A 49,030-nucleotide genomic window follows, 5' to 3' on the forward strand; every position below is an offset into this window, starting at 1 on the left:
AAGTAGAGAAGTGGTGGAGGGAGCTGGATTCGAACCAGCGAAGGCTGAGCCGTCAGATTTACAGTCTGATCCCTTTGGCCGCTCGGGAACCCCTCCACACTAATTTTATTGCATTTGGCCCCACTTAACTTAGCGGTAAGAAAAGTGGTGGAGGGAGCTGGATTCGAACCAGCGAAGGCTGAGCCGTCAGATTTACAGTCTGATCCCTTTGGCCGCTCGGGAACCCCTCCAATGCAACGGCGCTGATAATAGCAAATTGCGTATTTAAGTAAAGAAAAAAGCTAAAGAAAATTGAAATAAAGCCGATAAATATCTATCAGTTACCACAATCGGCTAAAGACTATGCAAATAGATGATTTGTTAATCACAGAGAGTCAGTTAAACAGTAGACTCAATAATAGTGTGCATGAAAATCGTCGTGGCGAATTTTCACTATTATTAGCAATGTTGTCACATGACGCACTCGACTTTAGTCAATTTCATTTACCAAAAACTGAAATAGATAATTTAGTTATAGAAGAAGAGGTATTAAGAAAGCAATTTGGCGCAGGTCCAAAACAACTTTTAGCCTCTGATGAATATAATATGTTGGTTGGACAATTCAATGCTGCATTAATATCTCAAGAAGGAGAGCGTAGCGGCATGACGAGCATTAAGCTAATACAATGCTTAAACCCTGAACCGCTTGCGATTAGAAATGATGATAAGCATATTCCACTTCATATAATAGATAACTGTGAACTTGCTGTCAGAAGAAGAATTAAAAGCGAACAAACGCAATTAGCTAATCCACCAATAGATGCAGCAGCTTTTTATGACAGCCTTAATAATGATGCAATACATCAACCACTTCAGCTTATTGCTGTGTGATATATGATTGTAATAATCATCAGTTAATATATGCTTTATAACGGGTCTGCTTTATATATTTGCTAATAATTGATTTAATGAAAAAAAAGCATCCAAAAATTAAATGCAATTGCTATAATGGCGTCAAATGGTATGACATGAAATGCCATTATCATTAAACCAAGGTAATTAGGAACGTAATGAAGAAAACATTCACGCTAAATCACGAGAAAATCAAATACCCTCGTATGGTTGATGCTGCAAAGCACGAAGTGAAAAAATATTTGAAAAGAGAGCGTAATAAAACGCTACCTGAAGATGCTGACTATTGGGCATTTGACTGTAAGTTTGGTAATACAGCTGAAGATGCGCAAGTTGTGCACGTTGCTGAATTAAGTAACCAAATTGGCGAAATTGAAAAGCAAGGTTTGACCTCTTTCTATGTAGAGATTTTAGCTCGACCTGCTCAGCGTCAACAGTTAGATTTAGATGATGACGAATAATACTTAATTTAATTAAGTATTCGAAGTTATAAAAATGAGCCCAAGTGGCTCATTTTTTGTTTTTATACTTTAAAAGTTTTCGATGGACTAATTCTTATTGGTAATTGAGTAGTAACCAATTAATTAACATTTGCATAACAAAACATAGTGCTATAGGGTGTGTTTAATTAATAAAATAAAATAGTTGTATCATGCCGATAAATTACTCTGACCATCAATTAAAGTTAAGTTTAAAGAACTCTAAAGTACTTATAGTTGACGATCAGTTATTAAGCTTAATTGTATTAAAAAAAATATTATCTGAGCATTTTAATGTGACCACAGCTGGAAGTGGTGAAGAGGCAATTGAAATTTGTAATGCAGCTGTACCCGATATAATTCTACTCGATATTAATATGGGTGGAATGAGCGGTATTGAAACATGCTTAAAATTAAAAAATAATACTGAAACACAAGATATCCCGGTTATTTTTGTTACATCCTTTGAAAACGAAGAAAGGGAGTGCTGGGAAGCTGGAGCTGTTGATTTTATTAAAAAGCCAATTAATACAGAAACATTATTTAGAAGAGTTCGTGCACATATAACATTAAAATTACAGCACGACTTACTCAATCAAAAAGTATTTTTAGATGATTTAACTAAAGTGTTTAATCGGCGCTATTTTGATGCACACTTTAGTAAAATGGAGCGAAGTGCCTTACGAGAAAAAGTCGACTATGCACTATTACTCATCGATATAGATTACTTTAAGCAATACAACGATATTTATGGTCATGTGCAAGGTGATACGGTATTAAACCTTGTTGCACAAACTATTACTAATAGTTTGCAAAGGCCAACAGATTTTGTAGCGCGTTATGGCGGCGAAGAGTTTGTAGTTGTTTTACCTCATACAAGCACTGAAGGTGCAATTTGTGTTGCCGATAAAATCAAAAAAAATATAATCGACTTAAAAATCCTTCATAAATATTCAGAGTACGGGTTTGTTACCATTAGTATTGGCGGTTCAACTTTACAACCTTACGAAAGTAACAAAAATACGGTGCAGATCGCAGACGAAAAAATGTATGAGTCTAAAACACAAGGGCGTAACAAAGTGTGCTTTTAAGCTGAGCTAGCTAATAAAGCTCGTGATACTTAAAAACACTTTGTAGGTAATAAATGATCAAATAAAATTATTACACGCTATGGCATTTTTTATATTTTTTAGTGCTACCGCACGGGCAATCATCATTTCTGCCCACTTTAATATCTTCAACTGGGTATATAGCACCATCTAAATAACGCCATTTGGAATTTTCTTTAATAAACTGCGATTTTTCGTGAAGTTCACAAAATAAGTTTTGATAAAAATATTGGGCTTTAAATTCTACATTGCCAGTGTCTTCATCATAGCTTGAGCTAATTACATCAAGATTGATAAATCGACAACTGTTAGCAAAATCATTGATTTCTTTAACAGGGTTTTCAGCTTGTTTTTCTTCAGCGTAGGTTTGATAAACATATTTTGCATTTTTAATAACATAAGCACTAAATCGTGAGCGCATAAGTTGTTCTGGAGTGTCAGCTTGCTTAACATATAAGTGAAGCGGCTCGCAGCAATTGGCATAATCGTGCCCACTGCTGCAAAAACATAATGTGGTATTGAGTGAGGTCATAATAATAATACAGAGTCTAAAACATTAGTTTAACAAGCTTGTTGGGCGAGTGGTATCTCTGTTGTTTGAGCATTTTTTGTAAAACAGTATAGTTTTGTATTCGTTTTGCTCAAATCGAACGATAGATTAGTAAGTAATTGGTTATTAACTATATCGGTCCAGGTAATTACCGCTGCAAAATTTCCGTTATGTAATGCAGAATTTAATACATACTCTAAATTTACTAGGTGTTTTTGCCTAATTACTAAGAGTTTACTTGTATCAATTGAGCATGAATCAAGTAAAGCTTTACTCGGTACATGGTCTGGAGCAATTAATAACGTCCAAGCATTAGAGCTATTGTATTGGTGTAATACTTTTAAAAGCTCAAAGGTCGCTGAAATTTCATCTTCAATCTGAATCAAATTTACGCAATCGCTTTGCTCATCTTGTTGGTAACTTTTAACTGTTCTTACGGTAATAGTCTGTAACATAATTTCACTCACTGGGTTTTTATACAGTATTCATATACAGTAGTTTATACAGTGCTTTCGTGCAAGCCTTTTATGCTATTTATTTGTACAGTTATTCAGCTTTTGATCATTGTTTTTATTTTTTTTAATTTATAATTCTTTATTAATCAGCTTGTTATAGGGTTGTTTTTGAGAAGGTATTCTAAAAATAAATTTTTGAGTAGTGTCTTAATTTTGGGGTTTTATACTGTATAGAATTGTCTTTGTAACCATATACAGTACTTTCAAACACTGTATACAGTACTTTTTTCATAGTTAGCCTATGTGTTTTCACTCGTGCGAGGGATCATCTGAGAAAACTGGAGTTGATGGATTTGTTCGTACAAACTTGCTGCATAACATTGGGCATCTTTAAATCGCTTAGTTTCAATATGCTTACGTATATCTGTAACCGCTGCAGTGGCAGGGGCGTATCCCTGACTACTTGCCAAGCTTAACCAAGCTGCAGCATGAAACACACTTTGTGGCACGCCTTCACCTTTCACAAAAAATAAACCCAAATAAAACTGTGCTCTTTGGTTTCCTGCCATTGCAGCAAGGCGCATCCATTTTGCTGCTAATGGGGGTTGATTATTTTTTAAATAATATAGGGCTTTATTTAAAGTACTTTGCTCATTTTTTTTATTATCAATAGGCACAGAAGTATTTTCAGGTTGAGTCACAAAACCTAAAATATTATCTAGCTGTTGCGCTAAGTCTTGCTCGCAAGGTGTTGTTTTAAGCATATTGGTTAATTTATTATTTTAATTACTTTAATAGTTTAGTATATAGCAAGGTAAAATGTCCTGTAAAAGATAATTTTTATGTTAAAATCCCGCCACTTTTTACTATCACAAGTTTATTATGTTTGAAGCCTTATTTAAACTGAGCGAAAATAATTCAACAGTTAAACGCGAGTGCGTTGCTGGCCTAACTACCTTTATAACTATGGTATACATTGTATTTGTAAACCCGGCTATGCTTGCTGAAACAGGGATGGATCAAGGGGCTGCATTTGTAGCTACATGTATAGCAGCAGCGATAGGCTGTTTCATAATGGGTTTGTGGGCTAATTATCCATTAGCATTAGCACCTGGTATGGGACTAAATGCCTTTTTTACTTATGGTGTTGTATTAGGCATGGGTTATACCTGGCAAGCCGCGTTAGGGGCTGTATTTATGTCGGGTTGCATATTTTTGTTTTTAAGTTTATTCAAAGTCAGAGAGTGGATTATTAATGCTATACCTCTGGTGCTAAAGCGAGCTATCGCTACGGGCATAGGTGCTTTTTTAGCATTAATTGCACTTAAAAATGCAGGCATTATTGTCTCAAGCCCAGCAACATTAGTGCAGTTGGGTGACATTACTTCTCCTGGACCACTATTGGCAATATTAAGCTTCTTTGTAATAGCTGCACTTTTATACCGCGATTTTAAAAGTGGCGTACTTATTAGTATTTTATTAGTGACTGGTATTGCTCTAAGTTTTGGGCTTGTTGAATATCACGGTGTTATGGCTATGCCACCATCAATAATGCCTACTTTTATGCAGCTAGATTTTGCAGCCGCTTTTGATATATCAATGATGAGTGTTATTTTTGCCTTCTTATTTGTCGATCTTTTTGATACTTCAGGTACGTTAGTTGCTGTAACCCAAAAAGCGGGTTTAGCTGATGAAAAGGGCAATATGCCTCGTTTAGGACGCGCATTAAGTGCTGACAGCTCAGCAACTATCGCAGGTGCAATGTTAGGTACTTCAACTACTACATCTTATATAGAATCGGTTGCTGGCGTATCTGTTGGCGGACGTACGGGTTTAACGGCCGTTGTTGTTGGCATTTGCTTTTTACTGATGATGTTTTTTGCACCGCTCGCACAAATGGTACCGGCATATGCAACCGCGGGCGCTATTTTGTACGTCGCAGTATTGATGCTGCAAAATTTGAAGTTTGTAGATTGGGATGATATGACCGATGCAATTCCCGTAACGGTTGTGTTGCTAATGACACCATTAACATTCTCGATTGCGCACGGTATTGCGCTTGGCTTTATATCTTACACCGCGGTTAAAGTATTGTGTGGTAAAAAAGATCAAGTCAGTATTAGTGTTTGGATATTAACAGCCTTGTTTGTTTTCAAGTTTGCATTTTTGTCTTAATGGCTAACGAAAAATAAAAAAAGCCTGCACAAATTTAATTTGTGCAGGCTTTTTAATGCTTTTATAAAAACACTACCATTTCTTTTTAGGAGCAAACAATATGTCTAAATCATCTTGCTCAGCTTCTGTTTTCTTTTTAAGTGCGCTTGCGTTAGAAGCTCTTAGTTCAACACTTATGGCTTCTAAGTAACCTTCAACTTCCAGGCGTTTTGCTGTTACATATTCGTCAGAATAGGTGACTGCACTGAGAGTTGCTTGCGCTTTTTCAAAGTACTGTCTTGCAGAGCCAACCATACTGGCTGAACGGGCAGACAAACCACGCTTTATTTGGCTTTCAATATTAATACGTAGTTGTAGTTTTTCGAGGCGTTTATCTTCTAAAACAAAAACTTGGCTATCAATACGACCTTTATTATGTTCAGAGCGTAAAATTGAGCGCAATTTTTTGATGCCTTGAATTAGGCCAACAAGTTGTTTGTCATTATTGGGTAATGCTAGGGCTTCACTGCTGTTGTCTAGAACTGCATTGGAGAGGTGCGTTTTAGCCTCACCTAAGCGGCTTTTAAGTGCTTTAGATGTTGGCGAATTAGTAACCATCGTATTTAATGCTTCGTAAATACGGCGTTGCAATACACGGATTATATTTTCAGAAAGAGGAATATTGGCACTATTCATTAGCGCTTCTTCTGTTTCTTCTATTATAGCTTTTTGTTTTGTAAGCTCTTTACGGCGTTCCGCTTCTTGTTTTTCTTTGTGTTGTTGTACAGCACTTACCCAAAGTGCAATCACAATCAATGCAACTATAAGCACTATTATAATAGAAACGATCATGGTGTAATTCTCGGATATATAAGCTAATTTTATAATCTTACATTAAATATGTGTTAACAGGGTAGCTTTGCGCCGATTAACTTAAAAATATACCAAAAATTGATAGGTTCAGCCCTTTATAAACTGCAGTAAGCCTAAGGGCTTATAAATTTAAGCTGAATAATCATCGCTACCTCAAGCATATTTATTATGCTAGCCTTGAGCTCTAATCAGATAATTGCATACCTAAAGCCTTAAAGTACTATTTTATGTAAATAACACTTGGTTTTAAGTGGTATTGCCTTTATAAATAATATGAATAATAACGTTAAAATTTGCAGCCATGAAATTACAACAACTCAGATACATAGTAGAAGTACAAAATCATAAATTAAATGTTTCAGCGACTGCTGAGAGTTTATTTACCTCGCAGCCAGGAATTTCTAAACAAGTACGCATGCTAGAAGATGAGTTGGGTGTACAAATTTTTGGCCGCAGTGGTAAGCATTTAACGCATGTAACGGGTGCTGGCGAAGATATTATTAATATTTCTCGCGAAATACTCTCTAAAGTAGAAGGTATTAAAGCAGTTGCTAATGAACATACGTTGCCTGACCAGGGTAAGTTAAACATAGCAACTACACATACCCAAGCTCGTTATGCTTTGCCTAATGTTATTCAAGGCTTTATGAAAAAATACCCTGCGGTATCACTTCATATGCACCAAGGGACACCACAGCAAATATCTGATGCGGCAGCACGCGGTGATGCTGATTTTGCTATTGCTACAGAAGCGCTGCATTTGTATTCAGATTTAGTGATGCTGCCTTGTTACCATTGGAACCGCAGTATTGTTGTTGCTAAAGACCATCCGCTCGCTAAAAAGGCAAATAGTTTAACTGTGGCTGATATTGCTCAGTACCCGCTTATTACCTATGTATTTGGTTTTACGGGTCGCTCAGAGCTTGATAAAGCATTTAGCGCACACGGACTTGAGCCACACATTGTATTTACTGCAACCGATGCCGATGTTATAAAAACATATGTACGTTTAGGGCTAGGAGTTGGTGTTGTTGCGTCAATGGCGATAGATCAAGTGAGCGACACAGATTTAGTGTGTATTGATGCAAGCCATTTATTTGAAGCTAGCACGACCAAAATTGGTTTTAGAAAGGGCAGCTTTTTACGTACTTACATGTATGATTTTATCGAACGTTTTGCTCCACACTTAACTAAAGAGCGAGTAGAGCGAGCAAGCTTATTACGTAACCAAGATGATGTAGATAAATTATTTGCAGATATAGAGTTACCCGTTAAATAATGTAACTACATTAAACGAGTAATAAAAAAGCCGTCTATTTTTAAATAGACGGCTTTTTACTTTTATAAAGAGCTGGCTAGCATTCGATAATATTAACTGCTAATCCACCGCGAGCGGTTTCTTTGTATTTGGTTTTCATATCGTTACCAGTTTCAAGCATGGTTTTAATCACTTTATCAAGTGATACCTTTTGCTCGCCACTGCCACGTATAGCTAAGCGTGAAGCGTTAATTGCTTTAATCGCGCCCATTGCATTACGTTCAATACACGGCACCTGTACTAAGCCACCAACAGGGTCGCACGTTAGGCCTAAATTATGTTCCATACCAATTTCCGCAGCGTTTTCTACTTGTACAACGTTACCGCCAACAATTTCTGTTAATGCACCGGCAGCCATAGAACACGCAACGCCCACTTCACCTTGGCAGCCTACTTCGGCACCTGAAATAGAGGCATTCTTTTTATATAAAATACCAATAGCAGCAGCGGTCAATAAATAACGCGTGGCTATATCGCGGTCTACTTCTTTCACAAATGTGTGATAGTACATAAGCACAGCCGGTAAAATACCCGCAGCACCATTAGTTGGTGCGGTAACTACACGGCCACCTGCCGCATTTTCTTCGTTTACGGCAAGGGCAAATAAATCAACCCAGTCCATTGCACGAAGAGGATCGTTACTGACTTCTATATTTAGTTTTAAGTATAAGCTTGGCGCACGGCGCTTTACTTTTAAGCCGCCAGGTAAAATACCTTCGGTGCGCATACCACGGTCAATACACGCCATCATTACTTTCCAAATATGGAACAATGTGTCTTTTACTTCGTCTTCAGTGCGCAGTGTTTTTTCGTTTTTCATCATCAAGGTAGAAACACTAAACCCAGACTCTTTACACATTTCTAGTAGCTCTTTTGCGCTACCAAATGGGAAGGGGGCCGGGTTTTCTTCTCTAATATCGAGGGCTGCCTGTTTTTCGTTTTCAAACTCTTCGTCGGTGACAATAAAGCCACCGCCAATAGAGTAATATACTTTGCTGTAAACTTTTTCACCGTTGTTTGAGGCGATAATTTCCATTGCATTAGAATGCTTAGGCAGCGTTTTACGACGATGAAAAACAATTGCACCTTGTTTTGGAAACTTGGCTTTGTGTGTTTTGTTTAAATAAATAACTTGGTCTTTTTCAATGGTTGCCAAAATATCATCGACTAAATCGGCATCTATTGTTTCAGGATCGTAACCGGCTAAACCAAGTATTACAGCTTTACCTGAGCCATGGCCAACACCTGTTTGACCTAGTGAGCCGTAAAGCTCTACTTTAATATCGGTAACATTTGCTAATAATTGTTGTTCTTGTAGGTCATTAACAAATAAGCGTGATGCGCGCATTGGGCCAACGGTGTGTGATGACGAAGGGCCAATACCAATGCTAAACATATCAAATGCACTGATCATAATGTGTGTGTCTCTACTTTGTTTTATCAGCACGAAGCTGCTCTTTGAACGGTCGAGCATGATAACGTGGAATTGTGATTGTGTAACTACTAATAACGAAGATTTAAACTGGTAAGGCGAGTTGTTTTGTAAAGTTTTTTATAATGCTTGCCGTCGCACCCCAAAGTAAACCATGCGGCGTTTTAAAACCTTGCAAAATAACCGTTTTCCCAAATCGTTGAAAAGGTAAGGGTTGCCAGTTAGCTTCGTTATTTAATTCAGTAACAGAGAGCAAAAAGCTCGCTTGTACTTCATTATAGTCATTTTCCCAGGTGGTGTTTTTTTTGAGTAAACCCACATAGGGGCTAATATTAAAACCCGTTAAGGTTGAATACTCAGGTAAGTGACCTAATACATTAACGTTGCTTTGGGCAATATTTAGCTCTTCTTTTAGTTCGCGAAGTGCTGTGGTGCGAAGGGTAATGTCGCTTACTTCAAACTTGCCTCCGGGCAAACAAATCTCCCCAGGGTGATGGTGTAAATAAGTAGGGCGTTTACACAGTAAAATATGTGCATGGTTATCTATATCAATAATTGGCAGCATAACCGCGCTAGCGCGTTTTTTACGTGTGTCTTTTAACTGATTTGGCGCAGCTGTAGGGCTTAACAGAAACCGCGCCATAATGTGTTCACTATTCAAAACGACCTACTGTTTTAATAAAGGGAGGATTTTATTTACTTTATCGTAAGTTTCTTGATATTCCAATTCGACTTTAGAATCAGCGACTATTCCGCCACCTGCCCAGCAGTAAATTTGCGCTTTGTGGCACACCAAGGTGCGAATAGTAATACTCGTATCCATATTTCCACATGCACTTAAATAACCAATCGAACCACAATAAATGCTGCGGCGATGTGGTTCTAGTTCTTCAATTATTTCCATCGCTCTAATTTTGGGCGCACCGGTGATTGAGCCACCCGGAAAAGCCGCTTTTAGCTGATCGACCGCTGTTTTACCTTCATCAAGTTCTGAGGTTACCGTGCTTACTAAATGATGCACTGCCGGAAAGCTTTCAATAGCAAAAAGGGAAGGGACGTGAACGCTGCCTGGTTTTGCTACTTTGCCTAAGTCGTTACGTAGTAAATCAACAATCATTACATTTTCAGCGCGATCTTTAGCTGATGCTGCGAGTATTTTCGCTTGGCGTTGATCCTCTAGTGCATCTGCTTTTCGCGGCAGTGTGCCTTTAATTGGCTTGGTTTCTACAACGTTATTGTTTACAGATATAAAGCGCTCAGGAGAAATTGATAAAATAGCCCCTTGAGGGTGATTTATAAAGCTTGAAAACGGCGCTTTATTTGCCTCACGCAGTTTAATATAAGCTGCCCAAGGGGAGCCTTCAAACTGAGCGTTAAAGCGCTGCGCTAAATTAATTTGGTAACAATCGCCACTTTTTAAATACTCCTCAATTTGGGCAAACTTTGCAGCGTATTCCGTTTCGCTCATATTTGATTGCCAGTCGCTGTTTAGGGCAAAGGACTGCGTATTAACTTGGGAGTTAGGGTGTGTATTTAAGTATTGCTCATAAAGCGCTAATCGATCGGTGTTTGGCTGCGATACATAAAACCAGCTTTGTTGCTGCTTGTCGTAAATAAGGGCATCTAAGTAAAGGCCAATAGCCATTTGGGGAAGATTAATGTCTTCAATAGCACGAGTGGGGATGTTTTCAATTGTACGGCCTAGGTCGTAGCCAAAGTAGCCAAGCCAGCCGCCGTTAAAGGGTAAATCGTAATCGGCTTTTGTTTTATCAAGATGCGAAAGCTCATTATTCATAATTTCAAAGCAGTTATCACTACTTTCTATATTATTTAAAAAGCTTTTATTATTTTTTACTTCAAGGGTACTTTGCGGCTCAATGGCAATAATATCAAAACGGCTGTTTATATGATTACTATTTGCAGAATCTAATAGAATTGCATAAGGCAAATGTGAAAAATGCGCAAAAACGTCAATGCAGTTTTGTGTTATGCCTAATTTAATACAATTTTTTTTATTGTTTAGCATTTACTGCCCCTTTAAGAACTGGCTCGAAACGGGCTGGGAGGGTATCATAAGTCAAATTTTTTGGCAGCACTAAGCTGTAAAAAACAGTGCAAACCACCGTCACCGGTTTGATTTAGATTACGCGACAACGCGTAACGGTAACTTAAGGAACCACTATGAGTACAATTTGTCAGCAAGACTTTATTGATAGCATTGAAGATGCATTGCAATATATTTCGTTCTATCACCCACTTGATTTTGTTCAAGCTCTCGAAAAAGCTTACAACAAAGAACAAAGTAAAGCGGCTAAAGACGCCATTGCACAAATTTTAATTAACTCACGCATGTCGGCTGAAGGCAAGCGTCCACTTTGCCAAGATACCGGTATTATTACCTGTTTTGTTAAAGTAGGTATGGATGTTAAGTGGGATAAAACAGATTTAACCGTTCAACAAATGGTTGATGAAGGTACTCGTCGTGCATATTTGAATCCAGATAACCCTTTACGTGCATCTATTGTTGCAGACCCTGCTGGCACGCGTAAAAATACTAAAGATAACACGCCTTCGGTTGTGCATATTGATTTAGTAGCGGGTGGAAAAGTAGAAGTAATGGTTGCAGCTAAAGGCGGCGGCTCTGAAAACAAAAGTAAAATGGTTATGCTAAACCCGTCTGATGACGTTGCTGAATGGGTAGAAAAAACATTACCAACAATGGGTGCTGGTTGGTGTCCGCCAGGCATGCTAGGTATAGGTATTGGTGGTACGGCTGAAAAAGCGGCAGTGATGGCTAAAGAGTCGTTAATGGACCCGGTTGATATCCATGAACTAATGGAGCGCGGCGCAGAAACGACTGAAGAAAAACTACGTTTAGAAATTTTTGACCGTGCTAATAAGTTAGGCATTGGCGCACAAGGCTTAGGCGGTTTAACAACGGTTGTTGATGTTAAAATTAAAACGGCTCCAACGCATGCTGCTTCAAAACCTGTAGTAATGATCCCAAATTGCGCGGCAACTCGCCATGTACATTTTACGCTTGACGGTTCTGGCCCTGCGAATTTAAAAGCGCCTAAACTAGAAGATTGGCCACAAGTAACATTTGAAGTGGGCGAAGGCACTCGCCGTGTTGACTTAAATACACTGACTAAAAAAGATGTTCAAGAATGGAAAATGGGCGAAACCGTTTTACTTTCAGGCACTATTTTAACAGGTCGTGATGCAGCGCATAAACGTCTGCAAGATATGATCAATTCAGGTGAAGGTTTACCAAAAGGCGTAGACTTTGATAATAAATTTATTTATTACGTTGGACCAGTAGACGCGGTACGCGATGAAGCAGTTGGTCCTGCAGGCCCTACAACAGCTACTCGCATGGATAAATTTACCGATATGATGCTAGAAAAAACAGGCATTGTAGGCATGATTGGTAAAGCTGAACGTGGACCTGCGACTGTTGAGTCTATTAAAGAGCATAAATCTGTTTATTTGATGGCTGTAGGCGGCGCAGCTTACTTAGTATCTAAAGCGATTAAAAAAGCACGCGTAGTTGCTTTTGAAGATTTAGGTATGGAAGCTATTTATGAATTTGAAGTAGAAGATATGCCAGTGACCGTTGCAGTAGACAGTGAGGGCGCCAATGCGCATACACAAGGCCCTGCAATCTGGAAAGCTAAAATAGAAGAGCTTGATAGCAAGCTAAAATAACCTAAGTTGTGTTGTTAAAAGCGAGCCTGGTGCTCGCTTTTTTGTTTTTTAGATATAGCTATGATCAGGTTTGCACATCTGACCAGTTGTTCTAAATCATCATTTTTTACTGTAAACCTATAGAATATAGCGCTTAGCGGGCAGTTAGTACTTGTATATTAAACTTTACATATAGCAATGCCATTACGTTCACGTAAACGTAAGTTAGTGTGGTTTTTATATTTGCAGTTTTTAAAACTGCCTAATGATGATTTTATGGGTTTTTTATCTGTATAAAGGTTTTAATTTGATTATTTAATCTAAGAGTCATGTTTTCATCGGTTTTATCATCTGTGAGTGTAGCGAACTCTAATATGAAGTGATAAAGTCTCGTCAATTTCCAGCGCGCATACCCTCTCACGGGTTAACTATTTCGGAGTATTTTAAGTGGCTGTGTTTAATCGAGTTGAATTTGATAACCATGAACAAGTAGTTTTTTGTTCTGATGAAGAGTCGGGTTTAAAAGCAATTATTGCTGTACATAATACCAATCTAGGTCCTGCTGTTGGCGGATGTAGAATGTGGGATTATGCGAACGACGAAGATGCCGTTTACGACGTGCTACGTTTATCAAAAGGCATGACGTATAAAAATGCAGTAGCGCGCCTACCATTTGGTGGCGGTAAATCTGTTATTATTGGTAATGCAAAAGAAATTAAATCTGAGCAATTATTCCGTGCATTTGGTCGTCAATTAGAGCGATTAAATGGCAGCTATTACTCAGCAGAAGATGTAAATATCACATGTGCTGATGTCGCTATTATGAATAAAGAAACTAATTACGTACTGGGCCTTGAAGGTAAAAGTGGTAACCCATCGCCATTTACAGCATACGGTACGTTTTTAGGAATTAAAGCAGCGCTACAGCATCAACGTGGTCATCAAGATTTTGCAGGTGTGAAAGTGGCCGTTCAAGGTTTAGGTGCTGTTGCTTATGGTTTATGTAAACATTTACATGATGCGGGTGCTGAACTGTTTGTAACTGATATTAACCAAGCAGCAATTGACCGTGTAGTTAATGATTTTGGCGCCACTGCAGTTGGTATTGATGAAATTTACGACTTAAGCGTTGATGTTTATGCACCATGTGCATTAGGTGCAACGGTTAACGACTTAACGATACCGCGTTTAAAGGCGACTATTATTGCAGGCTGTGCTAATAATCAGCTGGCAGAGTCTCGTCACGGTGAAGTTATTCGTGAAAAAGGTATTTTATATGCACCAGATTACGTAATTAACGCCGGTGGTATTATTAATGTTTATTACGAAACAGCGCCAGAAGGTTACAGTGCAGCAGCGTCTAATAAACATGTTGAAGGTATTTTTAATACGTTAACTGAAATTTTTGCCCGTAGCGAAAAAGAGCAAAAATCAACGCATTTAATTGCCGACGAATTAGCGCAAGAGATCATTAAAAACGGTCTGTAATCTAAGTTTGAATTTATATAAAGGTGTGCAATTGCACACCTTTTGTTTATCTGTAAGTTAATGCAATTATTACTGAACAGCGGTACACTTTATTTTTAATTTTGTGCGGCAAATTATGACTCCCTCAACTTCTCTCATGCAGCCTATCGATTTAGATAATTGGCCTAGAAAGCAACACTTTGAATTATTTAAACACTTTTCTCAGCCTTACTTTAATGTGTGTGTGCGTTTAGATGCTCAAGCACTTTACGACTATTGCAAAACCAATCAATTTTCTTTTTTTCAAGCGTATGTATATTGCACCTTAAAAGCGTGCCATGAGTACGATTCAATAATGCTACGTATAATAGATAATCAACCATGGTTACTTAATAGTGTTCGCGCAAGTGTGGTTGAGTTGTCTGAAAACGATACGTTTGTTTTTAGTTATTTTAACAGCACAGGCGAGTTTAAAGAGTTTGCAAATCATGCAAGTGGCGTAAGCAAAAAAGCGAAATTACAGCCGTTATTTTCTGATGCATTTGCTCAAACAGAAGGGCAGGCTGATTTAATTCATATATCTGTTTTGCCGTGGCTGAATTTTAGTGCGTTTTCGCATGCATTTAGTGAAGGGCAGAGTTTAGGCATTCCTAAATTTGTATTTGGTCAGTTTGATAAACACACAGGCACAATGCCTTTAGCTATCGATGTACACCATTCATTAATGGATGGTTTGCACGTAGCGAAATTTATAAGCACATTGCAGGGTACATTTGATACCTTTTGCAAAGGTTAACTTTAAACACATCAGTAACGGCAGTGCAAAGCAGTAAACAATTTATAAGTAATCTATAAGTAATCTATAAGTAATCTATAAGCAATGCGATGTGAATTACTTTATATTCAAATACATAACCTTGTATGCTTGAAAAACACGTGTGCTGGACATATTTATATACCATACCTTAGCTCAGGAAATCCCCATGATAAATGGACTGTTAATTGTTGTTTTAATTCTTTTTGTGGTGATTTTCTGGCGTTGGCCATCAATTCAAAACCGATTATGGCGCAGTAAATATAAAGACTTTGCTTTAAATTCGCAGCAAAAAGATATTTTACTGCGTTGCATGCCCATCTATAAAAAAATGACCGACGCCGACAGAGAAAAATTAGAGCGACATATTACGTGGTTTTTAAACGAAAAACGCTTTGTCGGTTGTGATGGCTTAAGGCTAACGTCTGCAATGAAGTTAATTGTTGCCGCCGATGCGTGTGTATTAGTACTTAATAAACCGTGGCCGTTATATAGAAATGTAAAAGAAATTTTATTATATCCAAGTGCTTATTATGCTCCGCAATCAACTCGCGATAGTGCAGGACTTGTGAGTTACCATAATACGGTAAGACTAGGCGAGTCATGGCCTGGCGGCACACTCGTTTTAAGCTGGCATGATGTACTTGAGGGTAATCGTTTACCAAGCGATGGACATAACTTGGTATTTCATGAGTTTGCGCATCAACTCGATCAAGAAACAGGTAAAACAACGGGTACGCCCATTTTAAAAAGCTCAGCAGATTACAAAGAGTGGGGCAGGGTATTTAGCCGCGCCTTCACCCAGTTAAAAAGCCATGTTGCCTATAGCATGCCGCATGTTATTCACAGCTATGGTGCGACTAACGAAGCTGAGTTTTTTGCTGTACTCACCGAAACCTTCCTCGAAAAACCCGCAGAGCTTCGCCGATACGATCCTGAAATTTACAGTATGCTAGTTAATTACTATCAATTTGACCCTATTGTTTGGCATTAAACCTACATAAACCGCGCTTTATCATATAACGCTGGCAAGTTGCGTTTGTTTTTGTTGCAATCATGTGAAATAGTTTTTACTGCAACAATAACAAGAGAGAAACGCATGAAAAAAATGCTTCATACAGTATTGGCGCTGTCGGTGTCATTAGCGATAGGGCAGGTAAATGCCGCTGAAAAAGACGAAAAAAAATGGCAAGTAGATTCACCTAAGGGGCAATTTGTTGACGCTGCAATTAGCGTTGAGCAGGGCACATGGATGAATATTGATGTAAGCCCTGATGGTAAAACCGTGGTGTTTGACTTACTTGGTGATATTTACACTATGCCAATGAGTGGTGGTACAGCCACCAAGCTCACCTCTGATATTGCATGGCAAATGCAACCACGCTTTAGTCCTAATGGCAAAAGTATTGCGTTTACCTCCGATCAAGGTGGTGGCGATAACATTTGGATAATGGACTTAAATGGCGAAAACCAACACGCAGTTACCGACGAAACTTTTAGATTACTAAATAGCCCTGCATGGAGCCCTAATGGCGACTACTTAGTTGCGCGTAAACACTTTACGGCTAGCCGTTCACTAGGTGCCGGTGAAGTGTGGTTGTACCACAAAGCCGGTGGCAAGGGTGTTCAGCTTACAAAACGTGAAAATGATCAAAAAGATTTAGGTGAGCCAATGTTTTCACCTGATGGTCGTTATGTATACTTTTCGCATGATGCAACACCCGGTAAAACCTTTCATTACTCAAAGGATTCTGTAGCGGGCATTTATAAAATTAAACGTTACGACCGCGAAACGGGTGAAATTGAAACTGTAATCGATACGATGGGCGGTGCTATTAGGCCTACACCATCACCAGATGGTAAAAAACTGGCGTATATAAAGCGTGATGACTTTCAAACTAGCTTGTATTTATATGACTTAACCAGCGGTGAGCACACTAAGCTTTACGATAAGCTTGAGCGAGATATGCAAGAAACATGGGCTATTCATGGTGTATACCCAACTATTGCATGGACACCCGATAATGAAGAACTGGTATTTTGGGCTGGTGGTACAATTCACAAGCTAGATGTTGCAGACAAATCTGTAAAAACCATTCCTTTTAAAGTGCAAACCACTAAAAAAATTCAAAAAGCGGTGCGCTTTACACAAAACTTAGATACTGATGAGTTTGATGTAAAAATGCTGCGTAATGTGCAAGTAAGCCCAGATGGCGAAGCGGCAATTTTTGAAGCGCTTGGGCATATTTATAAACGTGATTTAGAGTCGGGTAAAATTAAGCGTTTAACAAAGCAAACAGATCATTACGAATTATTTCCACAGTATTCTCGCGATGGTAAAAAAATTGTGTACACCACATGGGATGATAACAAGCAAGGGTCCGTAAAGGTTGTGTCTGCACGCAGTGGCCGTGGCGATACCATTACTACGCAGCCAGGCAAGTATGTAGAGCCAACGTTTAGTCCAGATGGTAAAACGGTTGTTTATCGTAAAGCCACTGGCGGCAGTATTTTAAACCCTAAGTGGTCACTTAATCCGGGGGTTTATAGCGTAAGCGCTAAAGGTGGTAAAAGTGAGCTTATTTCAAAAAGTGGTTATCAACCACAATTTGGAGATGCAAACGATCGTGTTTTCATTATGAGTCCTTGGCCAAAACCAACGCTTAGCGTAGTAGAGCTTGAAAGTAAAAAAGTTCGTAAACTGTACGAGTCAGAACATGCGACAGAATTTAGAGTATCACCAGATGGGCAATACCTCGCTTTTGCTGAGCGATTTAAAGTATTTATAACGCCGTTTGTTCAAAGTGGTAAAACAATTAATATTGGGCCTAAAGACAGTCAATTTCCAATAGAGCAGTTATCGGTTCGTGCTGGTGAAAACATTAGTTGGAGTGCAAAGAGCAACAAACTTTATTGGACATTAGGGCCTGAGCTTTATCATGCAAGCCTTGAAGGAATGTTTGCTATTAACAAAGCCGAAGATACCGACTTTAAAGTGAAAAGTGGCGATAATATCGGTTTCAGTAAAAAAATGGCAGAGCCTAAAGGTATGATTGCGCTCACTGGTGCAAAAATTATAACTATGGACGGCGAAAAGGTAATTGAAAATGGTGTAATTATCACTGATGGCAAGCATATTAAAGCAATTGGTACAGCCAGCGATATAAGTATTCCTAAAGGTGCTGAGGTTATTGATGTAACAGGTAAAACTATTATGCCTGGTATTGTTGATGCTCATGCACATGGCTCGCAAGCAAGTGATGAAATTATACCTGAGCAAAACTGGAAAAACTTTGCAGGTTTAGCGCTGGGTGTAACTACAATTCACGATCCATCAAACGATACCTCCGAAATATTTACCGCAAGCGAAATGCAAAAGGCAGGCATGATTGTTGGCCCGCGTATTTTCTCAACGGGTACTATTTTATATGGCGCAAATATGCCAGGTTATACGTCGCATATTGACTCGTTAGACGATGCTAAATTTCATTTAGAGCGCCTTAAAAAAGTAGGTGCATTTAGTGTTAAGTCGTATAACCAGCCACGCCGAGAGCAGCGCCAACAAGTTATTGAAGCAGGCCGGATGCTTGAAATGATGGTAGTACCAGAAGGCGGCTCATTATTACAACATAACTTAAGTATGATTGTAGATGGACACACAGGTATTGAGCATTCAATCCCTGTAGAGCACATATACGACGATATAAAGCAGTTATGGTCGCAAAGTGATGTAGGTTACACACCTACGCTTGTAGTGGCTTATGGTGGCATTTGGGGTGAAAATTACTGGTACGATAAAACTGATGTGTGGAATCACCCGCGTTTAAGTAAATTTGTGCCAAAAAATCAATTATTACCACGCTCTATGCGCCGCATTAAAGCGCCCGATCATCACTATAATCACTTTAATAACGCACGCGTTGCTGCTGAGCTGCAAGACCTAGGTGTATTAGTTAACTTAGGTGCTCACGGTCAGCGTGAAGGCTTAGGTGCACACTGGGAGATGTGGATGTTTGCACAAGGCGGAATGACATCACTTGAAGCTATACGTGCATCAACACTCGATCCGGCTAAGTATTTAGGGCTTGATAAAAACGTAGGATCACTTGAAGTTGGCAAGCTTGCTGATTTAATGGTTATAGATGGCGATCCGCTTAAAAATATTCGAGATTCGGATAAAGTAGATTACACCATGATCAATGGTCGATTATTCAATGCAGAGACAATGAGTGAAGTGGGTAAAAAAGAGCGCGAACCACTTTACTTCGAAAAGCTATAATTTATTTTGATCTTTCGAAAGCGGCTACATAGCCGCTTTTTTTAGCCTTACACAACTTATAAAGCTTTATGTTTTTGGCAAATAACAGACATAAAAAAACCGCTTAACGCGGTTTCTTTTAAAAATCATAAATGTTGATTAAACAACACCGCGCGGTAAGCGACAGTCATGATCTTTACGTGCTAAAATTACAATCCAAAGTTCTTCCGCTGTGTAACCTTCTTCTTCGTTTTCGGTAACAACAGTGAATGGCGCTTTTTTCTGTGCTTTTACAGGCGCAGCTGCTTTTGGTTTTTTCGTTTTAGTTGTTTTGCCAGAGTTTAACTTTTTAGTTAGCTCTGCTACGTCAGCTAGGCGTAAATTTTTACCACCATCAATGCTGTACCAACCAGGTTTGGTTGTGATTTCAGGTTTTTTACCATTGGCAGTTTCGTACGCTGCTTCAAAGGCAGATAACACTTCTGTTTTGTCTAGTTTGCTCATCAGAGACCCTATACGTTGTGAACACAGATAAAGAAGCCGTATTTATACCTATTTTAAAACAGTTTTTCAATTTTTTGCGATTTTCCTTCCATTTTAAGCCTATAAACGCCAAAATTTGCACAAAATTCAGTGTTAAGTAAGGTAAGTTATATGCAGCGTAGAGAATTTAACCAACTCCTAAATGACATTTTAAAACCGCATTTAATTAAAGATTTTTGCCCAAATGGCTTACAAGTCGAAGGTAAAAACGAAATTAAAAAAATTGTGACGGGTGTAACTGCCAGCCAAGCATTAATAGATGCCGCTATTGAGCAACAAGCTGATGCTATTTTGGTTCATCATGGCTTTTTTTGGAAAGGAGAATCTCAGCCAATAACAGGTATGAAAAAGCGTCGTATAGCTGCGTTACTAGCAAATGATATTAATTTATTTGGATATCACTTACCACTCGATATTCATCCAGCAGTTGGCAATAACGCGCAACTTGCAAAGTTATTGGATATTGAAATTGAAGCAGGGCTAGAGCCAACTTCAAATAGCGTAGCAATGAAAGGGCGTTTAAAAACACCATTAAGTGGTGAAGCGTTTGCAGATAAAATTGCAAAAGTGCTTAACCGAAAACCACTTACAAGCCTCGTGCGCTTAGCTAAAATTGAAACCATTGCACTGTGTACTGGTGGTGGGCAAGGCTATATTGACTTAGCTGCAGAGCAAGGCATTGATGCCTACCTAACAGGTGAGGCATCGGAGCAAACTATTCATAGCTCTCGTGAGCAAAATATTGATTTTTTTGCAGCTGGGCATCATGCAACAGAGCGCTATGGCGTAAAAGCTTTGGGTGAGTTGCTTGCTCAAGAACATGGCTTTGACGTCACGTTTATAGATATAGATAACCCTGTTTAGTAGTATTTGTTTCTTAGTGAAAAACTAAAGCGCTTCTGGGTTTGCCCAGCGGCGCACTGTGATCCATGCATTTCCAATTACTTCATGAGCATACTGCGTTACTACCATTAAAGCCTGAGCATTAGGTATAAATTGTTTATGCCACGGTAATACAGCAAAGTTATGGTAATCAGTGGCTGCGGTTATTACTTCAATACCTTGAGCATTAAATAAGTCTTTAGCGCGGGGCATGTGCAGCACAGATGTTACTAGGGCGACTTTAAAATCAACTAATTTAGGTGCTAATAATTTAGCTTCTGCTGCGGTATCCATCGCTTTAGGATTTTGGAGTATACGACTTTTATTAATTCCTAAACTAATTGCCGTTTGATACATAAGCCCGCTATTAGTGGTGTTTTGGTAACCTCCACCTGAAACTATAAGCTCTGCATTAGGGTAGTGCTTTGCTAGTTTTATACCTTCTACTAAGCGCGTTAGCGCACAATTACCTAATTGATTATTTGAACTTAAAGCCGAATTTGGATTTATATCGCAACCGAGTACGACTATCTTGTCTATTTTTGGATGCTTTAAGGTATTAAATGCAAGCGATACAGGTTCATTATTGTGGATAATTAAATTGGCGATAAAGGGTGTGCTCAATGCAAGCAATACAACTAAGCTTAAAGTTGATAAGAAGAGAGCTGATTTACGACCTTTAAATGCAAGTAGTAGCATCAGGCACGTAAATAAACCAAATAGGGGCAGTGGCATTAGCAAGCCACCAATCAATTTTTTAATAACAAACATAAGAGTTAAACGCTGTAGAGGTAATTACAGCGATATTACTCATTATAATGATGATTATCGACCGTTATTTAACTTACACGTATTTAAAAAGTGACGATAAACAGGGTTGTCTTTCATGTCTTTTTTCATTGCTAAATACATAGGACGAGTAAGGCCAAGAGCGCCCAAAGGAATTGACTTTATTAGGCCTTGGCTCTCGTAAGGTGTAACTAGCCAATCAGGTAAAGCCGCAACGCCCATTCCAGCACTCACTAGTTGAAAAATAAGTAATCCTTGATCAACCGTTTTTAACGTACCGTCAAAACGAGCATTTTGAATGAAATGCTTAAATATATCTTGGCGATCACGCGGGATAGGGTATGAAATAATAGTTTCGTTTTTTAAATCAAGCGCTGTTACATACGCTTTTTTAGCAAGTTCATGATCCGGCGCCACAATCAGCTTTAATTTAAAATCAAATAAGTGCGCGTATTCTAATGTATCGGGTTCACGTATGTCTGATGTTAAAACTAAGTCGAGCTCGTCATTTAATAAATCAGGAATTGCGTCGTAACTAAAGCCGCGCTCGTAATCAATTTTTATATCAGGCCAAAAGTTATTAAATTCTTTAATAGTAGGCAATAACCAATGAAAACATGCATGGCATTCCACACTCAAACGCAGTTGAGAAATAGGCTGATTTAAGCTTTCTTTCAAACGGCATTTAGTCGCTTCCATTTTTGGCAGTATTTCGTGAGCTAATTCAAGTAATAACATTCCTTGAGGGGTAAAGCGTACAGGTTGAGTTTTACGCTCGAATAATTGGCAATCTAATTTATTCTCTAAATCTTTGATTTGATGAGATAAAGCAGACTGTGTTAAAAATAACTCTCGTGCTGTATTAACCAAAGATCCTGTTTCTTTTAGGGTTGCTATGGTTTTTAAATGTTTAATACCAATCATCTTTAAAAATTCTCATGGGGAAAGTAAGTTCAGCTCAGATTAATCACATACTACGCCTATGCAACAAACGTTTCAACGTCTAGATGGCTAAAGTGGTGCGATTTATTATGGTTTATTGCTATGAATCGCGAAAATATTAGAGTTATTAATGATAGAAGTCATTTAAAAACTGGTTTGATGAGTTTTAGATGAGTTTGCTTCATGTTGTATTTTGAAATTTATTAATTGTGATATGTTTAATCTCGGCGTAAATGTCGACTGTATAGATAATTAAGAGGTGAGGGTATTATGGATAAATTACTTTAGATTGTGATTTTAAAGCTAGGTTTGAGAAATAGCAGGGTAAGTACTTAGTTATATGCTTAAGGTAGTAAAAATCACGTGGAAAACTAAAATAGCTTTTACATGATTTTAGTTTAGATCAATAAAAATTATATACGAAATACCTGAGCCAGCGACCTACTCGCTGGCTTTTATATAAGGGCTTTTTTTACAAGGGCTTATTAATAAGTAATATGGCTTCTTTGGCTGTAACCGGTTTTGACTTTAAAAAGCCTTGGCCGTAATCGCATGCGGTTGATTGTAAAATAGCTAATTGTTCAAGTGTTTCTATTCCCTCAGCAACCACTTCAAGCTTTAACGATTGGGCAAGTGATAAAATAGCTTCAACTAGAGGGTTCGTGGAGTCTTGTAGGTGATCAATAAAGCTTTTATCTATTTTTAAAATATGAATAGGCAATTGGTGTAAGTAGCCGAGTGCTGAGTAACCTGTTCCAAAATCGTCAAGGCATAACTTTACTTTTAGAGGTGATAGCCCCTCGATTATTTGGGTTGCGAGTTCTAGATTTTCTATTAAGCCTGACTCGGTTATTTCTAGGCATAAAGAACCTAGAGGTAATTGATACTTATTATAAATAGAGTGTATTTGGGCTACAAAATCGAGACTTGCAAAGTGCCGTGACGATACATTAACCGTTACTTTTAAAAAACGGTGCCCTTGTTTATGCCAATTTGAAATATGCTGGGCTGCTAAATCGAGTAAATGTAGGTCAAGATTTATAATTTGCCCTGTGGTTTCAGCTATTGGTATAAAGTCATTAGGTGGTACAAACCCTTTTGTAGGGTGATGCCAGCGCACAAGTGCTTCAAATCCGATAACTTCACTTGTGGTTATTGTAAAAATGGGTTGAAAATAGAGCTCAAACTCGTTGTGTTCAATACCGTGTTGTAGGTCGTTTTCAATATCGGCATGAGTTTTAAGTTTTTTACGCATCGCGTTGTTGAAAAACTTAACCTGACCACGTCCAGTCGATTTAGCTTCGTACATTGCTGCATCCGCTTGTTGCAGTAATATATAAGCTTTATCATTTATATCATCAGCATAGGCAATGCCGATACTCGTAGAGGCCTGGAGTAAGTGGCTATCTACATTAAGAGGTTTTGCTAATACGTCTTTGATTCTGTTTAAAGCTTCATTAACTTGGTTTTTATGCGTGATATTTTCCATAAAAATAGCAAATTCATCACCGCCTAAACGTGCAAATGTATCAGTGCTTCTTACTGTGCTTTTAATCAGGTCGCATATTTTTATAAGGAAATGATCGCCTACTTCATGCCCAAGCGAATCATTAATACTTTTAAAACGGTCAAAGTCTAGATACAACAATGCATGGCTAGTGCTTTTTTTTGCACGTGTTAAACACAAAATAGCATGTTTTATTCTCTCAATAAGCAATGAGCGATTAGCAAGGCCTGTAAGCTCATCATGTAATGCTTTATGCTCAAGCTCTTGTCGGGCTAACTGCCTATCTATAGCCATACTTATTTGGCGACTCACATAGGTGAGAAGGGTGCTATCGTGTTCGTTGTAGTGCTGCGTTTTATCATAGCTTTGTACGACAATAACACCACTAATACGATCACTTGTTTTAAATGGAACGCCTAACCAAGACTCAGACTGCCTACCCACCATTTTAAAATCACCGTTATTTATATGACTTTGAAACGCGTCTTTATCGAGTAATAAGGTTTGCTCTGTTTGCAGTAAATAATACGAGGCTGTGTCTTTTAGCTGTTCTTTAGATATTTTTTGATGAGTTTTGGAATTTATGCCTTCTTCGACTATATAAACGAGATCGAGTATATCTACTTTTTTGTCGTATAGAGCAATAAAAAAATTATCAGCGAGAAGTAAATTGTTGATAATTGAATGAAGGGCTTCAAAAAATGTATCTAAGTCGTTAGCTTTATAGGTTAGATTTGCTATTTGTAATAAGCTATTTTCTAATTTTTGTGCATTATTAAGTTGTTCAACTGTTTTTTGTAAGCTGTTTACCGTATTTACTTGGTTAATTTTAGCACTGAGTAAGTGAGCAACGGTTGTCAGTATTTCGAGGTGGGCATTAGTAAAGTAGCTCTTAATTGGATGTTCGCAATCAATAACACCCAAAACTTGTTCTTTATATATAAGAGGAACACATAGCTCTGATTGAGCTGGGCGTTCATCAGCAATGTAGCGACTATCTTTTGTTACATCATCGATAATGACCGCTTTTCCTGTCGTTGCAACAGCACCAGTAATACCTTCACTAAAGCGTATAACTTTACGCTCTGCTTGATATTTGTCGCGCGCATGAGCAATACCCATCGATGCAACTTGGTTTAATGTATTTGCTTTATTGTCAGCAAGATATATAACACAATCAACAAATCCTAAACGGTTTACAACATGCGTTGTAACATACTCAAATAACTCTTCTAGTGTATCGAGTTGTAATAAGCTAGACGAGAACTGATTTATAATACTCAGCTGATCAGTTTTTATTTCAAGTGCTCTAGTAGCATCAGTTTTGTAAGACATAGGCAATTTATATTATTCTTTTTATTTTTAAATACAGGGTTAAGTTAACCTAATCTCGTGTTTTTGTACAAAATAAAGCGATGAGTGGTTTTAATTTTTAGTTAAAAGTTATGATTAAGTAGCTTTAAGCGATTGTAAATTATTTCGATAAGGCAATACAGCTGAGTTAGCTCATTGCGCTTTAATTACACACCTCGGTAGTGTCATCAATATAAAATATTATTTTTAATAAAATCTTTACTCGAAAACATCATATGCCTATGATCGAATAAATTCAGCCGTGGAACAAAGTAATGACTAGTACAACTTCAAACTCAGCAACAACATTAACAATAACTCGCCCTGATGATTGGCACGTACATTTACGTGATGGCGATCAATTAAAAGATACTGTACGTGATATTAGTCGTTATATGGGTAGAGCAATAATTATGCCTAATTTAGTGCCGCCTGCAACTTGTACAGATACGGCATTAGCATACAGAGAAAGAATTATGGCTGCTAAACCACAAGGTAGTTTTGAGCCTTTAATGGTGCTATACCTTACAGAACAAACAACGGCGGACGAAATAAAAAAAGCAAAAGCAACGGGCAAAATAGTTGCAGCAAAACTATACCCTGCTGGCGCTACAACAAACTCCGATTCAGGTGTCACGTCAGTAAAAAATATTTACCCTGTTTTAAAAGCAATGCAAGAAGTTGGTATGTTGTTGCTAGTACATGGAGAAGTAACCGATTCATCTATTGATATTTTTGACCGCGAAAAAGTTTTTTTAGAGACTATTTTAGGGGATGTAGTAAATGATTTTCCTGAACTTAAAATTGTACTCGAACATATCACAACCAAAGATGCAGTAGAGTTTGTAGTTAATGCGCCAAGCAATGTAGCTGCAACAATTACAGCTCATCATTTACTTTATAATCGTAATCATATGCTAGCAGGTGGAATTCGCCCACATTATTATTGTTTGCCAATCCTCAAGCGTAATACTCATCAACAAGCGTTGATGGGCGCTGCAATTAGTGGTAATAAAAAGTTCTTTTTAGGAACTGATTCTGCACCACATTATAAAGACAAAAAAGAAGCTGCTTGCGGTTGTGCTGGCGCCTATACGGCTCATGCCGCTATTGAGTTATACGCTGAAGCATTTGAAGATGCGGGAGCTCTGGATATGCTTGAAGGGTTTGCAAGCCACTTTGGACCTGACTTTTATGAGCTGCCACGTAATACAGATACAGTTATATTAGAAAGGAAACAGTGGAAAGTACCAGCAAGCTATACTCTAGGCGACTCTGAGGTTGTGCCTATAAAAGCGGAAGATACTATTGATTGGTTTGTTAAATAGTTAATACTCTATATTCAAACCAAAAGCCGCTTAATTTTTAAAGCGGCTTTTTTGTTTGTATTTTTGATATTATTGAAGTGTTATTTGACAGTATTACTGTTGTAGAGGGCTTTTATACGCGTTTATAGCAATATATATTACAATAATACTTTATAGTTTTTGCTTGTAAATTAGTCAGTTAAAGACGATTTAAAACAAATTTATATTTTTAATAAATAATTTCCAATTAATAGAGCGAAAAAAAATATAATGTGTTAATCTTACCTTGCTTTGAGTTTTTATGTATTGAATTTACGGATATTGTGCTGCGTTTAAGGTTACCGGTTAGGTTATTACTTGTTCCTGTACTGTACCTCCATATTTTTGAGCATTGACTCAGGGAGGATATTGCCATAATAATATGGCTGAATTTTAATTATTGACTTACAGGAAAATTTAGTATGTCGGTTACTGGTAAAGTAAAGTTTTTCAACGAAGCTAAAGGCTTTGGTTTCATTGAACAAGAAAATGGTCCTGACGTGTTTGTACATTTCAGCGCAATCACTGGTTCTGGTTTTCGCACTCTTAGCGAAGGTCAAGCAGTGACATTCAGCATCAAACAAGGTCAAAAAGGCCCTGAAGCTGAGAACGTAGAAGCAGCATAATTTATTATGTGAACTCTAGTTCATCTTGGTGAAGCAGGTCTCTGTTTCACCATAATTCTTCTCTTTAAAAATATCCTTTCTTCATCACCCACAAATACCTTAATCTTAAATTCAAAACTATCTATCCATATCTACGTAAATTTCTTATTTTAATGTAAGCTTCCAAAGTATTTATTCCTTGAATAATTCAATAATTTCACCAGCCTCTAACGCTGTTAAATCATTTTCTATAGTTTATTAAACTAGTATCAAATTATACCAATCTGCTTATATCAGCTCGCTTAATTAAGTGATCTATTTTGAGGCAAGAAAACCGTGTCGATAATACCAATCTGCTTATATATGGGGTCTATTTAACGTTAAGAAAATTACGCTAGAACTAGGCAAAAATTTTTGTATCTAGTTGTTCTAAATAAAAAATTTTTAACGACGTTATAGTGAAATTTAATTCGTTAAATTGATCAAAGATTTATGCAGGTTGGTATAACAAGACAAAAATTTCGTTATTTGGTTGTTCTCGGCAATTGCTCCTGCATTGCTCTACCTCCTGAATCCATGCAGTTGTATATCAGGAGTTTTTAACGCAGTTAGCGTCAGATTTAATCTCTCAAATTGATTAAGTATTATTGCGGGTTGATATTATATATGAGATCTATCTAAGCAGATTGGTACAACTAGAAATGGGGGACTGCTTTTATAGGCCTCTACTGTGTTAGATAATTAGAACTAAGGCTCATTCTCGGTATATTTTTGTACAGTAGAGCGACTTTTTTGAATAGTCTAATTTAGATAAATTTAAGAGAGTTGAAAACTAATTTAAAGCACTAAATAAAGCTAGCCTCATTATCGAGAGTGATTGGCTGGTTTGGGCTTGCTTAAGTGAACTCATTATTAAGATTATTATTACTATTTATGGGGAATACATTTCAAAAAAATCTTTGTGAATGAACCTATAAAGTGGGTGTTTGCAGTATTTGAGGTAATCTAGTGTTGTTTTTTTGTGCGACAAACGGTTTGTTTTCTCAGATGAAGTGTTAGCGAAGAGATAAAATGTGTCGAAATCGTCTAAAAAATAACTTTTGTTATATCTATCTGTATTTTTTTTCGTTTTTTTTCAGTGCGAATTCAGGTTTAGCTAAATGTTGCAATAATGTTGTTTTATGTCAGTGCAATGCGAATAAATACACCCCTTAAAAGGCTTTAATAGAAATATTAAGAGAAAGCTTGGTTGCAATAATGTTAACGGTTGTGCGCTGGTACTTTTGTTTAAGCATCAACTTAGCTATTTATTTACTGCGATTAGTAAACATCAAGTTGACAGCGCTAATTGCATTTAGCATTATTGGAAGGTTGATATCTATTAAAAGATATCAGGGTTGTTCTCCTCGGAGGATAATTAAATTATAAAAGTAACATTACTTAATTGGTTGGGAACTATGTCTGTTAAAATCAGAAAGAGTCTTGTAGCAACTGCGTTGGTTGGCGCATTTGCATTTGCAAGCAGCAATGTGATTGCAGATCCTTTGAATGACGTGCAAAAAGCAGGTCAACAAATTCAAAAGGCTGCGGTTAAGTCTCAAACTAAAATTGACAATGTATATGGTCAAACTCAGGAGCTAATCGCTGAGTACCGTAGCGTTGTTGATGAGACTGAACTTATGAAAGTGTATAACGATCACGTGTCGCGCTTGGTTGATAGCCAAAACGCTTCTATCGAATCGTTTGATCGTCAAATCGCTACGATTGATAACACGAAACAAAACGTTGTGCCTTTGATGTATCGCATGATCGATACGCTTGAGCAATTCATCAAAGCGGACGTTCCATTTAATCTAGAAACGCGTTTAGGACGTGTTGAAAGACTACGTGAAATCATGGTTTCTGCGTCTGTAACGACGTCTGAAAAATTCCGTCAAGTACTTGAAGCTTACACTATTGAAACAGCATACAGCTCTCTTGTATCTGCTTCTCAAGGTACATTAGAAGTTGATGGCAAGAGCATTAACGTTGATATCGGTCAGTTAGGTCGTATCACTTACGTTGCTCAGTCTTTTGACTTGAAACATGCTTGGGTGTGGGATAACAACACTAAACAGTGGAAAAAATTAGGTGAAGAATACCTAAAACCTGTTAAAGAAGTTATTCGTATGGCGCGTAAGCAAGCGACATTAGAACTTGTTAAACTACCTATCTTTGGCGCGGAGTAATCAATAATGAAGAAACTATTTAAAGGTTTTGCTGTTGCCGCAGTACTAACTGTTTCTGCAGGTACCGCGTTAAATGCACATGCAAATACTGGAGCTCTAGATAAAATTCTTGAGCAAGTAAAGCAAGAGCGTATCTCTGAAGGTAAAATCGATAAGAAACGTGAACAAGAGTTCTTATCAGATCGTGCTGACAAGCAATCTTTACTTAATAAAGCTAAAAGCCAACTTGCTTCTGAGAAGTCTCGTGGTGAACGCTTAACTAAGCAATATGCACAAAATGAAAATACGTTAGCAGAAAAAGAAGCTGCTCTTCAAAGTGCCCAAGGTACTTTAGGTGAGATGTTTGGTGTTGTACGTCGTGCAGCTCAAGACGCTATCGGTTCTATCGAAGCATCACTAGTTAGTGCTGAGAAACCAGGCCGTGCTGAAATCTTACGTTCATTAGCTGCTGCTAAAGAACTTCCAACTGTTCGTGAACTTGAAGAACTTTGGATTTCACTTCAAACAGAAATGACTGAATCAGCTAAAGTTTCAACTTTTGAAACTGAAGTTGCTGGTCTTGACGGTAACCCGTCAATGAAAAAAGTAACGCGTATCGGTAACTTTAACTTAGTTACAGACGATGGTTACTTAATTTATTCACCAGAAACTAAGTCTATTCAGCCTCTAGGTAAACAGCCTGATAGCTATATTTTAGACGGTATCACTGATCTTGAAAATACATCACCAGATAACTACGCTGGTGTTTATATCGATCCGACTCGTGGTGCTATCTTACGTATCAACACTCAAAAAGCGACACTTATGGAATACTTCCATCAAGGTGGCGTAGTTGGTTATATCATTACAGCTTTACTAGCTTTAGGTATGCTAATTACTCTAATTCGTTTTGTTGACCTTACACTTACTACTAGTAAGATTAAGAGCCAGCTTAAAAATGTTGCTACACCGAATACAAATAACCCACTGGGTCGTATTCTTAAAGTGTACCATGACAACAAGAACCAAGATGTTGAAAACCTTGAGCTTAAACTTGATGAAGCGATTCTACGTGAAACGCCACGCATCGAAGCTGGTATCAATATAATTAAGATTCTTGCTGCAATCGCACCATTACTAGGCCTACTAGGTACAGTAATCGGTATGATCTTAACGTTCCAAACAATCACATTGTTCGGTACGGGTGATCCGAAGATCATGGCAGGTAACATCTCTCTAGCACTTGTAACTACAGCGCTAGGTCTAATTGCTGCATTACCACTAATTCTACTTCATGCTCTAGTAGCTGGTCGTAGTAAGTCGGTATTACACATCCTTGATGAGCAAAGCGCGGGTATCGTTGCTACTCACGCGGAGAAGGAGAAAGCCTAATGCTAGTCCTGATGGAGATATGGGAATCTATCAGGGATTTTGTTGGCACAGGCGGCCAGGTTTTATACGTGGTCGCGATAGCACTCTTTCTGATGTGGGTTTTAATGATTGAGCGCTATTGGTTTCTACTTGCAGAGTTTCCTCGCACAGCGAAAGAAATTGTAGCAAAGTGGGATGCCCGCCAAGACACTACGTCTTGGTACGCACACAGAATCCGTGAAGCATGGATTTCTGAAGCGTCTGAAAAATTAGATCAGCGTATGTTGTTGATTAAGACATTAGTAGCTGTTTGTCCTTTGATAGGCTTACTTGGTACTGTTACTGGTATGATCTCGGTTTTTGAAACCATGGCCAACCAGGGTACGGGTAACGCACGTTTAATGGCATCAGGTATTTCAATGGCAACAATCCCAACAATGGCTGGAATGGTTGCGGCACTATCTGGAGTATTTTTTAGCTCACGTCTTGAGACAAAAGCTAAAATGGTGAAAGCCAAACTTATTGATAGTATGCCTCATCACTAGAGAGAGAATTAAATATGGCACGTAAACAACGTTTTCGTGAAGAAGAAGAAGCAGCGGTTGATATGACGCCAATGCTTGACATCGTATTTATCATGCTTATTTTCTTTATCGTAACTACATCGTTCGTTAAAGAGGCTGGTATCGAGGTCAATAAACCAAAAGCTGCCCAAGCTACTAAGCAAAAAAATGCTAACATTTTTATTGCTATTCGTAGTAACGGCGAAATCTGGGTTGATAAACAACAAATTGATGTTGAACGTATTTCAGCAAAAATCGAAAGTTTATTAGCAGAACAACCTACTGAAGTTGTGATTATACAAGCTGATAAAGAAGCTAAACACGGCACAGTGGTTAAAGTTATGGACCAGATTAAAGCGACGGGTGACAACCTTAGAATTTCAATAGCTGGAGATCAGTAATGATTCGTTTTCTGTTTTCACTGATTGCAGGTGGGGCAGTTACTTTCGGCTTGTTCTACTTCATGGCCTTCCTCATCTCTGGTGGGGCTGACCGTAATACGGAACAAAAAGAGCAGATCATAGTCGAAATAATGACGAATCCGCCTGAATCTAAGGTGCAGGAGAGGAAGCGTGTACCGCCTCCTCCTCCGCCACCGCCAAAGCAGCCGCCTAAACCGCAGCCGCCACAGCCGGAAAATAATAATCCAAACCCTGGTGCTATGTCATTTAACATGGGTAGCATTGATGTTGGTAGTTCAGCTGGTGGACTAAGTGGTCCTGGTGCATTTGGACGAGATGGTGATGCGACACCTATCGTTCGTATAGAACCAAAATATCCAACGCAAGCAGCACGTGATGGCAAAGAAGGTTGGGTACAACTTTCATTCACAATTGATGAGTTAGGTGGAGTAACTGACGTTGAAGTAATTGACGCAGATCCGAAGCGTATCTTTGACCGTGAAGCTAAACGTGCACTGCGTAAGTGGAAGTACCGTCCTAAGATCATTGACGGAAAACCACAGAAACAACCAGGTTTACAAGTTCAATTAGACTTTAAACTTAACCAAGGCAACTAAGGAGGCGAGTAATGAGAAATTTTTCTAAAGTAACTGCTCTTGCGATTCTTATGTCTGTGACTGGTGCTACTTTAAGTGCATCTGTTTTAGCGGCGCCAGATTACGCAAAGATTGAAGAGCGTAAAAAAGCAAAAACTAAAATCATGGGCGAGCGTACTGGTAAAAAAGTAATTAAAGCATTTGATTTGTACAACGAAGAAAAAGTTGATGAAGCAATTGTTTTGCTTAGAGAGATTGATGCTTCGAATGACTTTGATAAAGCGACCGTTAACCGTTACTTAGGTAGCATGTACGCTCAAAAAGAAAAGTATGATGAAGCGATTAAATATTCTAAACAAGCAGTTGCCCCTGATGTTTTAAACTTTGCTGACCAAGAACAAACACTAAAACTGTTAGGCGACTTATACGCCGGTACTGAAAAGTATCAAGAGGCCAAAAAAGCTTATGTAGCTTGGATGGACTTTACCGGTCAAGAAGATCCTACGGTTTATACACGGATTGCTCAAGCTAACTATCAGTTAGAGCAATTTCGTGATGTTTTTGAACCAGCAGATAAGGCAATTAAACTTCAAAAAGAACCTAATAAAGGTCCTTACCAATTAAAACTGGGTGCATACTTTGAACTTAAAGATTATGCAAACATGGTTAAGATTGGCGAAGAAATTGTTCGTGTATGGCCTGATGATAAAAAAGCTTGGGTTAGCTTAGGTAAATATTACCTACAAACCGAAGACTATCAAAAAGGTTTAGCAACGATGGAAGTTGCTTACAAGAACGGTTACTTTGAAAATGAAGTTGAGTATAAAGTCTTATCTAACTTTTACTCTTTAAACGAGATCCCTTTTAGAGCAGCTGTAACGCTAGAAAAGGCCGTTAAGAGTGAAAAAGTAAAACGTACAAAGCAGAATGTTAGCGCGATTGCTAGTAACTATCACCGCTCTAAAGATTTAGAAAAAGCTGCTAAGTACTACGAAGAAGCTGCTAAATTTGATGACGACGCTGAACTTTACCGTAAAGCTGGTTCGTTACTTTTACAATCTGAGAAATTCAGTGCTGCTGTTGTTCGTTTGAACAAAGCATTAGAGCTTGGCTCTGATAAAAAGGGTACTATTTATTCAGATTTAGCTGAAGCGTATTACTATCAAGGTAAGTATAAGCAAGCATATGCTGCAATTACTAAAGCTATGGATGACCCTCGCACACGTAAGTTTGCAAAAGGTTGGTCTACATATATTAAAGATAAAGCCGCTCGCAACGGTGTTAAAATTTAATTTTAATTAGCTAAAGCAACTTATAAAAAGCCCCTCTGGGGCTTTTTTTATTGGAACTACTATGTATAAAAAGCTCTCTTTCTCATTATTACTATGCCTTTTTTTAGGGGCATGCTCAAAGCAGCCTCAACCTTATGAGTCATTTGAAGACGCACAAGTTGCTTTAAAAACTTTAAACATGGCACTTGTACAACCGGACACTAAAAAAGCCGGTAAAATTACTAAAGAACAATTGGTTTTCTCAAATGCATATTTGGCAGAGCGTCATACTATTTATCAGAACTTAATGGATATTGAGCTTAATCTTAATCAAATTGCGCAAGTAAACTATTTGGTTATTGCGGAGCGTTTTCCTGGGCGCTATTTTAATTGGCCAGCTCAAGTAGATGTATTGAAAAACATGCTTGCTTTTGAAGACTCAAAAAACTCACCAGATAGTATTATTACGTGGCTTAAATCAACCCAAGACACGTTAGACAGTGCTAAACAAAGCAATTTAAAGCTAAATAAGATTGAGCTTACATTATTACAAAGCTATGTATCGAGTGCGATAGACAATAATGATGTTCAGCCAGCGCTTAAAAGTCATATAAGGGCTTTTAACGATTATTTGGCCAGTTATAAGCCCAGAGGTAGCATTGGTTTAAGGGGCCTGCCAAATGGCACTGAGTGGTATCAGAGCAAACTTAATTACTTTAGTGGCGAAGTACATTCTCCGTTGGAATGGGTTACTCTTTTAAATGAAAAAATAAAAGTATTAGATCGAATTACATTCGATAGTAAAATGTCTACTTCTCATCAAAAATCGTTTTTAGCGCAATATTTATCGGGTGAAAAGCTAATTGAAGGGCTTGATTGGCAGACTGATTATCAAGACTTACCTGCAATGGCGAGTAATATGAATATGTCTGATAAAGGTAAAACATTGATGCTTGCAATGATGGAATCGGATATAGGCATTCATTATCATGCCTGGACTTTACCACAAGCAAAAGTAAATCTTATAAAACGGCTAGAAATGAGTCAAGAAGAGGCTCAGTATTTAGTGGAAGATATAATACTCTACCCAGGGCAATCATTTAGCTTTATACAACAAATTATATAATGATTTTAAAGTGCGCTTATGATGCGCACTTCGTACACCGTTGAGTTGCGGGGTCTAGTTCAAGTGATTTGGCCGATATTTTTTCTTCACAGTCACAGCAGTAACCATATTGGCCAATTTCTATTTGGCTTAGTGCAGCTTCTAGTTCAGTCATGCGGCTAATTAAAAGTGCATATTCAGGCCCAAGCTTCTCGGCGGCACAGTCTAACCATTCATTATTTGCTGTATTATCTAAAATTTGTATTAAATGCTGATGTGCAGGATAGGCTGATTTAGAAAGCATAGTTAATATATTTAATTTAACTTGTGCTATTTCATCGCTTAGTCTTTTTTGATGATGCATTATCAGTACAACCTTATTAAATTGGCTTTACGTTATACTGATATTATCAAGGGGCTTTAAGTTAGCTGTTATGATTTGAATCAAGTTGCGGTGCTTTGGCGTATTTATTTAATACACTGGCCACGTCTTCTTTACTTTTTAAACGCCTAATTTCATCAAATAAATCGATAGCTTGCGGATACTGACGCTTTAGATAGCCAAGCCATTGCTTGGTACGAGAAGCAAAGTACTTTTCATCTTTTGCAGGGTCTTGATGGATCGCAGAGTGAATTAAATGATAAATAATATGCTCCCATTGTAGGCCATCATAGTGTTCGTTATTTACATGAGCTTTAATTTTTTTTGCTAGATCAGGATGTGAAAGGGCGCCGCGACCAAGCATTAAATCAGTGCATCCACTTCGTTTTTGACAAAGCATTGCGTCTTCAACTTGCCAAATTTCACCATTGGCAACAACAGCAATATTTTTGTCTTTTATTATTGGTGGAATTTTTTCCCAATAAGCTGGCGGGTTGTAACCATCACGTTTGGTTCTGGCGTGTATTGCCACACTATTTGCGCCTGCGCTTACGACAGCATCTACAATTTCTTGGCTGTTACTGTCATCATCAAAGCCTAAGCGAATTTTTGCACTTACTTCATGTTCATCATCTACGGCGTCTCGGACTGCTTTAATAATCGTATACATGTGGTCAGGATCTTTAAGCAGTACAGCACCCCCTCGACTACGATTAACGGTTTTTGCTGGGCAACCAAAGTTAAGATCGACCCCATGAGATCCTAAGGCAATTGCTCTTATTGCATTTTCGGCTAACGGATTTGCTTCTTGGCCGAGCAATTGAACACGTACTGGAGTGCCTGCTCGCGTAAAACCATTATTATGTAGCTCAGGACAAAATCGATGAAAAACCTTGTCAGGTAAGCATGTCTCAACCACTCTTACAAATTCGGTAACGCACAAATCGAACCCACCAATATCTGTGAGTAATTGGCGCATTTTAAAATCAACGACACCTTCCATAGGCGCTAAAACAAGTTTCATAAGGTGATTAATTCTGATAAAAAACTGGACGCATAGTTTACCTGCAAATCACACATTGATAAATCTGTAATTACCAACCATATTTAATGTAGAAATTGCAAAAGTAAATAATATGAAAATAAATGAAAGTTTTTATTCTTGTACGGGTCTACTTAAGCATACAAGCAATTTAAAAATACATTTTTATTGCTGAGATTTATAATCCTTGATTAAAGAGAGTCATAAAATGAATACAATTAAAAAAAATACAATCGCGTTAACTTTAGGTGCAGTAGTTGTTGGCTCTGCAAGTTTTGTATCTGCTGACGTACAAGCGAACCCATTTGAGTTCCAACAATTAGTAACAGGTTACCAATTAGACGCAACTGAAGGTAAATGCGGCGAAGGTAAGTGTGGCGGCGACGCAAAAGATACTAAAGACATGAAAACCAAAGCTGAAGGTAAATGCGGCGAAGGTAAGTGTGGCGGCGACGCAAAAGATGCTAAAGGCATGAAAACTAAAGCTGAAGGCAAATGCGGCGAAGGTAAATGTGGCGGCGACGCAAAAGATGCTAAAGGCATGAAAACTAAAGCTGAAGGTAAATGCGGCGAAGGTAAATGTGGCGGCGACGCAAAAGATGCTAAAGGCATGAAAACTAAAGCTGAAGGTAAATGCGGTGAAGGTAAATGTGGCGGCGACGCAAAAGATGCTAAAGGCGCTAAAGCAAAAGCTGAAGGCAAGTGCGGCGAAGGTAAATGTGGTGGTCGTTAATTTCTTATTCTAAATAAGTTATGCTAAAAGGGCCTTAAGGCCCTTTTTTGTTAAGTTAGAGGTAGTTATGACACAAACTCAAAATACAGATTTCGGGATGGTGGGACTTGGCCTACGACGAGAAATGCTTGATGAACTACTTGAGCATGTACCTAATCAAGTAGATTTTTTAGAAGTTGCGCCAGAGAACTGGTTAAAGCTAGGGGGTCGTTTTAAAAAACAATTTAAAACATTAACAGATGCAAATAACTTTGTGTGCCATGGTTTGTCATTGTCTATTGGCTCACCCGAACCGCTGGATGTTGAATTTGTTAAGTCTTTAAAAGGTTTTTTTGAAGAGCACAATATAAAAATTTTTAGTGAGCACTTAAGTTACTGCTCTGGCACAGGGCATATGTATGACTTAATGCCAATACCATTCACGCAAGATGCTATTGCGCACGTTGTTTCTCGTATTAAGCAAGTACAGGACATACTAGAACAGCAAATTGCGATAGAAAATGTTTCTTATTATGGCGCTCCTGGGCAGCAATTATCAGAACTAGAATTTACAAATACTATTTTAGAACAAGCCGACTGCAAGCTTTTACTTGATGTGAATAATATTTATGTTAATTCGATTAATCATGGCTATAACGCACAAGCATTTTTAACTGGATTGCCTTCTAACCGTATTGCCTATGGACACGTCGCTGGGCATTACAATGAGGCTGATGACTTAATAGTGGATACACATGGCGCTGATGTAATCAGTCCTGTGTGGGAGTTACTTGATAAGGCATATGAAGTACATGGAGTATTTCCGACTCTGCTTGAGCGTGATTTTAATATTCCCACTATGGATGTGTTAACCAAAGAGTTAGACATAATTCATGAGCTACAAGCTAAATACCTTAATTCGACTATTTCAAAACAACGAGCTTAATATAAGCCTTTATAAATATTAAAAGAGTGCCTAGTTATGAGCTTTATTGAAATACAAAACGAATTTATGGCGCATATTCGAGAGCCTAAAAAAAATAAAAAGCCCAGCGGGATTGAAGATAGACGAATGGCTATTTATCGCGACCTATTTTTTAATAATATTGAAGGCTTTGTGTCATCTGGTTTTCCAGTGTTAAAAACACTATATACCGATAAACAATGGCAGGTACTTGTACGCCAGTTTTTTAGCGAATATGATTGCCATTCGCCGTACTTTTTAGATATAGCAGGGGAGTTTATTAATTACTTATCAAGTGATTATAAAATGAAAAAATACGATCCTGTGTTTATGCTAGAACTTGCGCATTATGAATGGATAGAACTTGATGTATCGATTGCACACGAAGATGAGCAAGAACAAAAATTACTAACAACAGCGCTTACTTGTTCTGCTTTGTATTTATCCAAAGCAGCTAGAAATTTAAGTTATCAATTTCCAGTTCAAAATATTAGCAATCACTTTATGCCTAAAGAGCCATCACCACAGCCTAATTGTTTTGTTGTATATAGAGATGAAGATGATGACGTTCAATTTTTGGCTACAAATGTGATGACTGCTTTACTATTGTCAATTATAGAGGCAAGTGATGGAGCGACATTTGACGACGTTTGCCTACAGGTATTAACTCACGCGCCGCAATTTAATGCAGAGCAAATTGCTCAAGGTGCATTGGTTACCCTTAATGCAATGGTTGAACGCGGTATCATTGTGACAAAAAATCAAGATTAAGGTCTTTATTGATGATTTTACATCGTCTATTATGGCATCCTTATTTGCCGTGCTTAATAAAAGGTTGTACCAATGTCAGATGATAAAGACTTTAAAGATCCGTTCAACGCTACTTACTTTCTTGCTTTCTTAGCTGTATTTGCAGGAATTGGGTGTTTAAATGCAATATTAGGCTGGATCACTAGCTTAACTTAAAATGCATAGCGTTTATTGAGGCTGTTGCTTACTTCAGCCTTGAGTCTCTTTATTTTTAATTACACTCCCTTCATTTAATACTTCTTTTATAATAACGTCAAACTCGCAATTAAAGGTTAGTTAAGGTTATAATCACCTGCTTTGTAATATAAACAATTGAGCAGTTAAAATTATGACTCAAGTAACACCAGCAATTATCAAAAACAGCATAACTACAATTGCTGATTATCCAAAAGCGGGCATCATGTTTCGCGATGTAACCACTTTAATGGCAAATCCAGAAGCCTTTAAAGCAACGATTGACGCTTTTATCGCTGAATATAAAGATCAGGGTTTTACTAAAATAATTGGCACAGAATCACGTGGCTTTATTTTTGGAGCGCCATTGTCTTACGCGTTAGGCATTCCGTTTATTCCAGTACGTAAACCAGGTAAGTTACCACGCGAAGTTATTCGTCAAGACTACTTACTTGAGTACGGTGAAGACACGCTAGAACTGCATGTTGATGCAATTGTACCTGGCGATAAAGTACTATTAGTTGATGACTTATTAGCAACTGGCGGCACAATTGAAGCCACTGCTAAATTAGTTCATAAACTAGGTGGCGAAGCCACAGATGCTGCATTTGTTGTATCACTACCAGAACTTGGTGGCGAGCAGCGCATCAAAAAAATGGGTATTAAAATCCTAAAATTGGTTGAATTCGAAGGCGAGTAATCGATGAGTTATCAGGTTCTAGCGAGAAAATGGCGTCCTCAAACCTTTCATGAATTGGTTGGGCAGTCTCATGTTAAGCAAGCGCTTGTAAATGCGCTTACACAAAATAGACTGCATCACGCTTATTTATTCACTGGAACCCGCGGTGTAGGTAAAACCACCATTGCACGTATTTTTGCTAAAAGCTTAAATTGCGACGAAGGTATATCTGCAAATCCGTGTGGTCAATGTAGCAGCTGTTTAGATATAGAAGCAGGGCGCTACATTGATTTACTCGAAATAGATGCGGCTTCTCGTACCAAAGTAGAAGACACTCGCGAAATACTCGACAACGTTCAATATGCACCAACACGTGGACGTTATAAAGTATATCTAATCGATGAAGTTCACATGCTTTCTAAGCACAGCTTTAATGCGCTTTTAAAAACGCTTGAAGAGCCACCAGAGCATGTGAAATTTTTATTAGCGACCACCGATCCTCAAAAATTACCTGTTACTATTTTATCTCGCTGTTTGCAATTTAACTTAAATGCCTTGTCGCAAAGTGAAATTAAAACACAGCTTGAACACGTACTGACCCAAGAGCAGCTTAGCTTTGATACCGATGCGCTTAGTATTATTTCAAAAGCAGCTGATGGCAGTATGCGTGATGCACTTAGCTTAACCGACCAAGCTATTGCGCAAACAAATGGTGATATTAATAATCAAGCAGTTCAAACTATGCTTGGTTTAATGGATACTCATTACAGCCAAAGCTTGCTTGCAGCATTACTTGCCCAAGATGGCGCTGCGCTAATGGATGAAATTGCTCAAGTGGCAAGCCGTAACCCTAATTATGTAGCGTTACTTGATGACTTAATTGCACTTACGCATTTGACTCAACTAACCCAGTTAGTGCCTGAGGCGGCGGGGCTTGATGAAAAAAATGTAGATTATATTGCTCATGTTGCACAGCATACGAGCCCACAGCAAATTCAAGTTTATTATCAGTTGCTGTTAAATGGTAAAAAAGATTTACAATGGGCACCAGAGCCTCGTTTAGGCTTTGAAATGATCATGCTAAGACTATTAGCATTTAAGCCTACAGACGCTCAACAAGCTGTACCTATAGTTAACGAAGAGCCGGCTCAAAATAAGCAAGGCCGAGCAAGTGCACTGCGAGATATACTAAATAAAAATAAAACATCGCAAAATAGCTTATCAAGTGCTAGCCGTGAGCAGGTAACTAATGCCTTGCCGGTTAATAATACCGAGCAAACAAAACCAGTTGAATCAGCGCCAACGATTGCGACTGACATATCTAATGACGAAGTCGCACAAAGTAAAAATGAACCAGCGAATGATGCAGTAGAGCAACCGGTTCAACAAACAGAAAACATTCCTGAACAACAGGCTTCAGCTAATGAGCAACCACTAGCTAATGTTGTTTCGGATGAGCAAGCCCAGCGTCAAAGTGAAGATGAAGCTTATATGCAACACAGCGATGCGGAACAAACGTTAGCCTCGCAGTTTGACGATATAATGAGCAACGCTGTAGATCAGGGCTTTAACCCTGCAACTAATACAAATTCAGAGCCTTCACCAGAGCTTGCAGCTAATAAAAATGTAAGTACACCAATTGCCGAGCAAGAAGCGCAAGCTCAATCAGCCATAGCTCGTATTTTACGTGACAGAAACATATCGGGTGCGGGTAGGTTATCAAGTAAGAATACAAATACATCTGCAAGTAATGTTGCAGCACAGCCAAGCCAAGCGCCTGCTAAAAAGCCAGAACAGCATCCAAGAATGCCTAAAGCTGAAATTGTTGATCAGAGCAATAGTGCTGCAAACACAAGCGAGCCTAGTAGTACGTCAAGCACTGCATTTAGCGATGCCCCACCTTGGGCTACTGGTAGTGCAGGTGAGAGTGAAAAAAAGCATGAGCTCCCAGTAACAGGGAGCCAAAATCAGGCAAATAGTCACGCTAATACAAAACCAGCTCGTAAGATTGATTTTAAAGAAAAGCACCAAACAATTACCGAAAATTTAGCGCCAGAATTACTTGAGCAAATTAATCCTCAAAAAGCGCCTGAAGTTGTGCCAGAGGAAGTAAGTATTCCTGCACCTGATGATTTTCAAAGTCCAATTAGTGAAATTAGATTTGCGCATCAACAAGATGAATGGGCATATTTAATTAAACGTATGGGATTAGGCGGTCGCATGCGCCAATTTGCATTGCATTCAATATTTACCAAGCAAGGCAATAGTTTACATATAGACGTTGATGAATCACAAAAGCATTTAGATACCCCTATGCTTCGTCAAAGATTAGATGCCGCATTGTCGAGTATTTATGAGCATAACGTGTCATTAAGCATTAATTTTGCAAAAGGAGTCATTGACTCTCCATATCTTATTCAGCAAAAAATTGATGCAGGTCGTCACCAGCAAGCAATCGATGTGATCACATCTGATGAAAACATAGTACAATTTCAGCAAGTATTTAGCGCCGAAATTGACGAAAACAGTATTCAGGCATTGTAATTACTTACAATCGCCCTTATGTTCATGTTAATTAATGTATTAAAAGAAAGAGAGAAAGTTATGTTTAAAGGTGGAATGGGCAACATGATGAAGCAAGCGCAGCAAATGCAAGATCGCATGCAAAAAGCCCAAGACGAAATCGCAACTTTAGAAGTTGTTGGCGAAGCCGGTGCTGGTTTAGTTAAAGTAACTATGCTTGGTAACCACAACGTACGTCGTGTTCAGCTTGATGAGAGCTTAATGGAAGACGACAAAGACATGATTGAAGATTTACTTGCAGCAGCATGTAACGATGCTGTACGCCGTGTTGCAGAAGAAACACAAGAGCGTATGGGTAAAGTAACTGGCGGTATGCAATTACCACCAGGTATGAAAATGCCGTTTTAAGTAAATAATGCAACTTTCAGATAGTTTAAATCAGCTTATAGAAGCACTGCGCTGCCAACCGGGCATTGGTCCAAAGTCAGCGCAACGTATTGCTTTTCACTTGCTAGAGCGCGACCGTAAAGGGGGCACTCAGCTTGGCAATGCATTGACTAAAGCAATGACAGCAATAGGGCATTGTCAGTCTTGTCGTACTTTTTGCGAACAAGCTCAGTGCGACATTTGTTTAAGTACAAAACGCCAAGACAGCGGCATATTATGTGTTGTTGAATCGCCTACTGATGTGCTTGCCATTGAGCAAACAGGTCAGTACTTAGGGCTATACTTTGTTTTAATGGGTCATTTATCGCCAATTGACGGTATTGGCCCTAAAGAAATTGGCTTAGACGTTTTAGAGCAAAAACTTGCTCAAGGCGGTATTAATGAGGTTATTTTAGCGACTAACCCTACCGTGGAAGGCGATACTACTGCTCATTATATTGCTCAGCTTTGTCATAAATATAAAGTAGGTGCTTCGCGTATTGCTCATGGTATTCCTGTGGGAGGCGAGCTTGATTTAGTGGATGGTAGAACGCTTATGCATGCTTTTAGCGGCAGGCGTTTAGTTATACAAGACTAACTCTAAGTCACTATTTGAAAACAAACTGTAAAAGCCTACATGATTAAATTATGTAGGCTTTTTTGTTTTTAAGGTAAGCTTAGAGGTGGCCTATTATGTTTTACTCTTGTAGGCTATCTATCTAATTAGTAAGGAACACAATGAAAGATAATCAATCCTATCAAGGTGCATTACTGGCCAGTAAGCGTTTTTTACCGCTGTTTATTACGCAGTTTTTCTCAGCAATAAACGATAACGTGTATAAGCAATCAGTGCTTATTTTATTGATATTTCAGGCCGCGACGCTTGCCGATGGTGCGCTTTATTCAAACATAGCTGCTGGGTTATTTATTCTACCTTTCTTTTTATTTTCAGGGATGGCGGGACAGCTCGCAGAAAAAACAGAAAAATCCAAACTCATTCGAATCGTAAAACTATGTGAAATCCCTATTATGGTTGTAGGGGCAGTCTCGATTTTAACGCAGTACGTTTGGCTGATGTTAGCCACCGTATTTTTAATGGGGGTACAAAGTACGTTTTTTGGTCCATTAAAATACTCTATTTTACCGCAGCACGTAGCGCCTAACGAATTAACAAAAGCGAACGGCTTGGTTGAATCAGGCACGTTTGTAGCAATTCTAATGGGTACAATCTTTGGTACTTACTATATTACTCAATCAGTTGGTCCTACAGTTATAAGTATCGCGGTATTAGTACTGGCCGTTATGGGCTATGTGAGTAGTCGCTTTATACCGATTAGTGAGGCAAACGAGCCTAATTTAAAATTTACTTATAATATATTTTCATCCACAAAAAACGTATTTTCAGCACTCAACTCACAAACAGAGTCGGTTGGTAAATCAGTACTTGGGATCAGTTGGTTTTGGTTAATTGGTGCAATCGTTTTAACGTCATTACCAAATTATGTAAAACACACAATGGGGGGCGATGAGCTTGTAGTAACGAGTGTGCTAGTTGTGTTTTCACTGAGCATTGCCATTGGATCGTTATTGTGTGAAAAGCTTTCCCGCTCTCGAATAGAATTAGGAATTGTACCCTTTGGCGCTATTTTAATTACCTTATTTTTATACTTACTGAGCCAAGAGAGCGCTATTAGCGCGTATATGCCTCAAAATACTCAATCATTAACACTTGAGCAGGTATTAAAAACAGGCGACATGTTGTGGCATTTTGTATGGATGGCAGGCATTGGTATTGGCGCTGGTTTTTACACTGTACCGCTTTATGCGCTTATTCAACAGCGTACTGAAGAGTCGAGTCGATCACGAGTTATAGCGGCTAACAATGTATTAAATGCACTGTTTATGGTGGGCAGTGCTATTTTGAGCATTGTAACACTGTCTGTTTTTCAGTGGAGTATTTCAGAGCTGCTACTGTTACTTGCTGGGCTAAACCTGCTTATTTCTGTTTATATTTATACCAAGGTGCCTGAGTTCTTTTTACGGTTTGTTATTTATATTTTGGCTATTTGTATGTACCGTGTGCGCACAAAAGGTGAAAGTAATATTCCCAGCGAAGGCGCTGCGGTTGTAGTGTGTAATCACGTAAGTTTTGTTGATTGGATGTTTATTTTAGCGGCGTCCCCAAGGCCTATCCGATTTATGGTATTTGCCCCTATTTATTATTCGCCAGCCCTACATTGGTTATTTAAAATGGCTAAAGCGATTCCAATTGATAGTGAAAAAACCAACCCAGAGGCATTTAAAAAAGCCTTTGACGATGTTGCAGCTGCGCTTGATAAAGGCGAGCTTGTTGGTATTTTCCCAGAAGGAAAACTAACGAGTGATGGAACCGTGGATATTTTTCGCCGTGGAATAGAGCGTATTATTGAGCGATCACCCGTGCCGGTTATACCTGTGCATTTAGGAGGGTTGTGGGGAAGTATGTTTAGCCATAAAGCTAAGTGGCAATTGCCGAGATTAAAATGGTCTTTAGTGTCGGTTACCGTCGGTGAAGCTATTGCCGCTGATAGAGTGGCTGCTGATGACTTACGCGAACAGGTTTTAGCTTTAAAAGCGCTTCATTCTAAAGGTATTGATTAACTTAATGACACACTCAACACCTGAGTCTAACTTAATAGACCATATTGTTATTGATGACTTTGTAGCGCCTAAATGCGCTGGGTTTATTGAAATATTATATCAAGATGATGATATTTTATTGATTAATAAGCCCAGTGGATTATTGAGTTTGTCGGGTAAAAACCCACTTAATTGGGACTCAGTACATTACCGTTTAGTACATGGTCAAAAAGGGTTAACAGCCGCATTTGCAGAGGCTAAGTTACCGCATCGGTTAGATTTAGGCACATCGGGCATTATGATTGTTGGACTAAACGCCAAAGCGTCAAAGCATCTTAATAAACAGTTTCAGGCACGTACTATTCAAAAGCGTTATGTAGCAATGCTAGAAGGGAGCTTGGCTAGTAATGAAGGGAAAATTACTGCACCAATAGCGAAAGACAAACTGCTTTTTCCGCGTGTTAAAATTTGCCAAACTACTGGCAAAGCTGCAGTGACTGAATACAAAGTGCTTGAAAGACTACACAGCCCAAATAAAACCTTAGTGCAGTTTACTCCCGTTACTGGGCGAACTCATCAATTAAGAATACACAACCAGTTTATAGGTCATCCTATTTTAGGTTGTGATTTATATAAAAGTGCGCAAAGTGAACACATGGCAGGGCGCTTACAATTGCATGCCAGTGATTTATATTTTGAGCACCCAGCAACGGGTGCTCAAATACATATTAATTGCCCACATCCATTTTAGATAAACGAGATATTCTATTTTTTCGTTTCACCTTTTTTTTGATTTTTCCCTTGAAGTTCTAACACCTCACCCCATATTAAGTGCATAACGCAGACACCTTGCAAATTGGAGATATATAAATGACTGCAGCAAAAAAAGAAACATTAGGCTTTCAAACAGAAGTAAAACAATTATTAAACTTAATGATTCATTCTCTTTATTCTAATAAAGAAATATTTTTACGCGAACTTGTATCAAATGCATCAGATGCGGCAGACAAGTTACGCTTTTTAGCGCTATCTCAAGGTGACCTTTACCAAGGTGATGCCGATTTACGTGTTCGTATTAGCGCAGATAAAGAAGCTAACACCATTACTATTTCTGATAATGGTATTGGTATGACTCGCGATGAAGTAATAAGCTCATTGGGTACTATTGCTAAATCAGGTACTGCTGAGTTTTTCAAAAACTTAACGGGTGATCAAAGTAAAGATTCACAGCTAATTGGCCAATTTGGTGTTGGTTTTTACTCAGCCTTTATTGTTGCCGATTTAGTGACTGTTCGTACACGTAAAGCGGGTGAAACAACAGCTTACGAGTGGGAATCTCAAGGTGAAGGCGAATACACACTTCAAGAAATTGAAAAAGAAGGCCGTGGTACCGACATTATTCTACATCTTCGTGATGAAGAAAAAGAATTTGCTGACGATTACCGCCTGCGTGGCATTGTTACTAAATACTCAGACCATATTTCTACACCAGTACAAATGTTTAAAGCAGAAGTTCCAGAGTCTGAAGGCGAAGACGGCGAAAAAATCCCAGCAGTACCAGGTGAGTGGGAAAGCATTAACCGTGCAACTGCACTGTGGACGCGTGATAAGTCAGAGCTTTCTGATGAAGAATACAAAGAGTTTTACAAGCACGTAAGCCACGACTGGGAAGATCCACTTAGCTGGGCGCATAATAAGGTAGAAGGTAAAACTGAATACACCAGCCTTTTATACATCCCCAAAAAAGCACCTTTCGATTTATGGAACCGCGACCGTCAAAGTGGTTTAAAACTTTACGTACAACGTGTATTTGTAATGGATGATGCTGAGCAGTTTATGCCAAGCTACCTTCGCTTTGTAAAAGGATTACTAGATTCAAACGATTTACCACTGAACGTATCTCGTGAAATCTTACAAGATAACAAAGTAACGCAAGCCATTCGTAAAGGGTGTACATCGCGCATTATTAAAATGCTTGAGCGTATGGCTAAAAACAAAGCTGACGATTACCAAGTATTTTGGAACGAGTTTGGCCAAGTAATGAAAGAAGGCCCAGCTGAAGATGCAGCAAATAAAGAAGCTGTGTGTAAGCTATTACGTTTTTCTTCTACTCATACTGATTCAGAAACGCAAGATGTGTCGCTTGAGCAATATGTTGAGCGCATGAACGAAGGTCAAGATAAAATATACTATGTAGTAGCTGATACCTTTACTTCTGCGAAAAATTCTCCGCATTTAGAGATTTTCCGCAAAAAAGGAATTGAAGTACTGCTACTAAGTGACCGTGTTGATGAGTGGATGATGAGCCACTTAACTGAGTTTGCTGATAAGCAACTACAGTCAATCACGCGTGGTGATTTAGATTTAGGCAAGCTTGACGACGAAGAAACTAAAAAAGCACAAGAAGAGTCTGAAAAAGAAATGGCTGGCCTTGTTGAGCGTATTAAAACAGCACTAGGTGAAGACGTTAAAGAAGTACGCTTTACGCACCGATTAACAGACTCTCCAGCATGTGTTGTAAGCGACGACAACGACATGAGCTCACAAATGCAAAAGCTAATGGAATCTGTTGGTCAAGCAGCGCCAGAAGCTAAACCTGTGTTTGAGCTAAACCCAGAGCATCAACTTGTTAAGCATTTGAATGACGAACAAGATGAAGATAAGTTTTCACAGTGGTCACATGTTTTACTAGACCAAGCATTACTTGCAGAGCGCGGTACACTTAAAGATCCAACAGGATTTGTTACCCGCTTAAACAAGCTTATGCTTGAACTAAGCAAATAGTCAGTTAGCTACTTAACTTAGTCCTGAATTTGGACAAGAAAGTATAAATTATATACTTTAAATAAAAGGGAACGTGCGTTCCCTTTTTTAATGCGCTGTAAATACACCTGCGACTCATCAATTAGTATAAGTTGCTTGAGTATCGGCGGCGCTTGTGGAAGAATTCAGGCTTTAAAATAATTATCCATACTAGGGGACAATAATATGCGCATTATTCTTTTGGGCGCGCCGGGTGCAGGTAAAGGTACTCAAGCTCAGTTTTTAATGGACAAATACGGTATTCCACAAATTTCTACTGGCGATATGTTACGTGCAGCAATTAAAGAAGGCACACCACTAGGCCTGGAAGCAAAAAAAGTAATGGATGCTGGTCAACTAATTTCTGATGATATTATTATTGGTTTAGTAAAAGAGCGTATTACTAAAGCGGATTGTGAAAAAGGCTTTTTACTTGATGGCTTCCCACGCACAATTCCTCAAGCTGATGCAATGAAAGAAAATGGCGTAGTGGTTGATCACGTAATTGAATTTGATGTTGCTGACGAAGTGATTGTTGAGCGCATGGGCGGACGTCGTGTTCATCCTGGCTCTGGTCGTGTTTACCACGTTGTTTATAATCCACCAAAAGTGGAAGGTAAAGATAACGAAACTGGCGAGGACTTAATTGTTCGCGCAGATGACACCGAAGAAACAGTACGTAAACGCTTAGGTATTTACCACGAGCAAACTATGCCATTAGTTGATTACTACCAAGCAGAAGCTGCTGCTGGTAATACTCAATACCACAAACTAGATGGTACGCAAGCTGTTGAAGCTGTTAGTTCACAACTTGGTGAGCTTTTAGGTTAATTATAAAAGCACACTAAAAAACCGCCAATTGGCTAACACCGATCAGTTAAGGTATTTTTGATCGGTTGACCGATCTTTTGGTTGCTTCACAATACCCT

General features: G+C 38.5%; 45 protein-coding genes and 2 tRNA genes. 32 read left to right on the forward strand and 15 right to left on the reverse strand.

The genetic code is table 11. From position 1 onward, the window contains the following. Positions 1 to 11: 11 nt before the first annotated feature. Positions 12 to 96 (reverse strand) — tRNA-Tyr (locus tag GQR55_RS11050). A 49-nt stretch (positions 97 to 145) separates the two neighbouring features. Next, positions 146 to 230, reverse strand: a tRNA-Tyr gene (locus GQR55_RS11055). A gap of 112 nt (positions 231 to 342) precedes the next feature. Here GQR55_RS11055 and GQR55_RS11060 point away from each other — a divergent pair. From GQR55_RS11060 to GQR55_RS11070, 3 genes are all read left to right on the forward strand, one after another. Beyond that, a complete protein-coding gene (locus tag GQR55_RS11060) occupies positions 343 to 870 on the forward strand; it encodes a VC2046/SO_2500 family protein (RefSeq protein ID WP_166420637.1) in 528 nt (175 codons plus the stop codon). 179 nt (positions 871 to 1,049) lie between these two features. Further along, a complete protein-coding gene (locus tag GQR55_RS11065; RefSeq protein WP_002961433.1) occupies positions 1,050 to 1,352 on the forward strand; it encodes a DUF6172 family protein in 303 nt (100 codons plus the stop codon). Between the two features lie 191 nt (positions 1,353 to 1,543). Further along, on the forward strand, positions 1,544 to 2,461 hold the full coding sequence (locus GQR55_RS11070; protein ID WP_166420638.1) for a diguanylate cyclase: 918 nt from the start codon (positions 1,544 to 1,546) through the stop codon (positions 2,459 to 2,461). 70 nt (positions 2,462 to 2,531) lie between these two features. Here the strand turns inward: GQR55_RS11070 and GQR55_RS11075 are convergent, their stop codons facing one another. The 3 genes from GQR55_RS11075 to GQR55_RS11085 all read right to left on the reverse strand — a co-directional run bounded on the left by GQR55_RS11075 (position 2,532) and on the right by GQR55_RS11085 (position 4,248). Continuing rightward, on the reverse strand, positions 2,532 to 3,011 hold the full coding sequence (locus tag GQR55_RS11075) for a YchJ family metal-binding protein (RefSeq protein ID WP_166420639.1): 480 nt from the start codon (positions 3,009 to 3,011) through the stop codon (positions 2,532 to 2,534). 29 nt (positions 3,012 to 3,040) lie between these two features. After that, positions 3,041 to 3,484, reverse strand: coding sequence for a SulA-like leucine-rich domain-containing protein (locus GQR55_RS11080; RefSeq protein WP_149591965.1), 444 nt, complete (start codon positions 3,482 to 3,484; stop codon positions 3,041 to 3,043). A gap of 299 nt (positions 3,485 to 3,783) precedes the next feature. After that, positions 3,784 to 4,248, reverse strand: coding sequence for an SEL1-like repeat protein (locus GQR55_RS11085; protein ID WP_166420640.1), 465 nt, complete (start codon positions 4,246 to 4,248; stop codon positions 3,784 to 3,786). Positions 4,249 to 4,366: 118 nt separating this feature from the next. Between GQR55_RS11085 and GQR55_RS11090 the strand changes: the two genes are divergently transcribed. Continuing rightward, positions 4,367 to 5,659 (forward strand): NCS2 family permease, encoded by a 1,293-nt coding sequence (locus GQR55_RS11090; protein WP_166420641.1) that lies wholly within the window; start codon positions 4,367 to 4,369, stop codon positions 5,657 to 5,659. Between the two features lie 72 nt (positions 5,660 to 5,731). On the opposite strand, the gene GQR55_RS11095 is transcribed toward GQR55_RS11090, so the two are convergent. Next, positions 5,732 to 6,490 carry a hypothetical protein gene (locus GQR55_RS11095; RefSeq protein WP_166420642.1) on the reverse strand — a complete coding sequence of 253 codons (759 nt, stop codon included), beginning with the start codon at positions 6,488 to 6,490 and terminating at the stop codon, positions 5,732 to 5,734. Positions 6,491 to 6,812: 322 nt separating this feature from the next. Here GQR55_RS11095 and cysB point away from each other — a divergent pair, with 322 nt between their 5' ends. Next, positions 6,813 to 7,790 (forward strand): HTH-type transcriptional regulator CysB, encoded by a 978-nt coding sequence (gene cysB / locus GQR55_RS11100; RefSeq protein WP_002961670.1) that lies wholly within the window; start codon positions 6,813 to 6,815, stop codon positions 7,788 to 7,790. 76 nt (positions 7,791 to 7,866) lie between these two features. Here the strand turns inward: cysB and GQR55_RS11105 are convergent, their stop codons facing one another. From GQR55_RS11105 to pabB, 3 genes are all read right to left on the reverse strand, one after another. After that, a complete protein-coding gene (locus tag GQR55_RS11105; protein ID WP_010555091.1) occupies positions 7,867 to 9,243 on the reverse strand; it encodes an L-serine ammonia-lyase in 1,377 nt (458 codons plus the stop codon). A gap of 103 nt (positions 9,244 to 9,346) precedes the next feature. Further along, the gene (locus tag GQR55_RS11110; RefSeq protein ID WP_165741846.1) at positions 9,347 to 9,922 is read right to left on the reverse strand and encodes a CoA pyrophosphatase; all 576 of its coding nucleotides are present in this window, start codon (positions 9,920 to 9,922) and stop codon (positions 9,347 to 9,349) included. Between the two features lie 6 nt (positions 9,923 to 9,928). Next, the gene (gene pabB / locus GQR55_RS11115; protein WP_165728211.1) at positions 9,929 to 11,287 is read right to left on the reverse strand and encodes an aminodeoxychorismate synthase component I; all 1,359 of its coding nucleotides are present in this window, start codon (positions 11,285 to 11,287) and stop codon (positions 9,929 to 9,931) included. A 155-nt stretch (positions 11,288 to 11,442) separates the two neighbouring features. On the opposite strand from pabB, the gene GQR55_RS11120 reads away from it, so the two are divergent. From GQR55_RS11120 to GQR55_RS11140, 5 genes are all read left to right on the forward strand, one after another. Then, positions 11,443 to 12,969, forward strand: coding sequence for a fumarate hydratase (locus GQR55_RS11120; RefSeq protein WP_007583843.1), 1,527 nt, complete (start codon positions 11,443 to 11,445; stop codon positions 12,967 to 12,969). 426 nt (positions 12,970 to 13,395) lie between these two features. Then, the gene (locus tag GQR55_RS11125) at positions 13,396 to 14,436 is read left to right on the forward strand and encodes a Glu/Leu/Phe/Val dehydrogenase (protein ID WP_165728212.1); all 1,041 of its coding nucleotides are present in this window, start codon (positions 13,396 to 13,398) and stop codon (positions 14,434 to 14,436) included. A gap of 136 nt (positions 14,437 to 14,572) precedes the next feature. Further along, entirely contained in the window at positions 14,573 to 15,211 is a 639-nt protein-coding gene (locus GQR55_RS11130) for a CatA-like O-acetyltransferase (RefSeq protein ID WP_165728271.1), read from the forward strand. 187 nt (positions 15,212 to 15,398) lie between these two features. Beyond that, on the forward strand, positions 15,399 to 16,223 hold the full coding sequence (locus GQR55_RS11135) for a M90 family metallopeptidase (RefSeq protein ID WP_002961680.1): 825 nt from the start codon (positions 15,399 to 15,401) through the stop codon (positions 16,221 to 16,223). Between the two features lie 105 nt (positions 16,224 to 16,328). Further along, positions 16,329 to 19,508: an amidohydrolase family protein gene (locus GQR55_RS11140; RefSeq protein WP_166420643.1), complete on the forward strand. Its 3,180-nt coding sequence runs from the start codon at positions 16,329 to 16,331 to the stop codon at positions 19,506 to 19,508. Between the two features lie 138 nt (positions 19,509 to 19,646). Here the strand turns inward: GQR55_RS11140 and GQR55_RS11145 are convergent, their stop codons facing one another. After that, a complete protein-coding gene (locus GQR55_RS11145) occupies positions 19,647 to 19,991 on the reverse strand; it encodes a hypothetical protein (protein ID WP_166420644.1) in 345 nt (114 codons plus the stop codon). Between the two features lie 150 nt (positions 19,992 to 20,141). Between GQR55_RS11145 and GQR55_RS11150 the strand changes: the two genes are divergently transcribed. Continuing rightward, complete coding sequence (locus GQR55_RS11150; RefSeq protein ID WP_166420645.1) at positions 20,142 to 20,894, forward strand: Nif3-like dinuclear metal center hexameric protein; 753 nt, start codon at positions 20,142 to 20,144, stop codon at positions 20,892 to 20,894. A 24-nt stretch (positions 20,895 to 20,918) separates the two neighbouring features. On the opposite strand, the gene GQR55_RS11155 is transcribed toward GQR55_RS11150, so the two are convergent. The 3 genes from GQR55_RS11155 to GQR55_RS11165 form a co-directional block, all read right to left on the reverse strand. Beyond that, on the reverse strand, positions 20,919 to 21,683 hold the full coding sequence (locus tag GQR55_RS11155; protein ID WP_166420646.1) for a YdcF family protein: 765 nt from the start codon (positions 21,681 to 21,683) through the stop codon (positions 20,919 to 20,921). A 54-nt stretch (positions 21,684 to 21,737) separates the two neighbouring features. After that, positions 21,738 to 22,625, reverse strand: coding sequence for a LysR family transcriptional regulator (locus tag GQR55_RS11160; RefSeq protein ID WP_166420647.1), 888 nt, complete (start codon positions 22,623 to 22,625; stop codon positions 21,738 to 21,740). 490 nt (positions 22,626 to 23,115) lie between these two features. Beyond that, positions 23,116 to 25,485: an EAL domain-containing protein gene (locus GQR55_RS11165; RefSeq protein ID WP_166420648.1), complete on the reverse strand. Its 2,370-nt coding sequence runs from the start codon at positions 25,483 to 25,485 to the stop codon at positions 23,116 to 23,118. A gap of 293 nt (positions 25,486 to 25,778) precedes the next feature. Between GQR55_RS11165 and pyrC the strand changes: the two genes are divergently transcribed. The 9 genes from pyrC (at position 25,779) to GQR55_RS11210 (ending at position 34,989) form a co-directional block, all read left to right on the forward strand. Next, positions 25,779 to 26,831: a dihydroorotase gene (gene pyrC, locus GQR55_RS11170; protein ID WP_166420649.1), complete on the forward strand. Its 1,053-nt coding sequence runs from the start codon at positions 25,779 to 25,781 to the stop codon at positions 26,829 to 26,831. 440 nt (positions 26,832 to 27,271) lie between these two features. After that, a complete protein-coding gene (locus tag GQR55_RS11175) occupies positions 27,272 to 27,475 on the forward strand; it encodes a cold-shock protein (RefSeq protein WP_002961702.1) in 204 nt (67 codons plus the stop codon). Between the two features lie 1,436 nt (positions 27,476 to 28,911). Next, positions 28,912 to 29,682 carry a DUF3450 domain-containing protein gene (locus GQR55_RS11180; RefSeq protein WP_010553386.1) on the forward strand — a complete coding sequence of 257 codons (771 nt, stop codon included), beginning with the start codon at positions 28,912 to 28,914 and terminating at the stop codon, positions 29,680 to 29,682. A 6-nt stretch (positions 29,683 to 29,688) separates the two neighbouring features. After that, positions 29,689 to 31,053, forward strand: coding sequence for a MotA/TolQ/ExbB proton channel family protein (locus GQR55_RS11185; protein ID WP_166420650.1), 1,365 nt, complete (start codon positions 29,689 to 29,691; stop codon positions 31,051 to 31,053). Beyond that, on the forward strand, positions 31,053 to 31,577 hold the full coding sequence (locus GQR55_RS11190) for a MotA/TolQ/ExbB proton channel family protein (RefSeq protein WP_002961709.1): 525 nt from the start codon (positions 31,053 to 31,055) through the stop codon (positions 31,575 to 31,577). Before GQR55_RS11185 ends, GQR55_RS11190 begins: the two co-directional genes overlap by 1 nt. A gap of 14 nt (positions 31,578 to 31,591) precedes the next feature. Further along, positions 31,592 to 31,996, forward strand: a complete 405-nt coding sequence (locus GQR55_RS11195; RefSeq protein ID WP_007583867.1) for a biopolymer transporter ExbD — start codon at positions 31,592 to 31,594, stop codon at positions 31,994 to 31,996. Then, positions 31,996 to 32,613, forward strand: a complete 618-nt coding sequence (locus tag GQR55_RS11200; protein WP_007583869.1) for an energy transducer TonB — start codon at positions 31,996 to 31,998, stop codon at positions 32,611 to 32,613. Before GQR55_RS11195 ends, GQR55_RS11200 begins: the two co-directional genes overlap by 1 nt. 11 nt (positions 32,614 to 32,624) lie before the next feature. After that, a complete protein-coding gene (locus GQR55_RS11205; protein ID WP_166420651.1) occupies positions 32,625 to 33,884 on the forward strand; it encodes a tetratricopeptide repeat protein in 1,260 nt (419 codons plus the stop codon). 61 nt (positions 33,885 to 33,945) lie between these two features. After that, complete coding sequence (locus GQR55_RS11210) at positions 33,946 to 34,989, forward strand: hypothetical protein (protein WP_166420652.1); 1,044 nt, start codon at positions 33,946 to 33,948, stop codon at positions 34,987 to 34,989. Positions 34,990 to 35,005: 16 nt separating this feature from the next. Here the strand turns inward: GQR55_RS11210 and GQR55_RS11215 are convergent, their stop codons facing one another. Next, entirely contained in the window at positions 35,006 to 35,332 is a 327-nt protein-coding gene (locus tag GQR55_RS11215; RefSeq protein WP_166420653.1) for a conjugal transfer protein TraR, read from the reverse strand. A 61-nt stretch (positions 35,333 to 35,393) separates the two neighbouring features. Next, entirely contained in the window at positions 35,394 to 36,374 is a 981-nt protein-coding gene (locus tag GQR55_RS11220) for a tRNA-dihydrouridine synthase (protein WP_165728223.1), read from the reverse strand. Between the two features lie 226 nt (positions 36,375 to 36,600). Between GQR55_RS11220 and GQR55_RS11225 the strand changes: the two genes are divergently transcribed. The 12 genes from GQR55_RS11225 (at position 36,601) to adk (ending at position 48,932) form a co-directional block, all read left to right on the forward strand. Then, positions 36,601 to 37,125: a hypothetical protein gene (locus GQR55_RS11225; protein WP_166420654.1), complete on the forward strand. Its 525-nt coding sequence runs from the start codon at positions 36,601 to 36,603 to the stop codon at positions 37,123 to 37,125. A gap of 67 nt (positions 37,126 to 37,192) precedes the next feature. Then, entirely contained in the window at positions 37,193 to 38,050 is an 858-nt protein-coding gene (locus tag GQR55_RS11230) for a DUF692 domain-containing protein (RefSeq protein ID WP_166420655.1), read from the forward strand. Between the two features lie 36 nt (positions 38,051 to 38,086). Beyond that, positions 38,087 to 38,839: a putative DNA-binding domain-containing protein gene (locus GQR55_RS11235; protein ID WP_166420656.1), complete on the forward strand. Its 753-nt coding sequence runs from the start codon at positions 38,087 to 38,089 to the stop codon at positions 38,837 to 38,839. Between the two features lie 72 nt (positions 38,840 to 38,911). Beyond that, on the forward strand, positions 38,912 to 39,034 hold the full coding sequence (locus GQR55_RS20310; RefSeq protein WP_002962301.1) for a hypothetical protein: 123 nt from the start codon (positions 38,912 to 38,914) through the stop codon (positions 39,032 to 39,034). Between the two features lie 172 nt (positions 39,035 to 39,206). Further along, on the forward strand, positions 39,207 to 39,752 hold the full coding sequence (apt, locus tag GQR55_RS11240; protein ID WP_007375861.1) for an adenine phosphoribosyltransferase: 546 nt from the start codon (positions 39,207 to 39,209) through the stop codon (positions 39,750 to 39,752). 3 nt (positions 39,753 to 39,755) lie between these two features. Then, positions 39,756 to 42,275, forward strand: a complete 2,520-nt coding sequence (gene dnaX / locus GQR55_RS11245) for a DNA polymerase III subunit gamma/tau (RefSeq protein WP_166420657.1) — start codon at positions 39,756 to 39,758, stop codon at positions 42,273 to 42,275. A gap of 60 nt (positions 42,276 to 42,335) precedes the next feature. Continuing rightward, entirely contained in the window at positions 42,336 to 42,662 is a 327-nt protein-coding gene (locus GQR55_RS11250) for a YbaB/EbfC family nucleoid-associated protein (RefSeq protein ID WP_002962306.1), read from the forward strand. Between the two features lie 7 nt (positions 42,663 to 42,669). Further along, the gene (gene recR / locus GQR55_RS11255; protein WP_007584090.1) at positions 42,670 to 43,278 is read left to right on the forward strand and encodes a recombination mediator RecR; all 609 of its coding nucleotides are present in this window, start codon (positions 42,670 to 42,672) and stop codon (positions 43,276 to 43,278) included. Positions 43,279 to 43,418: 140 nt separating this feature from the next. Next, on the forward strand, positions 43,419 to 45,320 hold the full coding sequence (locus GQR55_RS11260; RefSeq protein ID WP_166420658.1) for an MFS transporter: 1,902 nt from the start codon (positions 43,419 to 43,421) through the stop codon (positions 45,318 to 45,320). A gap of 4 nt (positions 45,321 to 45,324) precedes the next feature. After that, positions 45,325 to 46,050, forward strand: coding sequence for an RluA family pseudouridine synthase (locus GQR55_RS11265; RefSeq protein ID WP_166420659.1), 726 nt, complete (start codon positions 45,325 to 45,327; stop codon positions 46,048 to 46,050). A gap of 119 nt (positions 46,051 to 46,169) precedes the next feature. Continuing rightward, positions 46,170 to 48,083, forward strand: coding sequence for a molecular chaperone HtpG (gene htpG / locus GQR55_RS11270; protein ID WP_166420660.1), 1,914 nt, complete (start codon positions 46,170 to 46,172; stop codon positions 48,081 to 48,083). A 204-nt stretch (positions 48,084 to 48,287) separates the two neighbouring features. Then, positions 48,288 to 48,932, forward strand: a complete 645-nt coding sequence (gene adk / locus GQR55_RS11275) for an adenylate kinase (RefSeq protein WP_076924125.1) — start codon at positions 48,288 to 48,290, stop codon at positions 48,930 to 48,932. Positions 48,933 to 49,030: the final 98 nt, after the last annotated feature.

Source organism: Pseudoalteromonas sp. Z1A8 (assembly GCF_011378855.1).
In the GTDB taxonomy this organism is placed as follows: domain Bacteria; phylum Pseudomonadota; class Gammaproteobacteria; order Enterobacterales; family Alteromonadaceae; genus Pseudoalteromonas.

Bases quoted from the DNA above. Each gene is read 5' to 3' on its own strand.
- GQR55_RS11060 (WP_166420637.1), top strand. From the start codon at position 343: ATGCAAATAGATGATTTGTTAATCACAGAGAGTCAGTTAAACAGTAGA.
- GQR55_RS11065 (WP_002961433.1), top strand. From the start codon at position 1,050: ATGAAGAAAACATTCACGCTAAATCACGAGAAAATCAAATACCCTCGT.
- GQR55_RS11070 (WP_166420638.1), top strand. From the start codon at position 1,544: ATGCCGATAAATTACTCTGACCATCAATTAAAGTTAAGTTTAAAGAAC.
- GQR55_RS11075 (WP_166420639.1), bottom strand. From the start codon at position 3,011: ATGACCTCACTCAATACCACATTATGTTTTTGCAGCAGTGGGCACGAT.
- GQR55_RS11080 (WP_149591965.1), bottom strand. From the start codon at position 3,484: ATGTTACAGACTATTACCGTAAGAACAGTTAAAAGTTACCAACAAGAT.
- GQR55_RS11085 (WP_166420640.1), bottom strand. From the start codon at position 4,248: ATGCTTAAAACAACACCTTGCGAGCAAGACTTAGCGCAACAGCTAGAT.
- GQR55_RS11090 (WP_166420641.1), top strand. From the start codon at position 4,367: ATGTTTGAAGCCTTATTTAAACTGAGCGAAAATAATTCAACAGTTAAA.
- GQR55_RS11095 (WP_166420642.1), bottom strand. From the start codon at position 6,490: ATGATCGTTTCTATTATAATAGTGCTTATAGTTGCATTGATTGTGATT.
- cysB (WP_002961670.1), top strand. From the start codon at position 6,813: ATGAAATTACAACAACTCAGATACATAGTAGAAGTACAAAATCATAAA.
- GQR55_RS11105 (WP_010555091.1), bottom strand. From the start codon at position 9,243: ATGATCAGTGCATTTGATATGTTTAGCATTGGTATTGGCCCTTCGTCA.
- pabB (WP_165728211.1), bottom strand. From the start codon at position 11,287: ATGCTAAACAATAAAAAAAATTGTATTAAATTAGGCATAACACAAAAC.
- GQR55_RS11120 (WP_007583843.1), top strand. From the start codon at position 11,443: ATGAGTACAATTTGTCAGCAAGACTTTATTGATAGCATTGAAGATGCA.
- GQR55_RS11130 (WP_165728271.1), top strand. From the start codon at position 14,573: ATGCAGCCTATCGATTTAGATAATTGGCCTAGAAAGCAACACTTTGAA.
- GQR55_RS11135 (WP_002961680.1), top strand. From the start codon at position 15,399: ATGATAAATGGACTGTTAATTGTTGTTTTAATTCTTTTTGTGGTGATT.
- GQR55_RS11140 (WP_166420643.1), top strand. From the start codon at position 16,329: ATGAAAAAAATGCTTCATACAGTATTGGCGCTGTCGGTGTCATTAGCG.
- GQR55_RS11145 (WP_166420644.1), bottom strand. From the start codon at position 19,991: ATGAGCAAACTAGACAAAACAGAAGTGTTATCTGCCTTTGAAGCAGCG.
- GQR55_RS11150 (WP_166420645.1), top strand. From the start codon at position 20,142: ATGCAGCGTAGAGAATTTAACCAACTCCTAAATGACATTTTAAAACCG.
- GQR55_RS11155 (WP_166420646.1), bottom strand. From the start codon at position 21,683: ATGTTTGTTATTAAAAAATTGATTGGTGGCTTGCTAATGCCACTGCCC.
- GQR55_RS11160 (WP_166420647.1), bottom strand. From the start codon at position 22,625: ATGATTGGTATTAAACATTTAAAAACCATAGCAACCCTAAAAGAAACA.
- GQR55_RS11165 (WP_166420648.1), bottom strand. From the start codon at position 25,485: ATGTCTTACAAAACTGATGCTACTAGAGCACTTGAAATAAAAACTGAT.
- pyrC (WP_166420649.1), top strand. From the start codon at position 25,779: ATGACTAGTACAACTTCAAACTCAGCAACAACATTAACAATAACTCGC.
- GQR55_RS11175 (WP_002961702.1), top strand. From the start codon at position 27,272: ATGTCGGTTACTGGTAAAGTAAAGTTTTTCAACGAAGCTAAAGGCTTT.
- GQR55_RS11180 (WP_010553386.1), top strand. From the start codon at position 28,912: ATGTCTGTTAAAATCAGAAAGAGTCTTGTAGCAACTGCGTTGGTTGGC.
- GQR55_RS11185 (WP_166420650.1), top strand. From the start codon at position 29,689: ATGAAGAAACTATTTAAAGGTTTTGCTGTTGCCGCAGTACTAACTGTT.
- GQR55_RS11190 (WP_002961709.1), top strand. From the start codon at position 31,053: ATGCTAGTCCTGATGGAGATATGGGAATCTATCAGGGATTTTGTTGGC.
- GQR55_RS11195 (WP_007583867.1), top strand. From the start codon at position 31,592: ATGGCACGTAAACAACGTTTTCGTGAAGAAGAAGAAGCAGCGGTTGAT.
- GQR55_RS11200 (WP_007583869.1), top strand. From the start codon at position 31,996: ATGATTCGTTTTCTGTTTTCACTGATTGCAGGTGGGGCAGTTACTTTC.
- GQR55_RS11205 (WP_166420651.1), top strand. From the start codon at position 32,625: ATGAGAAATTTTTCTAAAGTAACTGCTCTTGCGATTCTTATGTCTGTG.
- GQR55_RS11210 (WP_166420652.1), top strand. From the start codon at position 33,946: ATGTATAAAAAGCTCTCTTTCTCATTATTACTATGCCTTTTTTTAGGG.
- GQR55_RS11215 (WP_166420653.1), bottom strand. From the start codon at position 35,332: ATGCATCATCAAAAAAGACTAAGCGATGAAATAGCACAAGTTAAATTA.
- GQR55_RS11220 (WP_165728223.1), bottom strand. From the start codon at position 36,374: ATGAAACTTGTTTTAGCGCCTATGGAAGGTGTCGTTGATTTTAAAATG.
- GQR55_RS11225 (WP_166420654.1), top strand. From the start codon at position 36,601: ATGAATACAATTAAAAAAAATACAATCGCGTTAACTTTAGGTGCAGTA.
- GQR55_RS11230 (WP_166420655.1), top strand. From the start codon at position 37,193: ATGACACAAACTCAAAATACAGATTTCGGGATGGTGGGACTTGGCCTA.
- GQR55_RS11235 (WP_166420656.1), top strand. From the start codon at position 38,087: ATGAGCTTTATTGAAATACAAAACGAATTTATGGCGCATATTCGAGAG.
- GQR55_RS20310 (WP_002962301.1), top strand. From the start codon at position 38,912: ATGTCAGATGATAAAGACTTTAAAGATCCGTTCAACGCTACTTACTTT.
- apt (WP_007375861.1), top strand. From the start codon at position 39,207: ATGACTCAAGTAACACCAGCAATTATCAAAAACAGCATAACTACAATT.
- dnaX (WP_166420657.1), top strand. From the start codon at position 39,756: ATGAGTTATCAGGTTCTAGCGAGAAAATGGCGTCCTCAAACCTTTCAT.
- GQR55_RS11250 (WP_002962306.1), top strand. From the start codon at position 42,336: ATGTTTAAAGGTGGAATGGGCAACATGATGAAGCAAGCGCAGCAAATG.
- recR (WP_007584090.1), top strand. From the start codon at position 42,670: ATGCAACTTTCAGATAGTTTAAATCAGCTTATAGAAGCACTGCGCTGC.
- GQR55_RS11260 (WP_166420658.1), top strand. From the start codon at position 43,419: ATGAAAGATAATCAATCCTATCAAGGTGCATTACTGGCCAGTAAGCGT.
- GQR55_RS11265 (WP_166420659.1), top strand. From the start codon at position 45,325: ATGACACACTCAACACCTGAGTCTAACTTAATAGACCATATTGTTATT.
- htpG (WP_166420660.1), top strand. From the start codon at position 46,170: ATGACTGCAGCAAAAAAAGAAACATTAGGCTTTCAAACAGAAGTAAAA.
- adk (WP_076924125.1), top strand. From the start codon at position 48,288: ATGCGCATTATTCTTTTGGGCGCGCCGGGTGCAGGTAAAGGTACTCAA.